Source organism: Marinobacter sp. NP-4(2019) (assembly GCF_003994855.1).
Lineage (GTDB): Bacteria > Pseudomonadota > Gammaproteobacteria > Pseudomonadales > Oleiphilaceae > Marinobacter.
The window spans coordinates 2,190,833-2,248,503 of the sequence record NZ_CP034142.1 but is presented as its reverse complement, the minus strand read 5'-3'; the positions used below and the strand labels follow the sequence as shown (position 1 = coordinate 2,248,503).

Sequence of the window (57,671 nt, the reverse complement as noted above, 5' to 3'; positions counted from 1 at the left end):
ACATGAGCTGTTCCAGTTTGCGGATATAGCCCGAGAGCGGGCCAAGCGGCAGGGCAGGAACACCTGGCAATGGTACAGAGGTCACAAAGCCGATCGCAGCCGGGACAGCGTGACCCTGAGACATGATCTTCATGCCGCGCTCAAGGAAGACCAGTTCGAAGTCCATTACCAGCCCTTGGTGGACGCCGTCACGGGGCGTATATGCAGTGTAGAAGCTTTGGTACGGTGGCGTCATCCTACCCGGGGGATGCTCTCTCCCGGTGAATTCATTCCATTGGCCGAGCAGACTGGCCAGATCGTGCCCCTTGGCCTCTGGATCCTCAAGCAGGCCTGCATAGAAATAGCAGACTTTAATGCCCATCGGGGGGAAGGGGGGCTACAGGTTGCTGTTAATATTTCGTCGCTCCAGTTCATTCGTGACGGTTTTCTGGACGACGTTCGCCGGGTACTGGAAGAAACAGGGCTTCCGCCACAGCTGCTAGAGCTGGAAGTAACCGAGAGCGTCTTGCTGGATGGAGCCAAGCCAGTAATAGAGCTGATGGAAACCCTACAACTCCTGGGTGTACGTGTAGCCCTGGATGATTTCGGGACCGGCTTCTCCAGCCTTAGTTATCTTAGGGATCTACCCTCCCATAAAGTAAAACTCGATCGAAGCTTTGTTGAAACAACCACAACAGATCACCGAATTGCCGCCATTGTTCAGGGCGTGATTACCATGGCCCACCACATGGATATGATAGTTGTTGCAGAAGGGATAGAAACCCGGGAACAGCAGGAAGATCTGGCCTACCGACACTGCGACGTCTTGCAGGGGTACCTGTTTGCCCGACCAATGCCTCTGGCGGAGCTGAAAAAGCTGCCTGACCTCTTACCAGTGGATATCTCGATATGAAGAGACTCAGTATAAGCTTGGTCCTGGCCACGCTTATACCTGTACTACTGGTAACCTCAACTCTGGCGCCGATTTTCTGGTCGAACATTGAGAGTCGGCTGGAGAGAACGCGTATCACGGCCCAAGCTCTGTTGGAGGCTGAATACGATGTGCTCCTTCAGGGCATGAACGAGAGCCTGAATCACTCCCTGGCCGTTGCAGAATTTGCTTCTGTGGTACGGTACCTCAGCAATGCGCAAGAAACCCGGTCGCCTTATCAAGAACGCCTGCTGCACGTAAACAGGGAGCAGCTAGGGGCAATGTTCAATACTTTGTTGGCCCACTTCGGTCGTTACACTCGTCTGGCCCTGATTGACATACACGGCAACGAACACTTCTCCACACAGAATTCGGTATCACCTGCGGCTGGCCAAGACCATGCCGATGCCCTGTATTTCCGGGAGGCTATGACACTTAAGGCGCGAAGCCTTTACGTCTCACCACCGCATCTCGGACCTGGAACTGTCGGCCCCGAAGTCACCACAGCTGTGGTGGACATCGCGACGCCCGTATTTGGGAAGGGTGGAGAACGAGTGGGAGTGCTGCTCCTTACACTGGACTGGCAGTCTCTGGCCAGCCGTTTGCCACATGCCATAGGCACTCATTCACAGGCCCGGGCCATACTTGTTGATGCTCACGGCTCCTGGCTCTTACCGACAGGAAGTGGTGCCATACCCTTTGGCGGTTCTCTGCCGACGCGGTGGCCGGATGTCTGGCAGGCGATGCGTACTTCCAACCGGGGAGAAAGGCTTCTCGGTGACAATTTGCTCTTTTTCCGTACCCATGACATTCGAACTCATCACTTTCGCAGCCAGGCCGAACAAGTTCTCGGGATGCCGGGTACTCAACCGTGGCGGCTCGGCATCATCATTCCGAGACCCGGCCTCACTTATCTGCTGACTGAAAGTCCCTGGAAAGCGGCGCTGGTGGCGCTCGTTTATGTGCTGGCGATTGCCTTTGGCATTGGTTGGGTACTGACGAATCACCACCAGCGAACTCTGCGGGCCAGGGCACAGCAACTGTCCCGGGAAGCAAGAGACTATGCCCGGGAACTGACCGATCTCTACGAGCACGCGCCCTGCGGATACCACTCCCTGAATGAAAAAGGCGTTATCATCATGATCAACCGTACTGAACTACAATGGCTAGGCTACAGCTCAGATGAGTTGATTGGCGAAAAGCCGTACCGTGAACTGGTGACGCCAGAAACGCGGGGCGCTTTTGATGAAGCCTTCCGGCAAGTGCTGGCGGACGGTCATGAGGGTTCGGCGGAATGTGAGCTGATGTGCCGTGATGGCAGCACCCTCCCGGTTGCGATTGAGGCCACCGCCCGGACAAGTTCCACGGGCTTCCAGTACAGCCGGGCCATGGTGTTTGATCTTACCGAGCGAAAGCAACTGGAAGACTTGCTGACTCGGCAGGCAATGACAGACACGCTGACCGGGCTAGGTAACCGAAGATACCTTGAAAACCAGGCGGACATGGAAATGGCCCGGGCGAGGCGAAACGGCAGACCTCTGAGCCTTATCGCCATAGACCTGGACCATTTCAAGCGCATCAACGACCGTTATGGCCACGATGTGGGGGATCTGGTTCTGCAGGCTTTCGCGCAAACCGCACAAAGTCAGATGCGGGACGGAGATATCCTATGCCGAATGGGTGGCGAGGAATTCACGGTGCTGCTTCCTGACACCGATATGGAGCAGGCTCGTATGATCGCTGAACGCCTGCGGCAGGCGGTGGAGACAACGCCCGTTGATATTGACGTCGACCTGATCGACGAAGCCCCCCTAGCTTACACGGCCTCCCTCGGGGTAACGGAGGTCTATACCGAAGAGTACTCATTGAAGTCGGCCATCAAACGCGCAGACCAACAGCTTTATGAGGCAAAGGAAGCGGGACGCAACCGTATACATGCGCCGCAGTCCTAACGATCTTCGGAGAACATCAGATATCATGATCCCTGCATGTTAGGTCCTCAGCCAATTTTGCGCCGTCTTCCGAGGGAGGCATGTGAAACAGCGTCTGTTTATACAAGCCGTTCATGTTCGTCTTCTTAGACATTTTCATGAACCTCACCATGGAATAGGCTTTCAAACCCGAGCCTCACCTGCAATGCCGATCCTGGCGTGTATCCAGGGAAGCAGATCTTCCAGATCCATGGGGCGAGCAAACAGGTAGCCTTGATAGACACCGCAATCGTACTGTTTCAGGATGTCAAACTGCTCGCGTGTTTCAACGCCTTCAGCGACCACATTGAGCCCCATTTCCCGAGCCATAGTGATAACGCCTTTACAAACGGCAGCATCTTTAGGGTTAGTCACCAAATTATCTACGAAAGATTTGTCAACCTTGATGCTGTGGACGGGCAGGTCCTTCAAGTAGCTAAAGCTGGAATATCCGGTACCAAAATCATCGATCGAAGTGGTGACTCCCATGTCGTTCAGGGCCCGAAGGATCTCAATGGCGCCCTGACTGTCTCTCATCAAAATGCCTTCGGTCAATTCCAGCTCAAGACAATCAGCCGGAAGCCCCGTTTTTGTCAGCACTGACTGCAAAGTGCTCAAGAATCTTGGGCGATGGAACTGCAGAGGTGAAAGGTTGACTGACATGCGGCCCCTCAGAAGCTCCATATCGAGCAACAACTTGGCATCCTGACAGGCTTTTGTCGTTATCCATCGTCCCAGGTGCACGATCTGCCCCGTTTCCTCTGCAACCGGTATGAAGTCAGCCGGTGAGATAAAGCCTTTTATGGGGTGTTTCCAGCGAACCAGCGCCTCCAGACCACAGAATCGGCCATTCTGGTCTACCTGCGGCTGGTAATTCAGATAGAGTTGCTCGTTTCTGATCGCCTCCTGGAGATCATTGCGTAGAGTTACGCGTTTTGAGAGTTTGGAATCAAGATCGCCGGTGTACACCTCAAAGGTATCCCTCCCTTGCTGCTTGGCTTTGTACATAGCCATGTCGGCTTGTTGGATGAGCTTTTCCGGAGAGCTCATCGCTTCGTCCTGTAATGCAATCCCGATACTGGCGGAAATGTACAGCTCGTGGTTACCAACCTGATGAGGTCTAGCAAGGGTATTCAGAATGCGTGAAGCCACGTCCTCAGCCTCAGACACGTCATCCAGGTCTGGAACCAAAAGCACAAATTCATCACCCCCAAAGCGTGCGAGGGTATCGGTAGGCCGGGTGGCGCTCTCCAGAGCCCGGGCGATACTGACCAGCAAGGCGTCGCCTACCTTGTGCCCTAGAGTGTCATTAATAGGTTTGAATTCGTCCAGATCAATAAACATGACCGCAAGCATCTGTTTATTGCGCCGAGCGAGTTCAAAGTCATGTCCTAGTCGATCTTCGAACAGAGCACGATTCGCCAGCCCGGTGAGGACATCATGGGTCGCCTGGTAGGCCAGTCTGTTTTCCTGTTCTTTTTTCTCGGAAATATCATTCATTAGTGCTGCGAAGTGGGTTACCGCCCCGGCTTCATCCTTCACGGGCGCCAGGGACAGCTGGGTCCAGAAGGGGGCACCATTTTTCCGATAGCACTTCAGGGTGAGGCTTGCCGGCGCTCCGGATGTTATTGCGATGCGAATGACCTCAATGTCTGTTGACTCTGTTTCCGGGCCAACCAGTCTCTGTATTGGGGAGCTCCTCATTTCGTGCGGCTCGTAACCGGTCATTCGAGAAAACGCAGGGTTAATAAAGATCACGGGCAGCTGTTCGTCACGAGCGTCCACCACGACAACCGCGTTATCACTGGACTCCAGACTCTTCTGCAGCACGCGCTGATTCTCCTGGGCGCTTACGCGGTCGGTGATATCCTTCACAATACCGAACACACCCGTTACGGCGCCGTTGACCACTATCGGAACAAACGCAATTTCGTAATCGTGCAACCGACGCTGAGCATTTACAAACCGCACATCGAACTGCTGCGGCTTCCCGGCGACAGCTTTTCCGAAGGCTGTGTCAAAAGTCTTGAAATCATGAGCGGTTATGGTGTCAGGTGTTAATATGTCGTGGTAACGAACAACGCCCATATCTCGCACTGAAAGGCCCGCAATCCCACGAGCTACCGGATTTACTGCCTGATAGGTTCCCAGGCAGTCAAAGGCAAAAACCGGTTCTGGCGACTTGGAAAAGAGAGAGCGAAATTGCTGTGCGGACAAGCTCAGAGCAGCAGCTTGCTCCTGCTGAATGGTTAAAAGGCTGCGTCCCATAACCAGCAGGTAACTGGTCATCAAACCAAAAACAAGTAGAACAAAAGGCAGAGACCCGGCAACCGACAGCAGATCGACAGGGCCTGAGGTGGCGACTAGGTAGAAACGAGGGCTGTTTGGAATATCCGTCGCGATACGTTCATAGACATCAAATTGCCCATGGTGCGGTTCCCGTGAGAGTGCTGATTCGCCATGCTCAATAGAAATCCCGAAGTCGCGGTGTGCTGAGCGGGCATCTGGCTTCAACATCTTTTCAAGATCCAACACCGTAATGAAACTAGTCTTTGTCGGATGCGCCGGGGTAATCATTAACATCGCGATTGACGGCTGACTTAAGTCCGGGAAATGCCAAGCACTGGTAAGCCCTGCGGCCCGCGTTTGGTCGATCCAGCGGCTTACTTCTTGATCATTGACCTTTTCGATCAGCCAAAAAAGATCCTCAGCTTTTTTCCCTCGCCTCCAGGGTTGTGTTCCATCCTCAGCCAGCACTAACAGCGCACGCAGGGCCGGAGAATCCCGGAAATACCAGTGCGCTCCAGCATCGGTCAGCCCCCGGCGAACATTGAAATCCAGTGCAGCCCAGCGTTGAGCTACACGGCTAAAAAGCTGAACCGTCATTTCCATTTTATGATTAAGTTCTGCACTGTAGTGGTGGAGTGTGGATTTGGCGGCATTATGGCGCTCGACGTGTGTGCCGATGCTAGCCATAAACGCCAACAGGAATGAAGCAGTCACTCCCAACCAGCCAGCCAAGATTCCATCGCAACTGAGCAGAAGCGTTCGTCTATGCCCGCGAAGTATTTTTAGGGCAATGGTACTACCGACGAGACCGCCGACCAACATGATGAGGCTGAGAGGTATGGGAATACGTTGATTCGTCGGAAGGGGAATCTCCGGGAATAGAAAAATCAATATACCGAATAAACCACCAACGAGTACGCTCAGGAACAGCAAAAATAGACTAGATTGTAGTCTAAGCATTCTGATTGAGCGATCTTCAACTTCTAGCTCTGCTGCAATAAAGGGTGATGGAGGGCTTTTCATTTTGGGCTGGTCGCCTTATACAAGGAGGTGCAGTTGTTGGTATCGTAATACGAGGGAAAATAGCGATCCTCTCGGAAAAATGTGTAATTTAATGCAAAATATTAGATAGGTATTTACCACAAATGCATATTCCAACTTTTCGTTTTGCACGAGGACAGCTTTCAATCGGATGATAGCGGGTACCTATTACTCAGAATTACCCGAGCAACCGGAAGATTCCGTAGATTCTTTTTACAGAGACGTGCGCTTTTGGCACCAGGAAGCAGGGTAACGAAGCAACCGAAGTGCTAGGCGGTGCCATCGCAAAGGGTGTTACTGAGAAGGGCATCGATATTTGAAATCAATTTTGGCTAGCCAATATCACATTTAACATAATATACATTATGCGCAGTACGGTATGCGTTCAAATAACATTATTACGGATTTTTGGACGACCACAGAACGTGCTAAAGAATAGCCACAGAAAGTACTAAATTTTCACAGGAAGTACTAAATTCGTCGCCCACCTTTCTATATCCATGATTCTGAACGTTTTTCGGTTTTTTCTCGAATAGCGCCTTTCGGGCGATCAGTGCCTTGGATTTGGCGGTTAATTTCGATTGTGGAATAGCGTCAGCTCTGACGGAACTCTGCAATTTTAGATAATGTCCTGGGCGCGAAAGGTATTGGCCGATGCCGGTATAAGACATCCCCCATACCTCTCGATAAGTATCATGCGAATCGGAGCACGGATTTTTGTTATGGCAGCCTCGGAACCTCTCTGTGACATGAGAGAAAACTTGGAACGGTGTTATCGATAATCCGGTTGAGACGATCCGCTCCTGATTATTGAAAACCGTAGTCGTCAGCTCTGGAAGAAATGGACGTTACAAGGCGCAACCAATGTCCGTTTGGGATGATTGGGTCTGCCTGGGTGCCCTGAGCATACTAATTCTCTACTAAACTCCAGAAATCCGTTAAAATAACATTATTACGGATTTTATCGTTACCCTCTCCTCGCATCGTAGCGGCTTACCAGGAGCTTATCCGATGAGCAAAACCGGCCAGGCGCGCGTGCTCACGCCCGATCAGTTCGCCCACCTCTTGGGTGAGATCAAAGAGCATCGTTACCCGGAAAAGAATACGGCACTGGTTCAGATCAGCTTCAAGCTCGGACTTCGAGTTCAGGAGATCGCGCTGCTCCAGATCAAAGACGTCGCTGAGCTTGGCCCTGGGAGTTCGGGCTCTGGTCAGCGCTCTTTCAAACTTAAGGAAATCCTTGCGTTGCCTGCGGCTTACACTAAGGGTGCCGATGCGTTGAAGCGGTCCAAATCCACGTATCAACGGCGTCGGATCGGTTTTAGTGTTCACGATTTCCACCAGCTTGTTCAGCGAATTGAAACCATGGCCAAGGCCGGCGCCGAGATCAAACCGGAGGATTTTTATCCTGAGGTCAAAAAACATCGTGGTAAATCGCGTGATCTTCCAATGGATGACATCGCACTGAGAACAGCTATCGAAAATCACCTTGCGATCCGCTTGGCGGCGCAACCTTCAGTGAAAAAGACCGATCCCCTATTCCTGACTCAAAAAGGAGGCCCCTATTCTCCCAATACTCTCCAGGAACACTTGGCTCTCATGCAGCGGCAATGGGGAGGTATTGAGCGAGCCAGCTCCCACAGTGGCCGGAGGACTTTAATGACGAATATCATTCATGAACAAAAGAAGTCCGTTAAGGTCGCTCAAAAGATTGCTGGCCATGTGTCACCGTCAACGACCCTTATTTATGAAGAGCCTCCGGAGGAGTCACTTAAGGAAGCGTTGCAAGATGCGGGGTACCGATATATTAGTTAATCCAACAAATAAAAACGTTCAGCCCTACTTGCTGATACCGCCGGGCACATAGCTGCCCTCCCCGGCTCGTGATCACCTCAACGAAGATCTTAGTCTGCTAAATCTATAATATCCTGGCAATTGGAGATACCTTGGTACCTTGCAGGTAAAGTTGGGTTCGGTCGCAAAGCGAACATTCAGACCGGCCACCAAAGCGGACCTTTTCCTGAGCGGAGTGACTCCGCTTCCTCCCCTCCCGTTTCACTGAAAATATGGCCCTAGGGTTATCTAAGTTTTACAGGCTATCTTTTGCTTCCCTCTCCTCCAGTCGCTTATTTCTGAAAGGTAGAGAGGTTCCAGAGCTTTATGCTGTGGTCTCCATCCCCTCCTGACGCGATATAATCTGATCCAGCATCACTTGAGATTACCCTGCTGGTCCAACCTTCGGTGCAGCACAGTTCGCGTACGAGATCGCCGCTCTTCCGATCAAATACGTAGATCCAGTTAATTGAGCCTTCCTTCCGTGAGTTAATAATCAGGTAATCCTTGAACGTCTCGAAGGTTTCAGGATAAGCGCCTGAGGGAAAATAGCTCGATACCGAGGTCATTGTGAACTTTCCCTTTCCTTGGTTTGAGGAATACTGGACCTCAGCTGAATCGGCTGAACTATTCACCCTGAATCGGATAAAATAGGGGAGTTCAGTCCCACGATTTTCTGCATGAACATACGACTCATCCAGTCCAGACAAGTCGAGCGCCGTATCCTTTTCCAAGTCCAGCTCTGTGTAGTAAGCACCGCCTTTCGAGATCCAATTCTTACCAGAAATAACGATTATTGATTCGCCCTTATTCGGGACAATCGCGTTCGCGAACCGGTTGTCCTCATTGTTCGATAGGGTCGTTAGTTGGTCCATGACCTCATCCTGAAGACTATCTCGCCCGTTCGCATGTTTGATCAGGCTTTTTTTGTTGATTGCTTTGCTTAACACAGATCGCTCAGAGTGAAGATCATAGATCTCAATAAAACCAACATATTGGGAAAACGTATTGATCGCACTGGCGGGACTTAAGGAATACCTCATGAGGTATTTTCGGTCGCTCCCGATGATTAACTCCCGGGGAACACTCATTGGAAAATTTTGACCTGCCTCAAGGAAATGATCCTCGTTGCTAAAAAATAAGTCATATGAGGACTCGTAGATATATTGACCGAACAAGAAGAGGCCGATGAGAGGTATAGCAACAATTTGGATGACACCAATGAGATTGCGTTTAAGGATATCCCCAATCACACTAAACAAAACACCTCTCCTTACAATTTTTGTCCGCTTTTGGCTCTAAAACCTATTTCAAAGAATGCCATATCGATGAGTTTTGCAGCGGGATATCTGTTACCACCAGCAGTCTTCTTTACCGGGAGACTCCAGTTTTCGTGTACGCGTAATTGGTTCAAACCTACCATGTACTCGCCAGAGAACCGAGGGACGCGCATCTCCGGATATACACTCCGAAAACCAGCCTCAAAGTATAGATCTCTGGCAGGACATTCCCCCCAGATCCCCATGAGTATCTTGGTTACCAACGTGTCGGTGGGCGTTGTGATTTTTTCCAAATGTCCGCGTAGCTTCTCCAATGAGCAATCGAGAAGTTTCACATGCTCACAGGCATCTTCAGTGAACTCGTCCAGATGTAAGTTCCAAAGATCAGCGGGGATCTGAGTAAAAAGAACTTCAACCATTTTCCGGAAGAAACGCAGATTGGATTTCATCAAGCCAGAAGAACCTCTGAACATTCCCCAATTAGATAGGAAAAATCCAAGATGCAGCGCGGTCTTCTCCACATTTTGCTCAGACGCCAAGTCTGACCAGTTTTGGAATCGAGGATCGTTGACGTAGTCATAAATGATCTCCCATGCTTGCAACCGAGGAAATTGCTCGCCATCCGCTCGTCCAAAATACTTTTCTACTTCCCCAGAAAAATCAAGCACGTTCGCCCCATTCTCCCGTTGCTTCCGCCCAACTTTGGGCCTGGGATGAAATCTTACCGCCGAAACTCTTAAATCTACTCATCAGGAAGTCCCTTTGCTGAAGTCTGTTCATGTCATGTTACGGTTCAACAAAGTGTGACCAAGTCGGCTACATAAAACTGTTTGGGAGGGTAGTGAATTGGTTACTTTTGGTAATTCGGTTAAGAACAACCAGCGATTTTCTGTCGCTGGTTTTTCGTTCTATCCCGGATCAGCCAAGCTCAGCCACACGGCTTGTACAGGAGTGACCCTACCCCGAATTAGGTCCATCCATAGTTGAAAAAAATCCGGCCAGCTTTTCAATCATTGGGTGCAAGTTAAGTCCGTTTGATCGGTTGCCGAACAGCTGAAGTGGTTCACCAACATTCAAATTGGCTCGAAAAGCGGCTAAATAAGTGGGGGGTGCGAATGTCCGCTTTTGTTTAACTCCGGTCGTTGGCGATGCCCTTCTCTCTGTTGCCGCCAGTTAAAGACAAGCAAGTCAACGCTGGAAGCAAAAATCCAAAATTTCATCGAACCCCTTCAATAGAACTTTTACCATTTTGCTTTATGTCCTGCCTTCAGGAGAATCCGGTGCATTGGGTGCGGCAACGGCATCGGCCGCTCCTCGAAACCAAAGGGAGCCGTGAAAGCGCCCTCTTCCGCGACCCGTCCAGTATGGCAGGTGCCTGGAAAATAAAAAGAAACTATTCGGTGGACGAACTATCAGCGAATCTCAAACGATTCCCATCTGGTAGAGATAACAGCCATGAACTACGGTTATATTTTGCAAACCGTTGGAAAACTCAAGTTAGGGCTCAGTCCCTCTCAATTCTCTGACCGAACTCCACGTTGAGTTGGTACCGGGTTTTCGACACGTCACGTATCCATAGGAATATGACCATGCCCATCAAGATTGCAACTATCTGCGGCAGTGTCCGCCCAGGCAACTATACATCAATGGCGTTAAATCTGGCCCTGGACGAATTGGCCAAATACCCGGATGTGGAAGTGACACCAACCTACCTGGAGCACCTGGATTTGCCGTTGCCAGGGCTGCCTGCGAAAAATCCCGATGCCATCGAACAGTTCCAGAACACAGTAAAGGATTCCACGGCTGTGCTGCTGGCCTCGCCGGAGTATCACGGGGGAATCAGTAGCCCAATGAAGCTGGCAATTGATAATCTGGGCTTCCCAAGTATGTTGGCAAACAAGCCTGTTTCGTTGTTGGGCGTGGCCGCCGGAGTGATCGGCGCGATCAAATCCACAGAGCAGTTGAGGGCCATCTGTGCGCATGTGGGTGCCATTCCGTTGCCAGCCGTGGTTTCGGTTGCCAAGGTTCAGCAGATTTTTGATCCCGACGGCGCTTGCCTGGATGCGGATATGGAAAAGCTGATCCGAAGCTCCGCGACCAACTTGATAGAGTACGTAAAGGATACGGTGTGTGCGAAAGTCAGCCTGGAAGAAGTCCTCCGACAGATGGGAGAGCGCCACGAGTGAGGCAATCTGAGGCTGGTTGTGCGTTCATCCACCTCGACAGCGATCAGGAAAGCACTTTCTGTGGTCGTCCAATTTGAGGCCGAGAAAAAAAGTGCTAAAGAATTCGACTCATTCCTACTCGCCACCTGGGTTACTGGCTAGTTCCCTCAGTGCTTTGATGGCCTCATCGGTGCGATCGTTGGGTACGAACATATGGTCGTGATAGAACCCTGCGATGACATTGGTGGTAATGCCCCGTTCGGCCAGCAGGCTCGTTACTACAGATGTGAGCCCCAGGGCTTCAAGGCTGGAGTGGCCTTCGAGAGTGATGCGGCGGAAGATTCGGTAGTAGTCGAGGCCCTCGGCTTCCGCCTGCTCGAGAGGAATAACCAGGGTAAGACCTTCTAGTTCGGCAATGCTGACAATCGGCTTGAGGTGCTCCAATTCGCCATACTTTGCCTTGGGCACCGTGCAGTAGACATAGGTCGTCGAATCCAGTTTCGGCGAGAGTTGCTTGATCAATTCCTGGAGAAACTCTGTTCGCATCATCTCTACGATCCTTTATTAGAACGCCGTGGGCATAACAAAAACCTAGCACTTTCTGTGGTCTTCACAGCAAACTTATTATTATTCCCTTTCTACGGCTGGTTCAGGAGATTATCGGGTGATTACTGTCCTCGATGATTTTGGATACCCGGTCACGACGAGCAGCTATAGTGTGACAGTCCACCCATCTCAAAGAGCTCCAGTGGCTTCAGCCTGTAGTATTTCTTCTCTACGTCCTCCGATTGTTCGGCGTATGGCTGCGTCATCACGTCCTGCAGTTCTCGCAGCAAAGCGTAGTTACCCGCTGCCGCTTGCTGATAAGCAGGCACAACGAACCACTCCTTCAAACTGTACTTCGGGTTAACGCGCTTCATCTGACTGGAAAGCTCCTCACGCGAGGCAGGTCGAGTGAGCGATTGCCACTTTGTGAGCCACGCTGACCAGCGCTTGTCCAGCCCTTCAGGGTCTGCAGCATAGGTCGGGCCCTTGTAGAAGCTCTTCTTGAGTGGCTTGATGTCATCTGGCAAGCACGAGAGTTCCCGGAAGAACATGGTGTAATCCACGGGCGTTTGCATCATCAGCGTTGCCAGCTCGCTGAACAAGTTCGCGTCAAAAGCATCAAGTCCGAGTTTTGCCGCCCACATCTGCTCCATTTGGTCTTGCATTACGTTCGGGAATTCACTTTGAATCTCATCGAGCTGCCGCATGTAGTCCGGATGCCCTGCCAACAAAGGCCGCACCGCCAAACAAAACGAGTGGAAGTTGCGTTCGGCCGCTGCTGGTTGGTTGAGGAACGCAAAGTGATGCCCGCCACCCGTCCATGGTTGGTACTGCGGATCAAATACATCGCAGAATCCGAACGGTCCATAGTCGAGCGTGAAGCCGCCCGCCGCACAGTTGTCGCTGTTGAAGTTACCCTGGCAGTAGCCAACACGGATCCAGTTCGCCACAAGCGACGTTAGTCGGCTGCGGAACTCACGTGCAAGCAACACGACTTTTTCGGCAGTGGCCAGTGACTGGTCGATCACGTCACCGTACTCACGATCAATCAGGTGCAAGACGAGCTTCTCGAGCTCCTCCATCGCCTGCGGGTGTTCCTGCTTGCGAGCACGACGACTAAAGAGCTCGAGCTGCCCTACCCGAATGAACGACGGCGCAACACGTGTCGAGATGGCAACGGGCTCGGATATAAGGATATCCGGATCTATTGAGCGTGAGCCCTCCGAATACCACGGGCGCCTGACTTGCTCGGTCTTTGACACGTACAGGCTCAGAGACCGTGACGTAGGTACACCGAGCGCATGCATGTGCTCCTGGGCCAGGAACTCCCGAACACTGGAGCGCAAAACGGCCCGGCCGTCCGCGCCGCGGCAGTAAGGTGTGCGCCCTGCCCCTTTCAACTGCATTTCCCAGCGTTGTCCGTTGATGACAGCCTCGAGCACCGAAATAGCGCGACCGTCGCCGTAGCCATTGCCGGTCTGGAACGGGCATTGCTGGTAGAATTCGGTGCCGTAGATAGAAAGTGCATAGCCACACGCCCACCCCACGTTGCGCAGAGGCTCCGGAACCCGGGATAAGTCACCGGAGAACATGCGGAGAAAGTCGTTGGACTGGGCCATGCCGTCGTCGAAACCCAGTTCGCGAAACAGGCTTTTCCCATGCGCGACGTATTCTGGGTTTTCGATTGGCGTGGGTTTGACCGGAACATAGTGACCCGAGAACACTTGCCGAGGGGCGTGGTCAGCTCCGTTTGCTTTCCCCTCGGGATCGCAGTTGAGCGTGTCCATGAATGAATAGTCTGCCAACGGTGCGAGATCGTCGAGGGTCGCGACCGTTGTGGGCGTTTCCCGGTGACGTCGCTCTATCATAGGGACTCCTCAAGCGTTGGTTTGATTATAGGTAACAGTCTACGAGAAAAGCCGTGTACTCCACCATCAGATCCACCAAACACCTTGAAATCAAGCCCCAGGCCATCACAGTAAACTACTGAGGTAGCCATTTCCTCAGCGAAGGAGAAAAGCTATGAAGAGCATTAGCCGTGACGACCTCAAACAAATGAACGAGACTGAGCACGAAGATTTTGTGCTCATCAACGTCCTGCCGAGGGATGCCTTCAACCGAGAACATATCCGCACATCCATCAATATTCCGGTGGAGGAGCCATCCTTTCTGGAACAGGTAGAGGCAGTTGCTGGCAGTAAGGATCGGAAAATAGTCGTCTACTGCGCGAATTTCGAATGTGATGCTTCTCCCAAGGCTGCCAGGAAGCTGGAAGATGCCGGTTTTACGGAAGTCTACGATTATGAAGGCGGCACCGAGGACTGGTTCAACCAGAAACGCGCCGCTTGACTGGTTCCAGCAGCAGAAGACGTTCCTGAAAGGCTGCCCTAAGCAAGGGCAGCCTTTAGAAGTAAACGAAGTTGTAACCACAGAACGCCGGGGTTAAAGTCAAAGCTCCACACGATTTACCCAGGTACCGCACTTGAGAATTGGTGAATTGGCCGAACGCACAGGCCTTGCCCCGTCCCGAATCCGTTTCTACGAGCGAATCGGCCTACTGAAAACGGTTCGTCGTAAAGCCAACGGTTATCGAACCTATCCCCCTGAAGCGGTGACGATGCTCAAACTGATCACCACCGCACAGCAGGCGGGTTTCAGTCTTGATGAGCTTACCGCGCTATTGCCTGCTGATCTGGCTGACTGGGATCACGGTTCGTTGCTCACTACGCTTCGCCAGAAGATCCGTGACATCGAGGAAATTCAGGAAAGGCTTGCACAAAGCAAAGCGCAGCTCGTGGAAGTCCTGGCTGAGGTTGAGGCAAAGCCAGATGACATGGACTGTGCCACCAACGCCAAGCGCGTTTTGTCGCAGTTTGGAATGGGCAACTCATAATAAATACGCTACCTGCTTCGCCGTCGCCTTGGCGGATTGCGGGTTCTGGCCAGTGCCCAGGAGATCGGTATCATTTGTTGACTCTGAAGTTAGCTTTAAGCTTAAGGTTAGCCATTGAGATGGGCTAACGTAGGAGTTTTAACGCATGCAAACAATATTGGGTGCAAGCGGGCAGATCGGGCGCGAACTGGCCCGGAGCCTGAAGCGGGATTTCACCAGCGACATACGCGTGGTGAGCCGCAAACCCGAGAAGATCAATGACACTGACGAGCTGGTCAGCGCAGACCTCATGGATGCCTCGCAGACCCTGCAAGCGGTGGAAGGCTCGGAGATCGTCTACATGACCGCGGGCCTGCCCATCGACAGCCAGATATGGGTGGAGCGCTGGCCCGTCATGATGCTAAATGTCATCGATGCCTGTGAGGCCCACAGCGCCAGGTTGGTGTATTTCGACAACACCTATATGTATCCTCAGACCAGTCAGCCTCAACTCGAAGATGCGCCCTTCACTCCCAACGGGCCCAAAGGCCAGGCCCGCGCTGAGATAACCCGGATGCTGCTGGATTCCATGGCGCAAGATCGTGTCGAGGCGGTGATTTGCCGGGCTCCGGAATTTTACGGGCCGGGAAAGACGCAAAGCATTACCAATACCACGGTGATCGACAATCTGCTTGCCGGAAAGCCGGCAAAGGTCTTTCTGCGTGACGATACCCTGAGAACCCTGATTTTTACGCCGGACGCCAGCCGTGCCATGGCCCTGCTCGGTAACACGCCGGATGCCTATGGGCAGACCTGGCATTTACCCTGCGACGATAACCGCCTCACGTACCGGCAATTCGTTGAACTGGCAGCGGAGATATTCGGCGTGAATGCCAACTACAAGGTGTTGAAGCACTGGCAACTCTGGCTGGCCTCACGGGCCAACAAAACGATTCGGGAAACCGAGGAACTGCTGCCCCGCTACAAGGCGGACAACCTCTTCGTTTCGGACAAGTTCAAATCCCGGTTTCCGGATTTCAGGGTCACGACCTATCGTGAGGGGCTGACTACGATTCGGGATGAGCAGACAGGCCGTTAATCGCCCTATTCTGCGGGACAAAAGATGCCGGCTATTCCCTGAGCCGGCATCCTTCGAAACGTTTCAGTCTTTATTCCTTTATCAAGGAAGCCAGAGATTCAGGCGCGTACAAGGCGCTTTGGAAGTCCGGCACGTAGTCATAACGCACCATTTCCCCCAGATCCAGCGACTTGATATAGCGGGAGAAACCGCCGTCCCCCAGGGTCAGATTGACGGTATCGTCGCTCATGCTGGACGCGTAGCTGAGTTGGCGTGACACGGCATAGCCATAGGTCAATTCGCCTTCCTGATCGATATTGGTGAAGCTGTTGGTCACCAGGGACGGCTCCTCGGACACATCGTCAAGCTTGGCCGTTTCCAGCACAAAGTCCAGCTCACCGGTTTCCTGGTCCATGACTTCGAAGGTCAGTGACTCGGCGTTCTCGCGGTACTGAATCCCTGTGAGCCATTTGGGCAGATTGTAGCCCACCACGCCCCTGACTCGCGCCAGCTCGGTGTCGACCGGAAGTTTGAGAACATAGCCCCAGAAATCCTTCGACATGGACTGACTGATCAGACTGATCGGCCCCAGGTTCGAGTCGCCCGGTTTGTTGGTGACAATCGCCAGCGAGATCTCGTTATAGCTGTCGTTATCACAGTAGTGATACGCATAGGCGGTCAAGGCAACCAGCCCGCGACCCGGCCATACCTGAAGTGGCTCTACCTGCTCCAGCACCTCGTCGGGCATTAACTCCCTTAACCGGTCCAGATCCGCTGTATAGATGGCCGTTACCTTGCTGTTCTCGTAGTAAAAGTTCGGCGAATACGACTCAAACCCGATGTTCACTTTCGTTTTCTCCAGGGTCTTGAACCAGCTCAAATCGGTGTCAGGGGATTCTTCCTCGATCACGGACAAAGGCGGGTTGGAGCGAAAACGGTCATACAGCCCTTCTTTCACTACAGGCACATCGTGGCCGGCGATATCGATCACTGTGCTGTGCCCTTGTTCGTCGGTTGCGGGGCCGACTGCCCATGCCGCGGGCATCATTGAGCCCAGGATGACACCTGCTGTTAGTGCAATATGTCTTACCTTCATAGTTTCTCACCTCTGTGTTGATGGCATTGAACCGGACAGAGGCACCTTAAGGTTGAATCCAACTTTAAGGTCAAGCGCAAAATACAGGCTTGACCTTAAAGCTTACTTCAAAGTTAAGGTCGTTCCACAACGACACAGAGGCTGCAGTATCTCAAGCAACACGATAATCAGGAGTAACATCATGAGTGAGCAGAACAAGCAGAGCGAACAAGAGCCGTGGATGATCTATGGTGCCTACGGTTACACCGGCGAATTGATTGCCCGGGAGGCGGTGCGCCGTGGACACAGGCCAGTTCTCGCGGGGCGTAGCCTTGAAAAAGCTCAGGCGCTGGCCAATGAACTTGGCCTGGAAGCCATTGGTTTCAGCCTGGATAACGTTGAGCAGGCGACTCAACAGATTAAAGGTTTCTCGCTGGTGCTGAACTGTGCGGGGCCCTTCTCCGCCACGGCGGAACCCATGATGAAATCCTGCATAACGGCACGGGCAAACTACCTGGATATCACCGGTGAAATCGCCGTGTTTGAACTGGCACAGTCCCTCAACGACAAGGCCCGCTCCGCCGGCATCGTGCTCTGTCCGGGGGTGGGCTTCGACGTGATTCCCACCGACTGCGTCGCGGCCTCCCTGAAAGCCGCCCTGCCGGATGCCACTCACCTGGCTTTGGGCTTCGATTCTCGCTCCGGTTTTTCACCGGGCACGGCGAAAACCTCCGTGGAAGGTCTGGCCCAGGGCGGAAAGGTGCGCCGTGATGGCAGGATCGAGACAGTGCCTCTGGCCTATCAGGTACGCCGCATCGACTTCGGCGACGGGGAGAAAGATGCCATGACCATCCCCTGGGGGGACGTGTCCACTGCGTATCACAGCACCGGCATCCCGAATATCGAAGTTTTTATTCCAGGCTCTCCCCGGATGATCAAAAGCGCCAGGAGTGCCAACTATGTCCGGCCGCTACTGGGCATCAAATTTGTCCAGAAGCTCATCAAGGCACGTATTGCGAGGACGGTTAAAGGCCCCGATGAAGCGGCGCGGGCAAAGATGCCCACCTTTGTCTGGGGTGAAGCCACCAACACCCGGGGTGAAAAGAAAACCGCTCGAATACGAACGGCCAATGGTTATAGCCTGACGATCACCGGGTCTTTGGCGGTTATCGAACATCTGATGGAGAGCCAGCCAACGGGTGGAGCCTATACACCATCCAGGCTTGTTGGTGCAGATCTTGTCACACGTCTGCCTGAGTCAGGAGACTTGGTGATTCATTAGTATCTGAGCAACTCCGACACGTGAGCGAGTGGCTTGGCGGGGCTGCTCGTTACGTTTTGACCTTAACCTTTCCCAATAAAGTCAGAGGCCTCTTGCCTGGTGAAAAACACGCCAAACCGGACAAACCCTGAAATAATCGAGCCTTTGATTTGAACCACTCGCCCAGTCACGTCTCTCTCTGCGATCCAGTCCTCGGGTAAGCCGTCAATCAGATGAAATGGCGCGGGTTGACCGTCGCGGAAACGGGAGATTTCCACCTGGCCGGTATAAGTATCCTGAAATGCGGGAACAAAACGGGCCTGGGCGTTATGCTCACTGACGCCTCCGGTACCGGCGAATCGACGGTTCTCTTCTACCAAAAACGATGCATGTTGCTGATCAAACATTTGCGCCACCTATATCACTTACTCGCTACAGCAGTGTCATCTCCTTACCGTTTTCCGGATCTCTCCCTTAAAAGAATCGTATCAATGATGATAATTTAACACAACAGTTGTTATGTTAATTTTTAAAGAGGCGAACTGGTGTCCATTCACACCACGCTTTCGGGCTTGGTAATTTCCAGAGAACTTCAGAGGAACGCTGAGGGAAGAAAAAAGCCGGATCAAAGACCCGGCAAAGCGGACACAACTCCAATTTGGTTGGCGGGTTCCCGAGCAAGAACCCGCCCTGTTTTTAAGCGGCCTCCGACGTCCTCGGGACCATTCAGCTTGACCCGACATCACTTCCCCACCCTTGTCTCGCAGCAGGAAATGCGCCAGCGCGGGCAATAGTGTGAGCGCCCCAATCATGTTCCAGAGGAACATGAACGTCAGCAGGATGCCCATATCGGCCTGAAACTTGATGGGCGACAGAATCCAGGTCGCTACGCCAATTGCCAGGGTCAGGCCGGTGAAGGATACGGCTTTGCCGGTTGTCTTGAGGGCCTCCTGATATGCCTGACGGAACGGATGCCCCAGTGCCAGGTAGGAGTTGAGACGACTGTAGATATAGATCCCGTAATCAACCCCGATTCCCACGCCCAGCGCAATTACCGGCAGGGTAGCCACCTTGATGCCGATCCCCAGCACCGCCATCAGCGCCTGGCAGAGTAGCGACGTCAATGCCAGTGGCACCAGAATACAGATCACCGCTTTGACGGAACGGAACGTCAGCAGCACCATCAAGGCAACAATGCCGTAGACATAGGCCAGGATTTCAAACTGGGCACGTTCGATGACTTCGTTCGTGGCCGCCTCGTAAGCAGCATTTCCCGCGCCCAGTTGGAACCAGATATCAGAGTCGTTGTGAGCGGCCGCGAAGTCCCGAACCACACCAACAACCCGTTGCAGGGTTTCCTGGCTGTGATCGGTCAGTTCCAGTTTCAGCTTCTGATGATCACAGCTGGCACTTCCGCCAGTGAACGAGAACCCGGACACGGCAATGGCGCGACTCAGAACCCGCTCATCCCGAGGCAACGCCATCATCTTCAGGTTGCCTTCGTTGCCGAGGTAACGATTCATCTTGGCGCGGGTCGCCGGCGAGTTCACCGACTTAACCCCTTCGGTATTGGCGAGCTGCCATCCCAGGCGATCAATCAGCTCGATGGCCTTGTAGGTCTCGCATTTCCCCTCGGGCATGCCGGCGAACACCGTCATCAAATCCGTACTGGTGCTGAAGTGGCTGGTGATGTAGTTGGTGTCCAGGTTATAGCGGGAGTCGGCACGCAATTCGGGTGCGCCCTTGTCCAAATCGCCTATCTTCAAACCCTGGCTGAACCAGATACCCCCACCGGCCAGAACCAGAGCAGCAACAACAGCGACACGCGCCAACTTTGGCTCGGCAAAGTGTGCAAGACCATCCCAGAGCGCTGATTTTTTCTGCAGTTTGTATTGGGCATGATCGACACAACGCTGGGACACGCCAACGTAGGACATCAACACCGGCAGCAGAACCAGGTTGGTAAAGATCACCAGAGCCACACCAATGCTGGCCGCCATTGCCAGATCCTTGATGGCGCCAATATCGATCATAAACAGGGTCGCAAAGCCGATGCCGTCACTGATCAGCGCTACCAGCCCCGCCTTGTGCAGATGGTGAAAAGTCACCCGGGCAGCGTTGAACCGGTCCTCGCCCTTGGCCGTCTCATGGGCGATGGCATTGATCACCTGCACGCCGTGACTGACCGCGATGGCAAACACCAGGAACGGCACGAGAACTGAGAATACCCCCAGCCCATACCCCAGCAGATTGATCATGCCTAACTGCCAGACCACGGCTACCACAGAACAGACCAGCGGGATCAGGGTGGACTTGTAGCAGCGCGAATAGTTGAACAGCAACGCCGCTGTAATCAGGAATGCAATCAGGAAGAACAACGCCACCTGGCCGAAACCATCCACCAGATCGGCCACTTTTTTCACATCGCCGATCACATGGAGGCTGATGTTGTCGTCCTGGTGTTTCTGGCGTACCTGTTCCAGTCGATCCGAGAAGGCATTGAAGTCCAGCGGCTGCTGCGTTGCCGGATTGATCGGCAGCACCTTAAAATCGATCATGCTGGCCTTGAAGTCGTTGGATACATAGCTTCCCACCAGCCCCGCACGGAAGACGTTGGTGCGGATAATGTCCATCGCTTCGGCGGTGTCATTGAACGAGGCGTTGTCGATCACCGGGCCACTGTCATAGCCCAAGGGTGTGATCGCAAACCAGAGCATACCCGGCGACCAGAGGGAGTTGACGCTACTGGTGTCCACGCCCTCGAGCAGCGACAGGTCGTCACTGATCTGCTGCAGTTTGACCAGGTAATCGTAGTCAAAAACGGTGCCTTGCTCGCGTGCGACCGCCACCCGAATAATGCTGCTGTCGCCAACGCTCTCGGTTCCGAGAAACTCCCTGGCGTTAGTCACAAACTCATGGCTGCCCGGGATCAGTCTCTCCAGTCGGGTGTCGGGTTGCACCAAACTCGCCTGCCACGCCAGATAGACCGTGGCCACCAGGCTGAGGAGCAATATGGGTAGGCGGAAAGTAAAAACCGCCCTTGTCAGCGCTGAAAACTTCAGCCCCTGGTTGGGATTACTCATTCTTGTTCTCCTCCGTTCACCGGCCTGGCAGCTGTGTCATGGCCTGGATACCACCCAGCCCAACCATCACGTAGCTGTCCGGTGACTGCTGAACCACACTGCTTAAAGGCAGGCCATTCTTACGCTGGTATTTCTTCACCGAAGCCAGGTCCGCTGAGACATGCAACATCACGCCTTCGGTACCAACAACAAGTGCCGATCCATCGGCCAACCAGGTACCACCGGCCAGCCCCATCTCGGTGCGGGTCTCCAGCTCACGCCAGGTCTCCCCGCCGTCCTTGCTGGTAAATAGCTTGCCGCCAACCCCGGAGAGGATCAGCCAATCGCTGCCGTCAGGGGCACGTTTGGCCAGGATGCCGTGGAACGATCCATTGTGGTCGGTCTGCAACGGTTCGAAGCTGTCACCCCCATCAAGGGAACGGAACAGCAGGCCGACTTCGGAGGCAATGTACAGCGTGTCGGCATCGGTGGCGGCAATGGCAAAGAAATGCCATTCATCGGGGTTGTTGGCATGATCAGACCAGTCTTGCCAGGTCTCGCCGCCGTCCTCGGTGCGATAGAGCTTATCGAAGACGCCGACGGCATATCCTTCATTGGCGTTCTTGAAGTACACATCCGACAGTGGACCCCGGATTTCGGCATTGCGGGCGTCGAACTGTTTCTGCCAGCTCAGCCCGCCATTGTCGGTATGCACGATTGCCGCATCCTCCCCGACGGCCCAGCCCTGCTTCTCGTCGACAAAAAACACGGCATTCAGTTGAGTACGTACCGCAACCTCGGACTGCTGCCAGTCCTTTCCATGGTTATCTGAGAAGAGGATATGTCCACGCTCCCCTACCGCTACCAGGCGCTCATCCACCTGCGTAATGTCCAGAAGCAGGGATTGAGGTGCAGAAGGCATTATTTGCGCAGGCGTATCCAGGGGGTCCTGGTATTCCGCCCTCGCACTTTCAACACTCACGACAGCGGCCAGCCCTGCGGCAAATAGCATGCTCATGGAACGGCAGCCTGTGCTGCGGCGATTGGCGTTGGTTAGTCTTTTCATAAAGTCCCCTAGCTATAAGGCGAGACTCCATCCCAAAGTAGTGATGGAGTCTCAACCCAATCGGTTCTTACCGGCCCCGACGACGCAAGGCAGATGCGGAGTAATACGCCGACTGCGGCGCCTCCTCATCGAAGGTCGGCGCTCGCTCTTCACCGGTTGCACCACCGATGGCGTAGTAACCACCGACCTTCAGGTCGTAGTGAACGTTGATGCCACCCGCAGTGACCGGAACCTCAGGTGCGGTGACCGGGAAGTTGAAGCCTACGCGCCACAGGTTGCCGTTACCGTCATACTTGTCGGTCGCCAGAATGCTCCAGGTATCCTCGTCGATGTAGAAAACACGCTTGGCGTAGATATGACGGGCATCGGGCTTGACGGTGGCTTCAACCACCCAGACACGGTGCAGCTCGTAACGTGTCAGCTCCGCGTTGATCACAGGCGTGCGATAGACATCCTCCACGGAGTGCTTGATGGAGTTGAGGTAATTGTTGTTGTACGGTACGTACATTTCCCGCTTACCCACCAGTTTCCAGTCGTAGCGCTCAGGCGAACCGGAGAACATGTCGTAGTCATCAATCACGTTCATCGGCCGGTCCGGCGTATCAAAGGCCAGATTGGGTGCGCGTCGAGCACGGCGCTCCCCGGGATCGTAAGTCCAGGCCTTGCGGGGATTTTCCTTGGCATCGATGTATTCAAGCGCAACGTACCCTTCCCCGGCATCCCGGGCCGGAGCGTGCACAGTGGCGGCGTAACGGAATAAGGCACCTTCCTCCCGGGTTTCGTCGGTAATGCTCGGGTCGTAATAGGTATAGTGGACCTTGTTGCTGAACCACCATTCAAACTTCTGGTCGTTGTTGTAAACAATGGTCGCGATTGCTGATGGAACGTTGAGGTAGGTGCCCAGGAAACGCAGGTTATGGTTCCAGATGGCCTCATTTCCGTTTTTTGGGATCGGGAACGGTATGGCTCCCCAAACGCCAGAGACGCCGTTACCATCATCCACCAGCTTGGCGGTGGTGGCTTGCTCAGCAATGCTGTCATAAACCCGCTGCGGCCATGCGGCGGTGCGGTGGGTCTCATAGACTGGCATGCTGAACTCGGGATAACGCTCCAACAACGCAATGGAGCCGTCGGTTAGCCGATCCGCGTACTGATCCATATTGGCGGCAGTGATTGTGAAAAGAGGCTCTTCGTCGGCGAACGGGTCCGGGCGGTCGTCACCCCGCTCCCATCCGGCCGGCACCTCTGTAAGACCGCCGGTCCACTCCGGAATGGTGCCCTCGGCATTCCCCGCGCGCTCGGCGCCAACCGGCGTCAGATCCTCTTGCAGGCGCTTTACCTCTGCAGAACTGATGGCCGCAGAAACGTTGGCGGTATAAAGGCTTAACGTAGCAACCGCCGTAAACAGGACTTTTCTATTCAACATTGATTGGATCCCCCTTTGCGCAGGCTCAGAACTTGTAGTTGACAGACAGGTTGACGTTATCCTGGGTCTCATAGTTGGAGTTGTCCTGGTTTAACCAGTTGTACCCCAACGTGGTTTCCAGGGAATTGCCGACATTGGCCGTCAGGGAAACCGTGCCAAGCGTTCTGTCTTCGGCGAAATTGCCCCAGAAATGGGAGTTACCGTGAAGATCCCTTTGCAGGAACAGTCCGAGGGTGAGATTGGTTCCCGGATAAACCGCATACCATGTTCCGCTCCATTCGGCGGCGACGCCGTATGCCAGATCATCCGGCGCTACAACTTCCCCGTGGACGGAATTGTGGGCCTGAAGGTTGTCCAGGTCGCCGTCGATATAGTCGGCGCCGAGCTGAACAAGCAGCTGTTGCGCGTCGATACCCAGCGGTAACGCGCCACCCAGCCAGATGCCGTGAACTGAAGCGTTGACGGTGTCATGCTCTTCAATGTTGCGGCCTTTGGCATCAAACGTGGTCAGGTTTGTGAACAGCGGCCGGTCTGGCCGATAGGCCACTTCACCATTGATTGACCAGGTGCCAACCGTGGTGGCCATGCTGAGCCCAAACATATCCAGGTCCTCGGGCCAGACCTGTTGGAGGCCTGTTGCCGAGCCCAGGTCGTCCGAACTGCCCGGCACAGTCAGTTTTATGAACGGGAGGGTTTCATGGTACCGGGAGTAATAGACCCCAAGTTCCGTGTCATCGGTAACAAAAACGCGGCTGGACACGCCCCACTGACCGCTATCATCTGGCTTGCTGTCACGGTCCCGTATCGGCACGCCCAGTAGTGGATCGACTTCGGTGCCTCCACGGAAGAAGAAGTCGTCGCTGTAGAAGGTGCCGCGGGGTCCGAATTCGGCTCTTTCCCAATCGGTTTGCACATAGGCCGCAACCGACGCGCTGTAGCCGATACCCATCTGGGCATAGACACTGTTCACCCCGATATACGCTTCCTTCAGTTCCGATCCCGGGGTAACCAGCTTGTTGAAGTTCAGAGGTACCTGAGTTGAGATGCCGTCCAGAAAATACAGCCCTTCGCCCCAGTTGATGACCTGCTTACCCACACGCACATCAAGCGGGTTCTCGGCGATATTGAAAGACCCGTAGACATAGGCATCCAGAACGTCGTAGAAGTTGCCGGCATAATCTTCCGCGGCGTCCGTCCAGGGCACCGAGTTACCCATAAAATCAACCGATTCGTCGTGCATGATCTCGGTGTCGTATTGGTAGGTAACAGAGCCTGCAAAGCCATAGTTTCGCCAATCCAGCCCCAGTTCCGCGGTGGCCTTGAAGACGTTGGATATCAGGTCGCCGGCCTCCGGCACCCGGGCATCGGAGAGATAGTTGGGAGTGGTACCAGTGCCCAACAGGTTATTAGCCGGGTTCAATGCAGAGGGTTTCGCATCCTCGGCACGCACTGAGGCCGCATACCCCAGAGTGATATCCAGGTTGCCGGACACCTCACTGTCTTTACCGAAGTCAAATTGCATGGCCTGCACTTGCCCAACGCTCGCCAGGCCGATACTTCCGGACAGCATCGCAACTGCCAGTGGAAGTCGTTTTAATCGGAGACTCTTTCTCATTACATGGACCTCTCGTCATTTCTTGTTGTGCTTATCCCTAATCCGAAGGTGCGTCCCTGCCTTTCTATAGGTACATTTACGTAACAGTTGTTAGGACTTTATCAAGGCAAGCTCTTAATGACAACAGGTGTTATTATTATTTTGTGGCGTTAGGGTGAGCTTTTAATAACTCATGTTTTCCTAAATCAAGCCACCTGCTAAGATGGGCCGAAACGATGGAAACGACATTTGACTATGGAACTGCCACCGACCTATGACTCATTCAGACTCTCCCGCCTCCGCGACCAATGGTCGTCCCATTGCATCCAGCAAAGCCAAGCCGACAAGCCGACGGGGACGACCAGTCGGAGACCGCGAAGCCAAACGTGCAGAATTGTTGGCCGCTGCCATAGCGGTGACAGCGCAAGAAGGCTACGCCGGAGCGTCGATGCGCAAAGTGGCGAAACATGCAGGGTGCACAACAGGTGCAGTCACCTACTACTTCGCCAACAAGGAAGAGATGGACGCGGCTGTCGCACAAAGCCTCTTCGACAGGTTTGATGATTTGCTGGACGCCAACCGGGACGAGATCGACGTCAGGGGATTAATCCAACAGTGGCTGGACTGGACTCAGGTTGATGAGACGGACCTTTGGCTTGCACTCACCCAATTACTGGCCCATGCCCGACACGAGCCCGCATTCGCAGACATCGTGCAACGGCGATACGCCAAATTCCGACAAGCGCTCACATCAGTATTGGAGAAGGGGCAAAACCAGGGCGTCGTACGAAGTGATATAGCGGCCGACCTGCTCGCCGACCAAGTCAGTGCCATGGGCGACGGATGGATGATGCTGATGCCGATTGAACCTGAGCGGTTCAGGCCTGGCCGTGGCCAGGCTCTTATGGACGCTGCCGTTACCCTTCTCTCGCCGCCCAGAGCGCCGGACACCGCAACGTAGCTAGTTTCATCCCGACAAAAGAAGGACTTGCACGAGGATTCGTCTTATGAGCGACCATGAATTAAAAACAACCCGGCGAGGCCGGCCAGTAGGCGATCGCGAGGCGAAACGGGCCGAACTGTTGGCCGCGGCAATATCGGTGATCGCCCAGGAAGGCTACGCCGGAGCATCCATGCGCAAAGTGGCCAAACAAGCCGGATGCACAACGGGGGCGGTCACATACTACTTTGCGAACAAAGAAGAGATGGTCTCCGCGGTCGCACAAGGCTTGTTCGATCAGTTTGATACTATGCTGGATTCCGGCGAGGGATCTGTCGATGTCAGGGTTGTCATCCAACAGTGGCTGGATTGGACAAGCCTTAACGAGACAGACACCTGGCTCGCCGTGTTTCAGTTGCTGGCCCATGCCCGGCATGAACCAGCGTTTGCCAGTGTGATACAACAACGATACTTTCGCTTTCGCCAGGGTTTGGCGACGATCCTGGCGAAAGGACAGGCGCAAGGCGTCATTCGGAGTGACATTCCAGCAGACTTGCTGGCAGACCAGCTCAGTGCGATCAGCGATGGCTGGATGATGATGCATCCGATTGAACCTGAAAGGTTTGAGCCGAGCCGGGCAAAAGCACTTCTGGATGCGCTAATAACCCTGATAGAGCCCCCTCCTTCTAAGCATTAAGCATCTTCTGGATTCGGTTTGTCGCTTCCTGGGTTCGATCCGCCAGTTTTTTTACCTCATCCGCAACCACGGAAAATCCTTTCCCTGCGGCACCTGCACGTGCCGCCTCGATGGCCGCGTTGAAGGCAAGCAAATTCGTCTGGTTCGCCAAACCGCTGATCACATCAGCCACTTCCGATATCTTGCGATAGGTTTCGTGACTGTTTTCCTTAAGCTTCTGGTGTGAGGCCACAGCCGCATGCTCATCGCCAATATCCCGCACTGCGCCGATGATTCGTACCAGATTTCCATCCTCGTCCCGTATTGCCCGACCCCGCTCACGAAACCAACAATACCCATCGGTTTTATGGCGCATTCGATATTCCACAATGTACTCATCGGCACCGGACGGAGACAGCAGCTCAGCCTCAATAGCTCCCATGACTCGGGGAAGATCGTCAGGGTGAGTAATCATGGCCTGGCTATCCAGGCCATCCGGCAATTCTTCCCGGCTGTATCCAAGCAGATTCCGGAAGGCGTCTGTAATGATCAATCTGCTTTGCGGATCGTCAATTCGTCCGTTGCTAACAACGAAGTCCCATACACCTTCCGTGAGTGCTGACTGAATCAACCTCCAGACATGCTGCTCCGCCCTGAGCGCTTCGACTTCCCGCTCATGGGCATCCACTGCTAACCATGCCGTGTGTATTTGCTCTTCCAGTTCCTTGATACGCGCATCCCGGTCGGAAAGCTCATCGGCATGCCGACGCTCCAAAACCCTGATACGGGCGGCCAGAGTTTCAACTTCCGAACAGAGCATCGACTCCGACCGACGGGCCTCCTCGACGAATAATCGAATGGACGAGCCTACCGCCGGATGCCGCCGTAATCCCGGGAAATGGCCGCTGTCTGCTTCTTCGCCATTCCGTTTGAGCTGTTCGATAAAGCCGACGATGTCGTTAGCCAGCTTTCTCGACGAATGCTTCATTAACATCGGCTCCCCCGCTGGAAATCGTTGCACGTTTCAGGGCATAGAAAGCGTAATACAGTACTACCACCAGGTAGGACCAGGTTGTTAACGCAAGGATGAGGAAGATGATCTGCTGCTCATCGCCCGGTATTTTGAAAAAGTCGTAGATAGTGGCAATAGCCTGCCCACACAACATGGCAATAACGACATGCACTGCATGACGGTACTCCCCTACCTGAATCAGCCTGTACCCGAAATAAACGAGGTAAATCGAGAATGCACTCCACATGACCAGGTAGAAATAAGGCAATGGTTTGGCAAACGCATCGATCGACAGCAGTGCCGCCGTTCCCGCAAAAGCGCCGACGAAAAACAGGATATCGACGGTCTTGGAGGGCTTGTAGTTATGCGTCACCGCCATCAGGCCAGCGGTGGCGATAATCGGAATGCCGGCAGCCCTTGAGAAGGCATCCAGAAAGAACGAGATGTCATAGGCGAGTTGGGACTCGTTCATAAGATAGATAAAAAGGTTTGTGGTCGACACCGTAACGACCAGATACTCTATACCAAGCAGGTAGTTACTTCTCCTGAGGAACTTAATCCCCCAGATCAACGTGGTCGCCCACAGCAAAATAGTAGCGACACACAGGATGGCAATTTTGATATCCATAATGACTCCCAGTGGTTTGTAGGTAACGCGTGGTTGATCAGTTGGTGATCGGAGGAAGGCCTGCCAGGTAGCTGGCAATGGCCTTGCGCTCATCCGCTGAAAGGCTCCCAACCATACTGTTCATCACGCCTGTGACGTCCTTACGCTCACCGCTGGCAAACGCATCGAGTTGTTTCAGGAGATAGTCATAGCCCTGGCCAGCCAGGAGCGGAAACTCGCCCTGTCCAGTCAGATTTTTACCGTGACAGCCGGCGCAACCACCGGCTTCGACCAACCGTTCGCCCTGCTCCTGAAGCTTTGGATCCACCTCGAAGAAGCGGTTTTCCTTGGCGATCTGCCTGGAAAAGAACTCCGCATAGAGCTGGATTTCCTCCTCACTCATGGTCATGGCGAGCGGGGCCATATTCGGGTTGTCCCGCTGACCGTTTGCAAACTCGCGAAGCTCGGTTGCGAGGTAGGATTCGGGTTGTCCCGCCAGACTGGGATAGCCCTGGTGCAGCGAATTCCCGTTACGGCCATGGCACGTTTCACAAGCGTCCGTCAGGTGAGGCCATTCACCTTTATTGGCCTGGTAGGCCTCCTGTGACTCCGTGAGATAGGCCTGGAGCCGGACGAGATCCACCAATTGGGGCCCGAAAAACACCAGTGCCAGTGCAAGGACCGCCGGAATACCGATAAGGATTTTTTTCTTCATGTACGCCTCCTCAACCGCAGGGCATTCAGTGCCTCAAGGGCGCTTTGATGACCGGAGCGAACCGCTCCATCCATATAACCGGCCCAGATATCGGCGGTCTCGGTACCGGACCAGATAAGTTTGCCGCTGGGTGGGTTCAGGGCTTCGCCGTGGGTGGTCCAGAATCCCGGCGGAATTGCGGAAATACAGGTGATGGTCCAGGGGTCCACCTGCCCCCAGTCCTGATCGTGGTAAGCCACGGGGCGCAAGGCTTTGTCGCCCCAGGCCTGGGCATAGATTTCCGCCAGGGCGCGTTTCGCCTGGTTGTGATCGGACGGCAAATTGGCGTTGGATACGAAGGCGTTGATAACCCCCACCTCGCCATTGACCGGCGAGTTGTCGTAGGCCCAGATGATGGGACCGTTGACCTGGAAGATATGACCGTTAAGCCCCTGCTCGCGCCAGAACGGGCGGGAATAGACCATCGCGGTCTTCCGCGCCGGGGAATGGGCGGGCCAGGCGCGCTGAAGCGCTGCTCTTTTCTCGGGGAGAGCCGGGCTGAACTCAATCTGCTGACACAACGGTGGACTGAGCGCCATGATCACCTGGCGGGCGCGTATGGTCCCCTGATCCGTGTGCAGGGTGACCACATCGCTATCCCAGTCGGAAATTCTCCGAACTGGACAGGACAAGCGCAGCTTATCCCCTAATTCTTTTGCCATCTTGATGCTGAGGAGCTGGGCGCCACCCACAAACCGGGTGCCCTGGGCGCTGTCCTTGATGGAGTCCAGCTTGAAGTAGTCACTCGTGGCAGAGTTGATCATGGACAGAAAATGCAGGAACCCCATCTTTGCAGGCATCACGCCGCCGGTGAGGGCTATGCTGCCGTCCCAGCTAACTCGGTCCTCTGGCTTAATGTCCTGCCTGGCCAGCCAGTCGCCCACTGAAAGCTTGTCCAGTTCTTCTGCCCTCGGGGATCTCCAGGGCGCTCCTGAAGGCACATCCCGCGAGAGTTTGCTCAGTTTCTCGGCTATCGCATGATCGGTACCAAAGGTCCCCTCCAGATCGATCGCCAGCTGCCCTTCGCCACCCAGGATGACGGTCTTGCCGTCGTAGTAGGACGGGAAGGTTTCTACCTCCAGTTCACGAGCGAGATCCGCCACGGCCGTCTGGCTCGGGCCGATCCACTGCCCACCCACGTCCGATACTTCACCGTGTCCCACGTCGTAGTTGAGCGTTCGTCCGCCCACCCGGTCCCGGGCTTCCAGGACCACAAAGGATTCGCAGCCGGCACGCTGAAGGTCACGGGCCGACGTCAGTCCGGACAGCCCGCCACCAATGATGGCGATATCCAATACGTCGTCGGACGAAGCGGATTCCAGGGTTGCACCTGCTTTTGCGAGCCCGGCACTTAAACCGAGCCCTCCCGCGGCAGCCGATGCGCCGGCAAACTTGAGTAATTGCCGGCGTTGCGCGTTGATCGAAGTGTCAGAGGAAACTTTCTTAGCCATATTAGCGTGCCTCAGTGTCGTGCCTCGTTTGCAGGGTCAAACCAGAGATTAGCAAGCCCTCCAATTTAACGCAACACCCGTTATTTTTAATTTCAGATAAGGATTCAGGCTCTGACTTTGCCGATCCGCCGGGTTAAGCCCTTACCTCTGATCGCCTGCTCTTTGCTCAATAACGATTGTTATGTATATTAGCATAACATCCGTAATGTTAATTGGGATGGATAACGCGACAAGGGTGGATTATGAAATCAGATAACGATAAACAGCCCCATAGAGCCCGTCGGCGCTTTCTGGTCCGGGCCTTGGGTGGGGGCGCCCTTGCGGGCGGGCTTGCTCTGGCAGGAAGAGCAACAGCAACGACTGCCCGCTTGGGTGAGAACCTTTTGAGAACGGCCGACACGGATGTGGTGGACGTGGCAATCATTGGAGCAGGCCTGGCTGGCCTGACATCGGCCAGGGATCTACAGCGCGCAGGCTGCGAATCCTTCGTGGTCCTGGAAGCCCGGGACCGGGTGGGCGGCCGTACCTACAACCACGAGTTGGGCGATGGCGTCGTCTCGGAAGCCGGTGGCCAGTGGATCGGTCCCGGACAGACGGCCATTGCGGACCTGGCTCGCCAGTTGGAAGTGGACACCTTCGACCAGTACTACCAGGGCAAAACCGTCTATCTGGCAGGTGATGCCCGGTACGCCGAGGAGTCCGGCAATGGCGGCGCCAGCGTCAGCCACCACATCGCCAGTAAGTTGAACGACATGGCACGCTCGGTACCGGGTGACGCGCCCTGGACCGCTCCAAATGCCGCCGAGCTGGACAGCATGACGGTTGGAGAGTGGTTGCAACAACAAGGCGTGAGCAAGGAAGACAAGATCGGATTCAACATGTCGACCACCCTCACCTTCGGCTCCTCACCCGCCAGCCTCAGCCTCCTGCACTTTCTCTCGATCATCAACACTTCCGACTGCAGCATAGAGCAGCTCGAAGGGATCAAGGATGGCGCCCAGGAGACCCGATTTGTCGGCGGTTCACAAATCCTCTGCACCAGAATGGCGGAAGACCTGGGTGACAAACTCAAACTCTCCTGCCCGGTACGGAAGATCGTCGGCTGGGACCAGGATATTGTCGAGGTGCATACCGATCAGGGTGTTATCCGGGCCCGTCAGGTCATCACGGCACTCAACCCGGCCCTTTGCAACCAGTTCACCTACAGTCCGGCCCTTCCCTCGGGCCGGGCACAGCTGCAGGCCAATTGGCCGGCCCATGCGCCAATGCGAAAAACCGTTCATGTCTATCCCCGCCCATTCTGGCGGGACAAGGGCCTGAATGGTCAGGTAATGCAGCTCGACGGGCCGGTGATCTGGTCCTATGACAATTCTCCGCCCGATGGGTCCGTCGGTGTCATCAACGCTTTTATCAAACCGGGGCAACTGACCCATGACGCCAGGCAGGCGGAAAGCGTGCTGACGGATATCTATGCCCTCGCACTGGGCGAAGAGGCCCGGCACCCAACCCAGTTCCATGACCATGATTGGGGCAAGGTCGACTCCTGGAGCCTTACCTGCATCCATCCTATTCCGCCAGGCTTCTGGACCCGATGGGGCAGGTTCCTGCGTCCATCGACCGGTCGGTTGATCTGGTCCGGCACGGAAACGGCTGACATCTGGCCTGGAGCGATGGACGGGGCGGTCCGCTCTGGTCACCGGGCTGCCTTCCAGGCTTTACAGGCACTCACACAAGTCGGGAGGAACACCTGATGAAACGAATTATCAAGATGGCCGCCACCCTGGCAGTAGCCGGCGGTGTGGCCCTGGGCGCGGTGGTGGGTCCGGAGCTGTGGGCGGGGTACCAGTTCTTAACGGTCGTCGACCAGCAAACCGCAGAGTACGAAGCCAATGGTGGCGAATGGCCGCAGCTCCAGGATACCTGCGCCCTGTGCCATGGCCAGAACGGACAATCCGGGAACTCTCTGTACCCGTCCCTGGCGGGGCTATCGGCGTCGTACATCCAGAACCAATTGCATGCCTATGCGAACGGTCGCCGACACAGCCCTCAGATGCAACCGCTTGCCAGGAGCCTGAGCGACGACCAGATCGAGATGCTGGCGGCTTACTTCGAGCGTCAGGCACCGGTCATTGTCGAGTCCCACGAGGCCAATGGTTCCCTGGATGAACGGGGACAGGACATCGTGAACAACAGCGGGTGCACAAGCTGTCATGGCGATCAGCTCAATGGCACTCCAAACGGCCCGCGCCTGGCGGGCCAGGGTGAGATCTATCTGGCCGATCAACTGACAGCGTTTAAGCGCGGCACCCGCAAGGATCCTACCCAGGCGATGAATGGCATGGCCGCCGCATTGTCGGAGGAAGACATCCAGGCAACGGCCCGCTACCTGTCGAGCCTGGCCCCAACAAGTCGCAATACCCAATAAACCACTAACGGAGATAACTATGAATGCCAACCAAGAAAGAATGGAGCGCTTTACCGCCTGGGTCGCCATAGCCGGCGGGATCTTTGCCTACCTGAACGTTGTCCTGGCGGCCATCGTGACGGGAGGCGACTTCATGTTGACCCTGGATGGCGCGAGGATGCTGGGCCTACCGCCTGAAATGCGCGAACTCTTCCGCCTGTCCATGTTCGCCGATCTGCTGGGTTTCTATTTCCCGGTTCTGGTCATTGGCGGCTATCTGTGGCATCGCTTTCGGGATGAAACGGGAGCCTTCGGTGACATGGCGGCGCTTGCGATTCTTCTGTATGTCGTCGTGGGCGTGAGCGGTGCCGCGATCCTGCAAACCGCACTGCACACCCTGGGAACGATGCACGACGGCGCTGACGAAGCCGGTAAAACGGTCGCCGAGTCGATTTGGGCAACTGTCGCCTACTTCAGTCAGAGAGGGCTGTGGTGGTGTGAAGGTCCGGTCGTGTTGTTCTGGGGGATTATCGTAGGCGGACAGCTCAAGCAAGCTGGTTGGGGAGCGTCCATCCTGGTTCCGCTGAAGATCGTCGGCTGGTGTTTCGGGCTGTTCTTCGTGTTTGGCTTTTTCCCGGCTTTGAACAACCTCACCAACGGCATGCTGGTTATTGTCGTGTTGGTATTCCCGTTGTGGATGATCCTGTTCGGCCTGAAGTTGCTGCGTCGCCCGGAACTAAGGATGGGGGCGTCGAGGGCTAGCCTCTCAAGCAGCTAAGCCCCCTTCCCTCAGGACATTCAGGTGCCGGCGGAGGCATCCTTATCCTCCGCCCGGTAGATCAAGGCGTAAAGCACTGGCAATACCACCATGGTCAGGACCGTGGCAAACAACAGCCCGCTGATGATGGTGATTGCCATGGATACGAAGAAGGCATCAAACACCAACGGAATCATGCCCAGCGCCGTTGTGAGTGCGGCCATGGCCACCGGACGCAGACGACTGACTCCGGAATTCACAATGGCCGGCATCAACGCCTTACCCTCGCCGCTTTCCAGGTTAATCTCTTCGACCAACACAATGGCATTCTTGATCAGCATCCCCATCAGGCTAAGGAACCCGAGCAAGGCCATGAAGCCAAAGGGTTGCCCTGTGATCAGGAGGCCCGCCGTGACGCCAACCACCGCCAGGGGGACACACAGCCAGATGACAAGCGTCTGTCGCAATGAGTTAAACATCAGGATGGTGATCAGAATCATTGCGAAGATGAACACCGGGATGGTTGCCGCAAGACCCGCCTCGGCTTTGCGGGAATCCTCGTATTCACCGCCCCATTCCAACGTGTAGCCAGGCGGTAGAGGTAGGGCCTCAACCTGGGGGCGCAGTCTGGCAAAGAGTTCGCTTGCACTACCCTCGCTTGGATCAGCGAACACCGTAATCGTTCGCTTGCGGTCGCGGCGATGGATAATTTCGTCCTCGAAGACGGTCTCGAACGATTGCACGACCTGCCGCAAAGGAATCATCTTCTGCGCGGCCGGGCTCCAGATCTGGAGGTTTGCCAGGCTGTCGATATCGTCACGTGCGGCCTGGTCGGCGCGGACGATGATGGGCAGGAGCAAGTCCCCTTCCCGGTAAACACCGGCATTCACGCCCTGAAAACCTTCCTGCATGGCTTCGGCCACCATCGATCGGGTGATGCCGTTCAGGTTAGCCTGTTCCAGGGCAAGGTTGGCTCGTACAAGTTTTACCCGTTGCCGCCAATCGGTGCGAACGCCCTTGGTGTCAGGATCACTGCGATAAATCCTTTCCACTTCACCGGCCAGTCGCCGCAGTTCATTCGCATCGGGGCCACTCAGCCGTGCCTGAACCTTGCCAATGGTTCCCGTGCCCAGTTCGAAGGGATTGGCGTAGACGAGTGCATCCGGGAATCGGTCGGTAAGCTCGGTTTCGATTTCCGGTATGAGGTCGTCGATAATCCGGTAATCGTCCACATTGACCAGAAACTGGGCGTAGGCGCTGTTCGGCTGCTGTGGCTGGTACGTCAGCAGGAACCTTGGCGCCCCTTCCCCAACCGTCGTGGTCACCTGTGTGACGCCCTCCTTGTCCAGCAGCATCTGTTCGACCTGCGTCGCATCAGCGCTCGTCGCATCGATGTGGGTGCCCTGAGGCAGCCAGTAATCCACCATGAACTGGGGACGTGTCGAGCTCGGGAAAAAACTCTGCTCAACAAAGGAGAATCCCCACACCGCGACGGCAAACACGCCGGCCACCGTCGCAGAACTCAAATAACGGTGGCGGATACAGGTGCGCAGGAACCCGCTATACCGCCGGTAAAATCCGCCGCCATAGGGATCGGAATTCGACGGGTTGTCTTTGGGGGGCTTCAGGAACATAACGCACAGCAGGGGCGTTACCGTAACCGCGGTTACCCAGCTCAACAGCAGCGACACCATCACCACCTGGAACAGCGAACGGCAATATTCCCCGGTTGCGTCGTTTGAGGTGCCGATTGCAGCGAACGCCAATATCGCAATCAACGTGGCCGCCAACAACGGCCAGGCAGACTGCTTGACCACTTCCGAGGCCGCCTGCTCGGCGGTTTTTCCCTTCTGCATACGAATGAGCACGCCATCGACCACCACAATGGCGTTATCAACCAGCATGCCGAGCGCAATAATCAGGGCGCCGAGGGAGATACGTTCCAGCGCCACCCCCATCGGATCGAGAAACAGAAACGACCCGGCAATCGTCAATACCAGTACAAAACCGATCAACAGGCCGCTGCGCAAGCCCATGAACAGCAGCAACACCACAATCACGATTGCAACCGCCTGCAAAAGGCTGGTGACAAACCCGGATATCGCCTCGGTCACCGCTTCCGATTGCAGGGAAACAATACCCAGCTCCATGCCCACCGGGCGCTGGCCCTCCAGTTCCGCCAGTCGGGCCTGCACGGCGTCGCCCATCGTCACGACATTGCCACCCGAGACGGTGGAAATACCCAGGCCAATACCTGGTTTACCGTCAAACCGTATCTTGGCATTCTGAGGTTCCACATAGCCGCGTCGAACGTTGGCAATATCACGCAGATACAGTTGCCGGCCCTCGCCGCCGTGGATTAGCAAGGACTCGAAATCCGATACTGAGTCGAGACCGCCGGATGGGGTCAGGGTGACGAACTCCGACCCGACACGGGCGCGGCCGGCATCCGCCGCTACCCCCTTCTGGCGCAGTTCCTCGATGATTGCGGACGGTGGAATGCCCAGCTGCGACATCCGGTCCCGGTTGAACTCGACAAAGATGGCCTCCTGTCGTTCACCGAAGGTGGTAATCTTGCCAACGTCCTGCACCAGCAGGAGTTCTCGTTGAAGCGAATCCACGTAATCCTTGAGTTCGGCATAGCTGTAGCCATCACCAGTGACGACCATGAATACGCTGTAGACATCGCCATAGTCATCGAGAACGACGGAGGGACCGGCACCCGGCGGCAGGTCCCGCTGGACATCGTTTATTTTTTGCCGCAGCTTGTCCCAGACTTGGGGTAAGGTTTCCTTGTCGTAGCTCTCCTTGATGGTCACCGTCAGCGTCGACAGCCCCCGCTCGGACTTCGACTTGACGCGTTCCAGTTCCCCGAGCTGCTGCACGACTTTTTCCAGTCGTTCACTGACTTCCTGTTCCACTTCCGTTGCCGAGGCACCGCTGTATGGGGTTATAACCAGGGCATCCTTGATCGTGAATTCCGGGTCTTCAAGGCGGCTCATGCCGCTGTAGGTCAACAGACCCGCACCGAGCATCACGACCGTGAGCACCAGGGTAACAGTCCGCTTGCGGATGGCGATGGAGGCAATATCCATGATGTCAGTCCTCCATTGCGTGCACAGGAAAACCCTCTGAGAGCGTATGCACACCCGCCACCGCAATGCGATCGCCAGCCTCAAGCCCGGAGACCACCTGGATGTTGTCTCCGGTCAGCTCGCCCACCTCAACCGAACGCTTTGTCACCGTTCCTGCCTCTGAATCGAACAGCCAGACATAGGGGGATTTATCTGGCGCCGCGACGACGGCATCCGCGGGAATCGACAGGCCAGCCGGTGCCACTTCCGGCGCAGGGGTATAAGCAACATGGCCGGTCATCCCCGGGCTCACCGAGAGGTCTTTCGGCGGTTCGAAACCAACCGTGACTTCGAAGGTACGGGTGATCGGGTCGGCCGAGGTGGAAAAGGCCGTAATTCGCGCAGGAATGGCCCTGTCCGGAAGTGAACTGAGCACAACCCGGATGTCGGCGTCCTGTTCGATCTCCGCTGCAGATGTGACGGGCTTATGGCCTACCCAGTCGGCTTCAGGAATATTGACCTTCATTTCCAGGGCGTTGTCACTCTGCAGGATCATCACCGGTTGCTTGGCCTGCACATTGGCAAAGTCCTCCACCAGCTTGCGGGCAACACGCCCGCTGAACGGAGCCTGCAGGACAGTGTCCTCAACAGCTTTATTGGCCCTCTGGAGCCCCGCCTCGGCCACCTCCAGGGCGCGTCTGGCCATATCCAGCTGCTGCGCCGTCACCGCATCTGCCTGGTAGGCTTTGTGATAACGATTAAAGTCGGCCCTGGCGGCATTGCGTTCGGCGCGGGCGCGGTCACGTTCTGACTCGTAGTCCCGTGGATCGATCCTGGCCAGTACCTTACCGGCCTCGACCCGATCCCCTTCGGTCACTGGCATTTCAATAATGCGACCGGAGACCTCAAAGGCCATTTCCGATTGCTGGACTGCAGAGACGCTACCGGGAAACTTCAGCGTCCGGGGACTGGCCATCTCACCCACAGTGAAAAGCTTAACCGGCCTAGAGACAGGTTCCGGCGTTTTTTGCTCCTGCTCGCCACAAGCACTGATCACCAGTGTGAGCGGTAACCAAAGCCAAAATACCCTGAAGCGATTACGAATACATTCCATTACGGCCTCCGAAAATAAAATTTGCCGTTATCCGATCAATCTCGTTGTCACTGGCTCCGGTATCGGGTGCTCATGACGATAAGCTGCCGTCGTTTTACTCAAGTTTCTTTCTACGCGCGTTACGATTAATGTAGCCGTCAATCCGGTTGGCTGCACCCAGAGCGAATTTGAGGGCACACCACTGCAGCGGCTCAGGCAGTGTCGTAGGCGACTTGTGCCGCAGTGCCGAAAGCAGCGGATGCTCGGAACCAGCAATTCGCTCGCTAAGCAGTTTTCCCATAAGGGACTGGGTGGCGACTCCATGCCCGGAACACCCGGCGGTGTAGAGAATGTTCTGGTTGGCGCCCGTCTCGCCCACCACCGGCAAGGCGTCGTAGGCAAGGCTGACATAGCCGCTCCAGCAGGCCTGGATTCCGAGGCCGTTCAGGGTTGGAAAGCGATCGTTCAGTGCTACGGCGAGTTCGCGATAAGCGGTACTGTCCGGGACGTTCGGTGTTTTTGAGCCATACACGTAATTCAGTCGCTTGGTCGTAATAACCAACGTATTGCGGGCGGTCAGGCGATGACTTTCCATGGTGAAATGAGGCGTCACAATGCCCTCTCGTCCCTGCCAGCCCAGGGATTCAAGTTGCGAAGCGGTCAACCGTTCGGTTTCGATCGCCGAAACCCGCAATGGCGCCACTTTGTTCCCCAGCAGACCAAGCTGAGGGGTATAGGCATTGGTCGCCAATACCAGGTGCGGTGCGCGTACCCGGCCCCGTTCGGTGTCGCAGGTGACTACCGGCCCCTCAGTGTAGGAAACCAGCGGAGTCTGTTCGTAGAGTTTTACACCGACCTTCAGCGCTGCACGCCTGAGGCCCAGCACATACTTGCCGGGGTCCAGTGTGCCGCCGTGTTTCTGGTAGCAGCCAAACAGAAACGCCGGCGGTATCCCGCGAGCCCGCATCTCCGTTTGATCCAGGAACTCGGTCTGCGAACCCAGTTCCAGACCTAGCTCCATGCTTTTTCGCAGCCGCTTCTCCTGGGAGGCGTGAACAGCTGCGCGAATAATACCGGAGGCGTTGTAGTCGCAGTCTATGCCCAGCTTGTCGAGCCGACCTTCCACATAGGCAACGCCTTCGTCGTAGAAACGGACGATCTCCCTGGCCTTCTCCCGACCGATTCGTTTGAGAAAGAATTCGAACTCAACCCCCATGCTGCCAGCAAGATATCCCGCGTTACGCCCACTCGCGCCGAAGCCGGCGAAGTCGCGCTCCAGCACCACCACATTGGCTCCGGCCTCGGCCAGTTCCAGGGCGGTGGAGAGACCGGCGTAGCCAGCCCCGACAATAACCACGTCCGCGTTGATTTCACCTTCAAGTGGCGGCTGAATATTCGTCGGCTTCTCCAGCCAGCCACCGTGAGGGCGGAATTTTTTCAGCGAAACGTCGACGTTTTTATCCAGATCATTAGCCATAGCAGCCTCAATCAGTAGTCAGGCCATCGCCTCGTTTTTTGCCAGGCTACCCGTCAACCGGCCATTAATGATGTTGGCGGCGTCGCACACAATTCGAGTGACCAATTCGTGGCAGGTCGGAATATCGTGAATCAGCCCCTGGATCTGGCCGGCCCAGATCAGGCCCGCTTCAAGATCACCGGTTTCGAGAACCTTGCGACCGTCGACCCCTTTAACCAGGTGGGAGACGTCCTCAAACTTTGAGTCCGGATTCTTCAGGATTTCCACTACCTGATCAGACACACTGTTCTTGCTGACCCGGCCGGTATTGCGCAGTGAACGGAAGATCAGATTGGTGGCGCGTTCGTCGTTGTCCACCAGGAGCTGCTTTACGTGATCATGGATGGGGGCTTCCGCCGTCGCGCAGAACCGGGTGCCCATGTTGATGCCGTCGGCGCCAAGGCTCAGTGCTGCCACCAGACCTCGCCCGTCACCAAATCCGCCAGAGGCGAGCATTGGAATACTGACCTTGTCGGCGGCCGCCGGAATCAGGATCAAACCGGGAATGTCGTCTTCGCCGGGATGACCCGCGCACTCGAAACCGTCAATGGAAACGGCATCAACGCCCATGCGCTCGGCAGACAGAGCGTGGCGAACAGCGGTGCATTTATGGATGACAGTGATGCCGTGTGCCTTGAAATCCTCAACATGCTCCCGCGGATTGTGTCCCGCGGTTTCGACAATTTTCACGCCGCTGTCGATGATCGCCTTTCGGTATTCCGCATAAGGAGGGGGCTGCACCGATGGCAGAATGGTGAGGTTGACGCCGAATGGCTTGTCGGTCATCGAACGGCATCGATCTATCTCTTTGCGAAGGTCGTCTGGCGAGGGTTGGGTCAATCCCGTCAAAATACCCAGCCCCCCGGCGTTGGAAACCGCCGCAGCGAGTTCGGCGCGCCCCACCCACATCATGCCGCCCTGAACGATAGGATGTTCGATACCCAGCAATTCGGTAATGCGTGTTTTCAAGGTCATAACGAATTCTTTCTCGGTGTTAGTGGCTCAGAAAACTTGGTGACTTTTATGATCTGAGCAATCGTAGCAAGGTCGCCACATTAACACAACATACGTTATGTTTAATTGGGAAAGGGGGCTGACACCACATCAGGCCGTATGGCCATTGGCGCCGGATGGGGGAGATGCCTGCAGTTGTTCTCGGTATTTCTTTGGGGTTGTTCCAAACCAGCGCCGGCAGGACCGACTCAGGGTGCTTTGTTCGGTGTAGCCCAGAAGCCCGGCTATCTGGACCATGTGCAGACCGGGCTCGCCCAGGTAACGAATAGCCTGCTGCCGCCGCTCCCGGTCCAGCAGCTCTTCGTATCGATACCCTTCTTCGGCCAGGTGGCGCTGCAGGGTTCGGGGGTGAATGGCCAGCTCGGCAGCAATAGTGTCGGCGCTGCAAAGCCCTGTGGGCAGAAGCCGACCTATTAACTCAGTCACCCGTGCCGACAGTGCGGTGCTACCGGGCGCATAATGCGATTCGAGGTATCTGGTTGCATAGTGCAAGGCCTGGGAGTCGGCATGATCGATGGGTTGGCGCGCCAGGTTTTCCGAAATCCGCCATCCACACCAGTCCTGTTCGAACCTTACTTCGCAGCCAAACGATTTCGCATAGCTTTCGGCCGATCCCACCTGACTATGAAGGAATGACACCAGCTCCGGCCTGGCGCTTTCCCCTGCCAGCATTCGAAGGATTTGCATCGCATTGGCAAGGCTCAGTTCATAGGACTGGCGTAATTGGGGCGGCGACAACTCCGTAATCCGGTAATTGAATTGAACCCAGTCTCCGGTTCCGGAAGGCTGCAGGCGAAGTAACAGCGCAGGACAGTGGATGTACAGGTAGCGAGCAATCGCCTCAAACGCTTCGATAACGGAGCTGGAGTTTCGCGCGATGACGGCAACCGGCCCCAACATCTCCAGGCCTTGCCATTGCGCAAGCCGCAGCCCGAAATCCGGACATTCCAGTTGCGCCGCCGTGGCTTCGAGCAACAACACGCCGCTCCGGTAAAGAACAAAGGATTCGTCCGGTCTTTCCGGGGCTGGCGGAATGTGAAAGCGAGTCAGAAACCGGTTCGGATCCCCGCCCAGCTCCCGCACCAGCTCATCGTACCCCCATAAATTGGTCGCTTGAATCAGGCTCCCCATCACATCCTCAATCGTTTCATCGTGGCTGTGTCCGATATTGTTAAACATGTGTCCGATATTGACAATAACTTAGTCGCCAATACACATAAATTACTCAATATCCAGCCTCTCTATCACCGGTTCTCGATGAACGTGGAGCGCACATGAGTAAGCAGCATTACAACGTAATAATAATTGGTGCAGGACTGTCCGGCATTGGAACAGCTTGTCATCTGGCAGAGGATTGCCCGGACAAAAGCCTGGCTATTCTGGAGCGCCGCGAGCGCATCGGCGGTACCTGGGATCTGTTCCGCTACCCCGGCATTCGCTCGGATTCGGACATGTTGACCTTTGGGTACAACTTTCGCCCCTGGAACGGGCTCAAAATCCTGGCAGGCGGCGGCTCGATTCGCGAGTACATCGAGAAGACCGCGGATCAATATGGCGTGAAGGACAAGGTTCGGTACGGCCTGAAGACCACCAACGCGGACTGGTCCAGCGAAGATCAACGCTGGCATATCACCGCCTTGCACGAACCCAGTGGCGAGACCCACGAATACAGTTGCGATTTTCTTATCAGTTGTACCGGTTACTACAACCACGATGACGGCTTTCGCCCCGAATTCCCCGGGGAAACTGACTTCAATGGCCAGATCATCCATCCCCAGCACTGGCCCGATGACCTGGATTACAGTGGTAAGAAAGTCGTGGTGATCGGTAGTGGTGCGACAGCGGTCACGCTGGTCCCTTCAATGGCCGAGAAGGCCGAGCATATCACCATGCTCCAGCGGTCCCCTTCCTACGTCTATTCCATTCCGTCTGTAGACAGGATCACTGCCGCACTTCAGCGAGTCATGCCTTCCCGCTGGGCATTCAGCCTGGCACGCAAAAGAAACATTGTGATGCAGCGCGTTATGTATGTTTCATGCCGCCGCTGGCCCAAACTGATGCGTCGCGTTCTTCTTTCCCATGTCCGCAAGCATGTTGGGCCCAACGTCGACATGAAACATTTCTCACCGGATTACATGCCCTGGGATGAGCGCCTGTGTGCGGTGCCTGATGCGGACCTGTTCAAGGCCTTGAGAGCCGGAACAGCGTCCATTGAAACGGATCACATCGATCAGTTCACCGGCAAGGGCATCCTGCTGAAATCAGGCAAAGAACTTGAAGCCGACATCATCATTACGGCAACCGGGCTCAACCTTCAGATGTTTGGCGGTATGAAGCTGTCTGTGGACGGAAAGCCCGAGGTTCTGGGCGACAAAATGGCCTACAAAGGGGTTCTGGTTGAAAAGATGCCTAACCTGGCCTGGATATTCGGCTACACCAACTCCTCGTGGACCCTGAAGCTGGACATAGCAGCAGACTACCTTTGCCGGCTTTTCAAGTTTATGAAGAGCCAGAAGCTGGATGTGGTCATTCCCCAGGATATCGATCAGAGCAGACTTGACGAAGGCATTCTGGATTCGCTGAGCGCGGGCTATGTGCAGCGTGGAAAACATCGCCTCCCCAGACAGGGTAAACATTACCCCTGGCAAATCCTGATGAATTACAGGTATGACAAAAAAATGCTGCTTAAAGATGACATAGAGGACAGGCGACTGATCTTTAAATCCGCCAAAAACCGCAAGGCGAGCCCCAAGAAAAGCAGGCGGGCCGCAGCCTGACCCCACAACCAAACCGTCCAACAACAAGAGAGTTACGTATGCAAGGCAAAATGATGAATCAGCCTCTGATCGTGTCTTCCATTCTGGAGCATGCAGAGCGGTATCATGGTGACACCGAGATCGTCTCCCAGACTGTCGAGGGTCCCATTCATCGCTATACCTATGCAGAGGCTCACAAACGATCCAAACAGGCGGCCAACGCGCTCCTGAAGCTTGGTGCTGATACCGGCAGTCGCATTGCCACGCTGGCCTGGAACAACTTCCGGCATTTTGAGCTTTACTACGCCATTTCAGGCATAGGAGCCATTACCCATACGGTAAACCCCCGACTGTTTCCCGAGCAAGTCAGTTGGATTGTTAACGATGCGGAAGATCAGATTCTGTGCTTCGATACCAGCTTCTCAACCCTGATTGAATCCATAGCACCGCAATGCCCGAGCGTGAAGTACTGGATTGCCATGACCAACCGGGACCATATGCCGGATATACGCGTACCGAACCTGGTTTGTTACGAGGATCTGATAGCCAGTGAATCCGAGGAGTTCACCTGGCCACGGCTCGATGAGAATTCAGCCTCGTCACTGTGTTACACCTCCGGAACCACCGGCAATCCCAAAGGCGTACTGTACTCCCATCGATCAACCCTGCTTCATGCATTGTCGAGCGCCCTACCCGATGCCATGAACCTTTCAGGCCGGGACGTGGTCCTGCCGGTTGTTCCCATGTTCCATGTGAACGCCTGGGGCCTTCCCTATACCGCACCGTTGGTGGGCGCGAAGCTGGTCTTTCCGGGCGACGGCATGGATGGCGAAAGCCTCTACCAACTGTTTGAGAGCGAAGGCGTGACTTTCTCTGCAGGTGTTCCAACCGTGTGGCTGGGTGTTCTTCAACATCTGCGCAATTCCGGCTCGAAACTGTCCACCGTGGAGCGGATGATTGTCGGCGGTGCCGCCTGCCCGCCCGCGCTCATGCAAAGTTTCAGGGACGAGTATGGCATCACCATTCAGCATGCCTGGGGGATGACCGAGCTGTCGCCGCTGGGTACCGTTAACACCCCCAAGTCAAAGCACCTGGGGCTGGACGATGAAGAGCGCTTTAAGCTTGATATCAAGCAGGGGCGCCCGCCATTCGGAATCGACCTCAAGATTGTCGACGATAACGGCAACGAACTTCCCCGTGACGGCCAGACCTCCGGAGACCTGCTTGTCCGTGGCTACTGGGTCATCGACCAGTACTACAACAAGGACGACAGCCCGCTCGTAGACGGCTGGTTCCCCACCGGCGACGTGGCCAACCAGGATAAGGATGGTTACCTGCAGATTACCGATCGCTCGAAAGACGTGATCAAGTCCGGCGGCGAGTGGATCAGCTCCATCGAACTGGAAAACATTGCCATGAGCCATGCCGCAGTGTCCGAAGCGGCTGCTTTAGGGCTGTCCCATGATAAGTGGGACGAGCGGCCGCTGCTTGTGGTGGTCAGGAAAGCAGGCCAGGACGTTAGCCGGGAAGAGATCCTCGCCCATTACCAGGGCAAGGTTGCGAAGTTCTGCATTCCGGAGGATGTGATTTTTGTGGATGAAATCCCTCACACCGCTACCGGAAAAGTCAGCAAAGTCACGCTGCGCAAGCAGCTCAGCGACTACCGCTGGCCTGCCCCAAAGTGAGGGTGCACCATGCACAACAACTATAACTCGGCTGACACAGCGACCTTTACTCACTACTTCAAACCAGCGAAGGGGCACTGGAAATACTCGCTTCTCAACCTGCTCCTTCGCACCACGGTAAAGTGGCGACACGGGCTGGAAGTCGACGTCGGCGCGGTACGGAAGCAGGTTGCAAAACTGGATCGGCAGGCGCCAAGTCAACTGCCCGGCATCAAACGCCAGCAGGCCGATTGTGACGGTGTGTCGGGCGAGTGGCTGGTGCCCGGCAACCATCGCGATAACCGGGTTCTGCTCTACATCCACGGGGGCGCGTTCGTCGCCTCCACTCCGGATGTTCATGCAGCGATGGTGGCGCCCTGGTGCCAGTCGCTTCAGGCGAAGACCCTGATGGTGGATTATCGTCTGGCACCAGAGCACCCTTTTCCCGCAGCCAGCGATGACTGCTTCGCGGCCTATAAGTGGTTATTGGATCAGGGCTTCGAATCCAGGGACATCGTTATCGCCGGCGACTCCGCCGGCGGCAACCTGGTCTTGAGCACCATGTTGCGCCTCAAGGCCGAACAGCTCGCGCTGCCTGCCTGCACCGTGCTGCTGTCGCCCTTTCTCGATTTCACCCTGAGCGGAAGAAGCGCGCTGACCAATGCCAGGCGTGATCCAATCTTCACGTCTGCGTTCGCGATTGGCATCCGCAATCACTACGCACCTGCCGAATTACACTCAGACCCTCTGGTGTCCCCATTACTGGGTGATTTCAGTGGCCTTCCGCCGATGCTTTTCCAGGTTGGCAGTACCGAAATGCTTCTGGACGATTCAGTGCGGGCGGCAGCCAGGGCCAACGAGACCGGCGTCCCCGTGCAACTCGATATCTGGGAGGCACTGCCCCACGTTTTCCAGACAATCGATGCGTTGCCACAAGCGAAAGTCGCCGCACAACGAATCTGCAGGTTTATCGCTGAGAACACGGAGTGGAATCAATCATGAACAACTACGATTTCGACTACTTGATCATCGGCTCTGGCTTCGGTGGCAGCGTGTCAGCCCATCGTCTGACCCAGAAAGGTTATTCCGTCGCCGTAATGGAAATGGGCAAGCGCTGGCGTGCCGAGGACTTTCCCGAGTCCAATACCCAGGTAAATCGTTATTATTGGCGCCCCAGGATTGGCCTGCGTGGATTCTTCAATCTGCGACCTTTCCGTCACGTTGCGATCATTTGCGGCAATGCCGTTGGCGGCGGATCGATCACCTACGCCAATACCCTGCTGGTGCCACCGGATTCTGTCTGGGAGGAAGGCTCCTGGGCCGGACTGTCTGACTGGAAGAAGGAGATGCCCGCTCACTATGCGGAAGCCGAGCGCATGCTGGGTGTCACCGAAAACCGGATCTTTGGCACGGCAGACCACCTACTGAAGGAAATGGCGGACCTGCACGGCGTCGGCCACACCTACAAACCGACACGCGTCGCGGCTTTCTTTCCACCGGAGGGTGAAGAAGGTGGCAAAACCTACCCCGACCCGTACTTCGGTGGTGAGGGTCCGGACCGTGGAACCTGTACCGGCTGCGGCAGCTGCATGACCGGCTGCAAGTACAACGCGAAGAACACGTTGGATAAAAACTACCTGTACTTTGCCGAAAAGAATGGCGCAAAGGTCTATGCCGAAACCCGTGTGGTGGATGTCCGCCCGCTGGACGGTAAAGCCGACGGTTCCGCCGGTTATGAAGTCACCACCGAACGCTCTACCGCCTGGGTCCGCAAGCAAAGTCAAACCTTCAGGGTAAAGAGCGTTGTGTTTTCGGCATCTTCCCTGGGCACCCAGGAACTGTTGTTCAGGCTCAAGCAGACCGGCTCCCTGCCCAACATCTCCGATGACCTGGGTAACCGGGTGCGTACCAACGCCGAATCGATTGTGGGCATCCGCTTTCCGGGCAAGGACATCAACATCAGTGAGGGCGTGGCCATTGGCTCCGGCATTCACATTGATGAGCACACCCATATCGAGGCCACCCGTTACGGCAATGGCCACAACATGATGGCCTCGTTAATGACGCTGATGGTCGACGGCAAAGGCCCCCTGAGAATCCTGAAATGGTTCTGGGCCATGCTTCGCCATCCGGTGACCTTTGCCCGAGCGGTAAGCCCTGCCAACTGGGCTCGCCAGTCGCTGATTTTCCTGGTGATGCAGACTCTGGACGCTTCCCTGAATATGCGTTTCAAGCGGCGCTGGTATTGGCCTTTCTCTAGGATCCTTTGCAGTGAGGGGAAAAAAATCCCGACAAATATCCCCCAGGCCAACGAGTTCACCAAGAAGATGGCGGCCCACTTCAATGGCATTCCGTTTACCACGGCGACGGAGGTGTTCTTCAATGTACCGTTCACCGCTCACTGCATGGGCGGCTGCGCGATGGCGGACACGCCGGAGCGAGGCGTTATCGACGCACAAAACCGGGTATTCAATTACCAGAATCTCTACGTGGTCGATGGCGCCATGCTTGGCGCCAATCTGGGGGTAAACCCCAGCCTGACCATTACCGCCCTGGCGGAACGCGCGATGAGTTTTATCCCTCACCGAGATGAAGCGATAAAGGAAGCTACCGTATGAACCAGGTTGTCACCCCCGCTACCGGCAAAACCGCCATCGCGACGAACCCGGCTACGGGTAGCCAGTTTGGCGAGGTTGCCCATACCCCGGAACACCGTTATGCGTCGATCTTCCAGCAGGCAAGGCGTGCACAAAAGGTCTGGGCGGAAAAAAGCTTCGCCCAACGCAGCAAGCATCTCAGGAAAATGCGGAACTATATCCGCGACCATGCCGACGAACTGGCGCGCCTGATCAGTGACAGCAACGGTAAAACCCGCATGGATGCCCTTATCACCGAGGTGCTGCCTTGCCAACTCGCCTGCGACTGGTACGGTAAACACGCTGCAAAGGTGCTCGCCCCGGAGCGCCGCGGTCCGTCCAGCCCGCTGTGGATCGGGAAACGGTCCGAGGTACGCCATGAGCCCCTGGGCGTGGTGGGCATTATCAGCCCCTGGAACTACCCCCTGTCCATTCCTTTTGGCGAGATCGTGATGGGTTTGATGGCTGGCAATGCGATCATTCTCAAGGTGGCGGCAGCGACCCCGCTGGTGGGTAAAGCCATTGAGGACATTATTGCCGCTGGTAATCTTCCGCACGGTCTGTTCAACCACATCGTCGGTTCGGGCGGACAGGTGTCGAGCGCCATGTTTGAGCATGGTGTCGACAAGCTGTTCTTCACCGGTTCGGTCCCGACTGGCAAACAGCTAATGGCGCAGGCCGCAGAGACGCTCACCCCACTGTCGCTCGAACTCGGCGGCAAGGATCCGATGATCGTGCTGAAAGATGCGGACCTGGAACGTGCAGCCAACGGTGCCGCCTGGGCTGGTTACCAGAATGCAGGGCAGTCCTGTGGCGGCGTCGAGCGAATCTACGTGCACGAATCGGTCTATGACCGCTTTGTTTCACTGCTGGCTGACCGCACCCGGGAACTCCGTCACGGTGTGCCGACCGATGAGTGCGACGTTGATATCGGCTCGATGACCACCGCAAACCAACGCCGAACCGTCGAGTCGCAACTGGCGGAAGCTGTGGAGGCCGGCGCCACCGTCGTCGCCCAGTCCGAGGGACCGGGACACGGCCCTGGCCATTTCCATGCCGCCACCCTGGTGACAAACGTCGATCACGGGATGAGGCTGATGCAGGAAGAAACCTTCGGCCCCATCATGCCCGTCATGCCTTTCCGCACCGAAGACGAAGCCGTTGAACTCGCCAACGACTCCCCCATGGCACTGACCGCATCCATCTGGACCCGGAATACGCGGCACGGCAAGGAACTGGCCAACCGAATCAACGGCGGCGTGGTCGCCATCAATGACCATCTGTACACCCACGCCATGTCCGACGTGCCCTGGGGCGGCCCGGGTGACTCCGGCATCGGTCGTACCCATGGCCCCGAAGGCCTGAAGGAAATGACCAAAGCCAAAGTCGTGAACTGGGACTGGCTACGGGCCAAGCGCAATCTGTGGTGGTATCCGCAAGACCAGGCGAGCTATGCCGCCATCCGCAGTGCTCTGTATCTGGTCGCACCACGAACAGTACTGGATTTTCTGCGGTCTGCTATTCGGGTCTTGCCGACAATGATTCGGAAGATGTATTTCTAGCCACCCATCGATTGGGCGAGGGAGCAGCATGCTACGTGGAAAGCACCCTCGCCCCTCCCGTTAAACCAGTCATTGACTGGGTCCATCAGTTTTCATTTTCCTTCAAGCGTACCTTGACTAAAATTAAAGGAACGGTTTATGAATTCAGCCAACGGGAACGGACTTCCACAATGAAACTACCCATACAGGACCGCGAAGCTGCCGGCCGCGAACTGGCCCGTGCACTCGAAGATTATCGCAACCGTAAACACCTCGTAGTGCTGGCATTGCCCCGGGGCGGCGTCCCCGTAGCTGCTGAAATCGCGCAGCACCTGGATGCAGAGCTGGATCTGATGATTGTCAGGAAACTGGGGATGCCCGGCCAGGAGGAACTCGCCATGGGCGCCATCGCCAGTGGCGGCGCCCGTGTTCTTAACCGCCAAGTGCTCGACTACGCTGGTGTCAGTGATGAGGTGCTCGAGGAGGTGACCGAGCGAGAACGCCTGGAGCTGGCGAGGCGGGAGCGGGCCTACCGCGGCGATCACCCGTGGCCGGACATGAGAGACGCCACCGTCATTCTTGTGGACGATGGCCTCGCCACGGGGGCCACCATGAGTGCAGCCCTGGAGGCACTCAAAGTCCACCGGCCCCGTGAGGTTGTAGTGGCGGTTCCCGTGGCTCCGGCAGACACCATCAGAAACCTCCGAGACAGTGCCGATAAGATCGTTTGTCTGGAGACCCCCGACCATTTCAGCTCCATCGGACAGTGGTACCAGGATTTCAACCAGGTTTCGGACCACGAGGTGCAGCAGCTACTGGGTCATTTCTGGAAGGAGTGAGGTAAGGCTATGGGTACCAACTCACGTTCTGTCGTCCTGGAGCTTTCAGATGCATCCCTGAAAGGGATCCTCGACATTCCCGAGAGCGCCTTTGGAATTGTCGCCTTCGCCCATGGCAGCGGAAGCAGTCGCCTCAGCCCCCGCAACCAGGCTGTCGCAGAATTCCTGAACGGGGTTGGTCTGGGCACTTTGCTGTTCGATCTTCTTACCGCCGATGAGGACAAAGTGGATGCCCGAACCCGGGAGTACCGATTCGATATTCCACTGATCAGCCGGCGTATGAGTGATGCTGTGGTCTGGCTCACGGAACAGCCAGTGACAGCCGGGCTGCCATTGGGCCTGTTCGGTGCCAGCACTGGTGCGGCTGCGGCACTGGTCGCGGCCGCGGAAAACCCGGATCATGTCAGGGCGGTTGTGTCCCGGGGCGGGCGCCCAGACCTCGCCGGCAACGCCCTGCCCCGGGTTCGGGCAGCGACGCTTTTAATTGTCGGCGGCCTGGATACCTCCGTCATTGAGCTCAACCGGGAAGCAGCAGCCAAGTTAAACTGTCATCACCAGGTGAAAATCGTGCCGGGAGCAAGCCACCTGTTCGAGGAGCCCGGCAAACTCGACATCGCCCAGAAGGCAGCCGCGGACTGGTTTACAGATTACTTATCTGGAGCCCGTCCATGAGGCTCGACGACCGAATAGCACTCTTTTGTCTGGACAGCGGCAGCGATTTCGCCTCGAAAGTGGCAGCCCATCTCGGGGTGCCTCTCGGGGCACACGAGGAGCGGGATTTTGAAGACGGCGAGCACAAGATCCGCCCGCTGGAAACGGTTCGTAACCGTGATGTGTTCGTGGTCCAATCGCTCTACAGCGGCGACGGCTCCAGCATCAACGACAAGCTGGTGCGCCTGCTGTTTTTACTGGCCAGCCTCCGGGACAATGGCGCAGCCCGGATCACCGCGATCGTGCCCTACCTGTGTTACTCCCGTAAGGACCGGAGAACCAAGTCCCGTGATCCCGTCACCACCCGTTACATCGCTCAACTCCTCGAGGCTGTGACTATCGACACAATAGTAACAATGGACGTCCATAACCGCGCCGCTTTCGAGAATGCCTTTCGCTGCCCGACCGTGCATTTGAGCGCCAGGGAGGCATTCATCGACTTCCTCCTCCCCGAACTCCGAGACAGGGAAATCACCATAGCGTCCCCGGATGTGGGCGGCATCAAGCGCGCGGAACTGTTCCGCGAGTCATTGGAGAGGCGGCTGGAGCGCCCCGTCGGCAGTGCATTTATGGAGAAGCACCGCAGCCGCGGCGAAGTGAGCGGTTCTGCAGTAGTTGGCGACATCCTCAACCGCACCGTGCTGATCCTGGATGATCTGATCGCAGGGGGAGGCACCATGCAACGGGCCGCGGAAGCGTTCAGGGAAAAGGGCGCAGACGAGGTGATCGCCATCGCCACACACGGTGTTTTCACTCGCGATGCGGAGGACAAGCTGGCTTCGCCGGCCCTCTCCCGGGTGATTCTCGGCAATACGGTTGTTCCGGCACTGCCGTCAAGATTACTGAAGACCAAGGTTGCGCTGGTCGACATCACTGCCGGCATAGCCGACACGATCGCTGCTTTGCATCAAGGAAGAGACGTGACAGATCTGGAGTCCTGAACCCGGATTTTTTCGGAACTGACGCTTCAGCCACCAAAACTATCGCCATAATTAAAGGCTATGGACAGGTAATCCAACGCTTTTTGCCGCCAGGGACCGCGCCTCTCCTGATAATCGTCGTCCAGGTGCCAGATCACGAGCTTGGCCCTTTCTGAGGCTCGGTAAGCTTTGTAGAATGCTATCAGAGAAGCTTCCGGTTCATCTCCGGTGATTCGACCATAGACCTCGAACAGAATCTTACCTACCTTCTGCTCCCCTAGCTTTTCGCACTCCATCGCCAGAAAGGACAATTCATCCACTGGATCCCGGATGCGCAGGTCGCGGCTGAACTCAAGACAGTCGATCACCACGGGTGGTTCTGTCAGGCAGACATGCTCCGGACGCAAATCACCATGGGCCTCCACGAGGCTGCCGGCCGTCGCGCGATTGGCAAAAAGCGCTGACTTTTTTTCGAGCAAGGACATTTGCTGATCAAAGACTGACTTGACCCGATCCTCAGGAAGGGAGTAGTTAACCAACTGGCGGTAGTTATCGCTGATGCCGCCCCGCAACCGCTCCAGGTATTGTTTCCCAGAGAGCTTTACGCTTGCAGCACTGAGATAAAAACGGGCTAGCAAGTCGGCGGCAGCCGCGACTCGCTGGTACTCCACAGCTGCGGATTTAATCTGTGTTTCCAGCATCGCAGCCTCTGGCAGGCGATGCATGACCACCAGCCAATCGACGGGAACCCCCTCCATGCCCAATGCCAGCCCACCGCCTGCCACAGCGCTCAACTGCTCCACACCGATATAGGTATCGCCACCCAATCGGCGGTTAAGGCGAACCTCCTCGATACAGTTGTTATAGCGGCCATCAACGGTCGTGAAATCGAACAGCTGATGGGCCACCGGCTTTTTGAGCTTGTAAACCCGTGGGCCGACCAGAAAGACCCAGGACATGTGGGTTTCGAGTACCTCTACCCTCTCAGCCTCGACCGGATAGGAATCGGCATTTGACAGGAAGGCTACTTTTTCCCCGATTTCGGGTAAATGCGAAGTCTCAGCCACAATTATCCCCGCCGTTTCCCAATAAAGCTCAAGCGTATCACGGTAGAGCTGATCCAGTTCAACACTGCCCCGGTTGCCGGCAGTATGGATCGGAAAATCGTCGTCTACTGCGCGAACTCCGGCTGTGATGCGTTCCCCAAGGCTGCCCAAACAGGGGCAGCCCGGGCGAATCCGGCATCTCTCCGATTAACGGGCCGTGTATCCGCCATCAATCACCAACTCACTGCCCGTGACAAACTTCGACTCATCGGAGGCCAGGTAGACCGTACCCCAGGCAATATCGTCCGGTTCGCCCAGGTGGCCGACGGGATGGAGTTCCGCGGTTACCTGTCTGGCTTTTTCGGGGTCCATGCCGGTGGTTTTAAGGTGGTTCTCAACCATCGGCGTCCAGATGAAGCCGGGATGCACGGAGTTGACCCTGATTTTGTCAGCCGCATACAGCAGGGCGTCCGTCTTCGTCATCAGGCGCACGGCGCCTTTTGAGGCATGGTAAGGCGGAACATCCGGCGCGCTGATAAGCCCGTAGATCGAGGACAGGTTGATAATACTGCCTATACCGGCTTTTTTCATGTGAGGAATGGCGTGCTTGGTGCAAAAGAAAACGCCTTTCACGTTGACGTTCTGCACGATATCCCATTCTTCTTCGCTCAGCTCATGGGTCGGCTTGTTGGGCCCGGAAATACCGGCGTTGTTGACCAGTACCGTCAAGCTGCCAAAGGTGTCCGCGACCTCGTCGAGAACCCGTTTCACTTGCTGCTCGTCGGTCACATCGCAGTGCCAGTAGTTCGCTGTCAGGCCCCGATCCTTCAGTTCCCCAGCCAGCGCCTGGCCCTTATGATCGTCGCGGTCCAGAATGGCGACCCTGGCGCCCTCTTCGGCCATTCGCCTGACCACTGCGGCGCCTATGCCAACAGAACCTCCCGTCACAGCGGCTACTTTGCCATTCAGTCTGTCCATATCAATGCTCCTCCTTTACCAGCCAATACCAAACTCTCGGTTTGAATGTATTATCAGTAAAGTGAAGATTCGCCCGGTTGACTCCGGTCAACAATTGTTCGACTTCCATGGGCAATCAGCGCGTAAGGGCGAAAAGCTCGAGTAAATTACCGCCACTGCTTCGTATACCCACGCCAGATTCCCGACTGACCTCCGCCAATCGATCAGCCAGCCAGTCCACGTCTTCTGCTGTGGGTCTATGCAGTGAAAAACCACTGGTTTCCAGTACCGCCATGTCCAGGCGCTCGAGGTCGCCGCAGTGATCCAGCATGGGAAAATAGATTACCCGCAGGTTCGGGCGAAACGATTCGTATCCGGAAATCCCCTCGTAGTCGTTGATCAGGTCCCCGCAACCGTACAGGATCAGTTTATTGCGATAGACCTCGATACCCTTGGGGTGATGGGACGAGTGACCGAACACCAGATCCACACCAGCTTCATCGATCATTGCATGGGCGAATGTCCGATACTCTTCCGGTACGTCGTAGCCCCAGTTTCCGCCCCAGTGTACGGAGTAAACGACAACATCATTGTCCCGACGCACCAACTGAACGGCCTGCGCGATGCCGTCTACGGTCCGTGAAGAAAGATCCCGGAGTAAATGGACACCGGGGCCCCGGGGAGTCGCTGCCCAGCCGGGGTCGATACCACTGTCAGTGCATCCCCCTGCAAATACCAACACCCGCCTCTGGCCGACAGGCAGGATTGCAGGTGTCATCGCTTCTCTGAGTTCTCTGCCCGCACCTGCGGTCTTGATCCCGGCACTGTGCAGCACTCCCAGCGTTTCCAGTAGCCCGTTGGTTCCCCAATCCAGCACATGATTGTTAGCCAGGGTACAGACATCCAGGTGTGCGGCCTGCAGGCACGTCACGTTGGCCGGATGCATGCGGTAGTTGATGCCCTTGCGCTCGTGGTCGTCACTCGTGGTGACCGCCGTTTCCAGGTTGGCAATGCTGGCGTCGGGCGACATCGCCTGTATCAACGGCAAGGCATCCCCCCAGATGTAATCGGGCTCGACGTTGCGGGGAATCGGCCCATGGCGCTCTTCCGCCAGGGCGATGTAATCCACGGCTGACCACACAACAGATTCAAACAGAATGGGATCGACGGACGTAGGCATAATCTGATCGATGCCCCGTCCGGTCATCACGTCACCGCATAGAAGTAAGCGCATGCGATTCAAAGAACCGGCTGGTTCCGAGTCAAGGTTCAAGTCCATACTCAACCCCTTCTGGATAAGCGGACCCGAATTCGTTGCTGGCATCCAATGCTCATATTTTGAGCATATCAGCTTTTTCTCAATCTGCCCCGGACTGGATTATTCCCAGCTGCTTGTTAACCGCATCGCGGATTTCCCGGTAACGATCAGGATCATTGATTAATGTATCCAGGTTATCCTCAGGAAACATCTCCTTCTTCTTTTTGCTGGCTTCCTCTTTGGAAAAAATAGCCGGTAATAATTGCTCCAGGCAGCGCAACATCACCTCGGGCGATACCGATGCCCCGGGCGATGCCCCCAGCAACGTCCCAAATGATTCATCCAGGGACACGACAATCTCTGTGCCCATTTGCAAATCCCCGTCCTTGATGATTTGCACTCGCTGGCCAGCTTGAATCGGTTTCCAATCGAACTTTTTGCTCAAGCCGGGAGCAAAGCTCTCGAGTTCCTCGAACATGCTCTGTTTGCCCTTGAAAGTCTCTGAAACCAGATACTTAACCAAGGGAAAGTGCTCCAGGGCGACACTCAGCAAGCTGGGAATGTCGTGCGGACGAATTGAACCAAGGTAATCAAGAAAGCCACGACCTTTTTCGAGAAGCGGTTTGAATGACGCAAAAGGACCAAACAACAAGTAGTACTGACCATCCACCAGCCGCAAATCCAGGTGCGGCACGGACATGGGAGGCGCGCCAACTTTCGCTTTGCCATAGGTTTTGGCACTGTAATACTTGGCCTGTTCTTCGCTGATCGGAGCCTGTAAAAACCGCCCGCCGACAGGAAACCCGGTGTATCGGCTACGGAATGGTAAGTGACTTCTTTTCAGGATCGGGAATGCCCCCCCGCCCGCGCCTACAAACAGCACGTCCCCCTTATACTGAACCGCAGATCCGCGGCTTTCAGTTTCGACAAGCCAGCTTCCGGCCGGGCTACGATGTACGCGCTTAACATGAGTGCCGTACTCAATTTTGACGCCAAGATCGTCCACCGCATGCTTAGCCATTTGCTCCGTCAGAGCCCCAAAATTAACATCTGTACCGGTTTCAATGACGGTAGCTGCCATCTTTTCATGACGAGGCCGTTCCTCCATGGTGTAAGGAATCCAGCTTTTTATTTCATCGAAGTCTTCCGAGTAACGCATGTGCTCGAAAAAGTGATGAGCCGACATTTCCTTGAATCTTAATTTCAGATCTTCGATTGAAGGTTCGGAAACAATGGTGCAGTGCTTGGTTTGATGGATAAACGTTTGAGGATCTTTGATGGCGCCCTTCTCAACCAAATACGCCCAAAACTGCTTGGCAACATTGAACTGGGCATGGATCTTCTCGGCTTTTTCAACCGAAATGACCTCTTCATCCACTGGGGTGTAGTTCAGCTCACAGTTCGCTTCATGCCCCGTGCCGGCGTTGTTAAATGCCCATGAGTTTCCAGCCCCGGCGCTGTCCAGCCTTTCCAGAATGGTGATATTCAACTCGGGCGCCAGCTCTTTCGCCAACGTGGCAAAAGTGGTTCCCATGATTCCTGCGCCGATGATAATTACGTTCATAAAGTCTACTCGTCAGTCCCGGTTTTTCTGATACTAGTCAATAAAGTCGTAAGACTCGAACTTACAACTGCCCCTGACAACAGACATTTTCAAGTGAATGGTCTATGTTAGGTTCAGGGCTCCACAAGCCTAAGATCGAGTCGTATTGTACGCAGGGAAGAGATTAATGGTGCAGAACCCGTCCCCGAATGCTGGTCTCAGGCACGATGGCATCATCGTCACCCGGGGTCAGCCCCCATGCGGATGTGTTATCAGCGCCGTTACCAATCACCGCACAGCTTCCGGCGATAAGGGCTCTACAGCCCTGGTCATTACCAACCTCACTTCCCCCGCAACACGTGCCTACTTCCAGAAAACCCCCAAAGCCGCCAGGGCAGACGTCTACCTATTCCCAGACCAGGGTAATGCGGAACACTATATCCAGGTCAGCGGGCGCACAGACCTCGGCAAGAACGGAGCCCTGATTTTAGAGTGTGATAGCGTCGTCAGCGCCGCATCCGTTGAATCGGGACGGGAGGTGTTGAATCGAAAACTACGGGAATCCGGTGTTACGGTTCTCTCCGACCCATCCGCACTCGCTTCCCTGAAGCAACTCTACCAGCAGCACATCTTACGCATGATCAAAAACCTGCTCTCCAGTTTCATGGAGGGGGTTCACGCGAACATTGAGAAACAACTGGAGCAGGCTGCGGAAGTCCGGGAAATTACCCGCCTGAAGGATATGCGTTTTATTTTCGGTACCCGGGAAGCGCAGATAGTTGGTGACTTTTCATTCAAGTTCCAGGCGTATAACGACCTCCTCGACTCCGCCCCCGGGGAAGCTAAAGCGCCCAATCGTCCGGAACTAACGATGCTGCAACAACCGGTATTCGAAGACTGGCTTGAACTGCGGACGGTGGCATCACACATTGCCAGCAAAAATACCCTGTTTGTACTGAGCCAATTGCTCAACCAGCTATCGTCCCGGGATATCAACGATTCTTCGAATCCGGTGTCGCCCCAGTCCCTGTGCC

The 57,671-nt window shown here is 55.6% G+C and carries 46 protein-coding genes (2 of these 46 running past the window's edge); 22 read left to right on the top strand and 24 right to left on the bottom strand.

Annotated features, from left to right (window positions below):
* Together EHN06_RS10265 and EHN06_RS10260 are read left to right on the top strand one after the other, a co-directional pair.
* Nucleotides 1–892 carry the 3' portion of an EAL domain-containing protein gene (locus tag EHN06_RS10265; protein WP_127332497.1) on the top strand. Its footprint begins 1,283 nt before the window's first position, so only the last 892 of its 2,175 coding nucleotides appear in the window; its start codon lies off the left edge, out of view; its stop codon occupies nucleotides 890–892.
* Nucleotides 889–2,862 carry a diguanylate cyclase gene (locus EHN06_RS10260; RefSeq protein ID WP_127332496.1) on the top strand — a complete coding sequence of 658 codons (1,974 nt, stop codon included), beginning with the start codon at nucleotides 889–891 and terminating at the stop codon, nucleotides 2,860–2,862. Before EHN06_RS10265 ends, EHN06_RS10260 begins: the two co-directional genes overlap by 4 nt.
* 162 nt (nucleotides 2,863–3,024) lie before the next feature.
* On the opposite strand, the gene EHN06_RS10255 is transcribed toward EHN06_RS10260, so the two are convergent.
* Entirely contained in the window at nucleotides 3,025–6,192 is a 3,168-nt protein-coding gene (locus tag EHN06_RS10255) for a putative bifunctional diguanylate cyclase/phosphodiesterase (protein WP_127332495.1), read from the bottom strand.
* A gap of 1,029 nt (nucleotides 6,193–7,221) precedes the next feature.
* Between EHN06_RS10255 and EHN06_RS10245 the strand changes: the two genes are divergently transcribed.
* Nucleotides 7,222–8,025, top strand: a complete 804-nt coding sequence (locus tag EHN06_RS10245) for a site-specific integrase (RefSeq protein ID WP_127332494.1) — start codon at nucleotides 7,222–7,224, stop codon at nucleotides 8,023–8,025.
* Nucleotides 8,026–8,336: 311 nt separating this feature from the next.
* On the opposite strand, the gene EHN06_RS10240 is transcribed toward EHN06_RS10245, so the two are convergent.
* The gene (locus tag EHN06_RS10240) at nucleotides 8,337–9,305 is read right to left on the bottom strand and encodes a hypothetical protein (RefSeq protein WP_127332493.1); all 969 of its coding nucleotides are present in this window, start codon (nucleotides 9,303–9,305) and stop codon (nucleotides 8,337–8,339) included.
* 11 nt (nucleotides 9,306–9,316) lie between these two features.
* Complete coding sequence (locus EHN06_RS10235; protein ID WP_127332492.1) at nucleotides 9,317–9,991, bottom strand: hypothetical protein; 675 nt, start codon at nucleotides 9,989–9,991, stop codon at nucleotides 9,317–9,319.
* 921 nt (nucleotides 9,992–10,912) lie between these two features.
* On the opposite strand from EHN06_RS10235, the gene EHN06_RS10230 reads away from it, so the two are divergent.
* Nucleotides 10,913–11,509, top strand: a complete 597-nt coding sequence (locus tag EHN06_RS10230) for an NADPH-dependent FMN reductase (RefSeq protein WP_127332491.1) — start codon at nucleotides 10,913–10,915, stop codon at nucleotides 11,507–11,509.
* A gap of 114 nt (nucleotides 11,510–11,623) precedes the next feature.
* Here the strand turns inward: EHN06_RS10230 and EHN06_RS10225 are convergent, their stop codons facing one another.
* Nucleotides 11,624–12,037 carry an ACT domain-containing protein gene (locus EHN06_RS10225; protein WP_127332490.1) on the bottom strand — a complete coding sequence of 138 codons (414 nt, stop codon included), beginning with the start codon at nucleotides 12,035–12,037 and terminating at the stop codon, nucleotides 11,624–11,626.
* Between the two features lie 149 nt (nucleotides 12,038–12,186).
* A complete protein-coding gene (locus tag EHN06_RS10220) occupies nucleotides 12,187–13,902 on the bottom strand; it encodes a protein adenylyltransferase SelO (protein ID WP_127332489.1) in 1,716 nt (571 codons plus the stop codon).
* Nucleotides 13,903–14,056: 154 nt separating this feature from the next.
* Here EHN06_RS10220 and EHN06_RS10215 point away from each other — a divergent pair, with 154 nt between their 5' ends.
* The 3 genes from EHN06_RS10215 (at nucleotide 14,057) to EHN06_RS10205 (ending at nucleotide 16,005) form a co-directional block, all read left to right on the top strand.
* Complete coding sequence (locus EHN06_RS10215; protein WP_127332488.1) at nucleotides 14,057–14,383, top strand: rhodanese-like domain-containing protein; 327 nt, start codon at nucleotides 14,057–14,059, stop codon at nucleotides 14,381–14,383.
* A 133-nt stretch (nucleotides 14,384–14,516) separates the two neighbouring features.
* Nucleotides 14,517–14,927: a MerR family transcriptional regulator gene (locus EHN06_RS10210; protein ID WP_127332487.1), complete on the top strand. Its 411-nt coding sequence runs from the start codon at nucleotides 14,517–14,519 to the stop codon at nucleotides 14,925–14,927.
* A 145-nt stretch (nucleotides 14,928–15,072) separates the two neighbouring features.
* Nucleotides 15,073–16,005, top strand: coding sequence for an NAD-dependent epimerase/dehydratase family protein (locus EHN06_RS10205; protein ID WP_127332486.1), 933 nt, complete (start codon nucleotides 15,073–15,075; stop codon nucleotides 16,003–16,005).
* A 70-nt stretch (nucleotides 16,006–16,075) separates the two neighbouring features.
* Here the strand turns inward: EHN06_RS10205 and EHN06_RS10200 are convergent, their stop codons facing one another.
* Nucleotides 16,076–17,080: an acetoacetate decarboxylase (ADC) gene (locus EHN06_RS10200; protein ID WP_127332485.1), complete on the bottom strand. Its 1,005-nt coding sequence runs from the start codon at nucleotides 17,078–17,080 to the stop codon at nucleotides 16,076–16,078.
* A gap of 181 nt (nucleotides 17,081–17,261) precedes the next feature.
* On the opposite strand from EHN06_RS10200, the gene EHN06_RS10195 reads away from it, so the two are divergent.
* Entirely contained in the window at nucleotides 17,262–18,341 is a 1,080-nt protein-coding gene (locus tag EHN06_RS10195; protein WP_127332484.1) for a saccharopine dehydrogenase family protein, read from the top strand.
* A 62-nt stretch (nucleotides 18,342–18,403) separates the two neighbouring features.
* On the opposite strand, the gene EHN06_RS10190 is transcribed toward EHN06_RS10195, so the two are convergent.
* From EHN06_RS10190 to EHN06_RS10170, 5 genes are all read right to left on the bottom strand, one after another.
* Nucleotides 18,404–18,727, bottom strand: coding sequence for a hypothetical protein (locus EHN06_RS10190; RefSeq protein WP_127332483.1), 324 nt, complete (start codon nucleotides 18,725–18,727; stop codon nucleotides 18,404–18,406).
* Between the two features lie 81 nt (nucleotides 18,728–18,808).
* Nucleotides 18,809–21,403 carry an efflux RND transporter permease subunit gene (locus tag EHN06_RS10185; RefSeq protein ID WP_127332482.1) on the bottom strand — a complete coding sequence of 865 codons (2,595 nt, stop codon included), beginning with the start codon at nucleotides 21,401–21,403 and terminating at the stop codon, nucleotides 18,809–18,811.
* Between the two features lie 16 nt (nucleotides 21,404–21,419).
* Nucleotides 21,420–22,448, bottom strand: a complete 1,029-nt coding sequence (locus tag EHN06_RS10180; RefSeq protein WP_127332481.1) for a YCF48-related protein — start codon at nucleotides 22,446–22,448, stop codon at nucleotides 21,420–21,422.
* A gap of 67 nt (nucleotides 22,449–22,515) precedes the next feature.
* Nucleotides 22,516–23,874, bottom strand: coding sequence for a DUF1329 domain-containing protein (locus EHN06_RS10175; protein WP_164735598.1), 1,359 nt, complete (start codon nucleotides 23,872–23,874; stop codon nucleotides 22,516–22,518).
* A gap of 25 nt (nucleotides 23,875–23,899) precedes the next feature.
* Nucleotides 23,900–25,489 carry a DUF1302 domain-containing protein gene (locus EHN06_RS10170; protein ID WP_127332479.1) on the bottom strand — a complete coding sequence of 530 codons (1,590 nt, stop codon included), beginning with the start codon at nucleotides 25,487–25,489 and terminating at the stop codon, nucleotides 23,900–23,902.
* A 253-nt stretch (nucleotides 25,490–25,742) separates the two neighbouring features.
* Here EHN06_RS10170 and EHN06_RS10165 point away from each other — a divergent pair, with 253 nt between their 5' ends.
* Complete coding sequence (locus EHN06_RS10165) at nucleotides 25,743–26,429, top strand: TetR/AcrR family transcriptional regulator (RefSeq protein WP_127332478.1); 687 nt, start codon at nucleotides 25,743–25,745, stop codon at nucleotides 26,427–26,429.
* Between the two features lie 46 nt (nucleotides 26,430–26,475).
* Nucleotides 26,476–27,105 (top strand): TetR/AcrR family transcriptional regulator, encoded by a 630-nt coding sequence (locus EHN06_RS10160; protein ID WP_127332477.1) that lies wholly within the window; start codon nucleotides 26,476–26,478, stop codon nucleotides 27,103–27,105.
* On the opposite strand, the gene EHN06_RS21695 is transcribed toward EHN06_RS10160, so the two are convergent.
* From EHN06_RS21695 to EHN06_RS10140, 4 genes are read right to left on the bottom strand one after another with little or no spacing between them, the layout of a single operon-like run.
* On the bottom strand, nucleotides 27,095–28,072 hold the full coding sequence (locus tag EHN06_RS21695) for a PAS domain-containing methyl-accepting chemotaxis protein (protein WP_323053025.1): 978 nt from the start codon (nucleotides 28,070–28,072) through the stop codon (nucleotides 27,095–27,097). The two genes, EHN06_RS10160 and EHN06_RS21695, sit on opposite strands and share 11 nt — an antisense overlap.
* Complete coding sequence (locus tag EHN06_RS10150) at nucleotides 28,044–28,724, bottom strand: hypothetical protein (protein ID WP_127332475.1); 681 nt, start codon at nucleotides 28,722–28,724, stop codon at nucleotides 28,044–28,046. The genes EHN06_RS21695 and EHN06_RS10150 overlap by 29 nt, the downstream gene beginning before the upstream one ends.
* Before the next feature lie 37 nt (nucleotides 28,725–28,761).
* Complete coding sequence (locus tag EHN06_RS10145; protein WP_127332474.1) at nucleotides 28,762–29,418, bottom strand: c-type cytochrome; 657 nt, start codon at nucleotides 29,416–29,418, stop codon at nucleotides 28,762–28,764.
* Nucleotides 29,415–30,908: a flavin monoamine oxidase family protein gene (locus EHN06_RS10140; RefSeq protein ID WP_127332473.1), complete on the bottom strand. Its 1,494-nt coding sequence runs from the start codon at nucleotides 30,906–30,908 to the stop codon at nucleotides 29,415–29,417. The genes EHN06_RS10145 and EHN06_RS10140 overlap by 4 nt, the downstream gene beginning before the upstream one ends.
* Before the next feature lie 242 nt (nucleotides 30,909–31,150).
* On the opposite strand from EHN06_RS10140, the gene EHN06_RS10135 reads away from it, so the two are divergent.
* Genes EHN06_RS10135 through EHN06_RS10125 form a run of 3 tightly spaced genes read left to right on the top strand, consistent with a single transcriptional unit; the run spans nucleotide 31,151 to nucleotide 34,090 of the window.
* Nucleotides 31,151–32,659 carry a flavin monoamine oxidase family protein gene (locus EHN06_RS10135; RefSeq protein WP_127332472.1) on the top strand — a complete coding sequence of 503 codons (1,509 nt, stop codon included), beginning with the start codon at nucleotides 31,151–31,153 and terminating at the stop codon, nucleotides 32,657–32,659.
* The gene (locus EHN06_RS10130) at nucleotides 32,659–33,333 is read left to right on the top strand and encodes a c-type cytochrome (RefSeq protein WP_127332471.1); all 675 of its coding nucleotides are present in this window, start codon (nucleotides 32,659–32,661) and stop codon (nucleotides 33,331–33,333) included. Before EHN06_RS10135 ends, EHN06_RS10130 begins: the two co-directional genes overlap by 1 nt.
* Before the next feature lie 19 nt (nucleotides 33,334–33,352).
* The gene (locus EHN06_RS10125) at nucleotides 33,353–34,090 is read left to right on the top strand and encodes a hypothetical protein (protein ID WP_127332470.1); all 738 of its coding nucleotides are present in this window, start codon (nucleotides 33,353–33,355) and stop codon (nucleotides 34,088–34,090) included.
* A 20-nt stretch (nucleotides 34,091–34,110) separates the two neighbouring features.
* Here EHN06_RS10125 and EHN06_RS10120 read toward each other — a convergent pair whose 3' ends face one another.
* From EHN06_RS10120 to EHN06_RS10100, 5 genes are all read right to left on the bottom strand, one after another.
* The gene (locus tag EHN06_RS10120) at nucleotides 34,111–37,164 is read right to left on the bottom strand and encodes an efflux RND transporter permease subunit (protein ID WP_127332469.1); all 3,054 of its coding nucleotides are present in this window, start codon (nucleotides 37,162–37,164) and stop codon (nucleotides 34,111–34,113) included.
* 4 nt (nucleotides 37,165–37,168) lie between these two features.
* A complete protein-coding gene (locus tag EHN06_RS10115) occupies nucleotides 37,169–38,257 on the bottom strand; it encodes an efflux RND transporter periplasmic adaptor subunit (RefSeq protein ID WP_127332468.1) in 1,089 nt (362 codons plus the stop codon).
* Between the two features lie 94 nt (nucleotides 38,258–38,351).
* On the bottom strand, nucleotides 38,352–39,713 hold the full coding sequence (locus tag EHN06_RS10110; RefSeq protein ID WP_127332467.1) for an NAD(P)/FAD-dependent oxidoreductase: 1,362 nt from the start codon (nucleotides 39,711–39,713) through the stop codon (nucleotides 38,352–38,354).
* Between the two features lie 18 nt (nucleotides 39,714–39,731).
* Nucleotides 39,732–40,727 (bottom strand): NAD(P)H-dependent flavin oxidoreductase, encoded by a 996-nt coding sequence (locus EHN06_RS10105; protein ID WP_127332466.1) that lies wholly within the window; start codon nucleotides 40,725–40,727, stop codon nucleotides 39,732–39,734.
* Between the two features lie 129 nt (nucleotides 40,728–40,856).
* Nucleotides 40,857–41,945: an AraC family transcriptional regulator gene (locus tag EHN06_RS10100; RefSeq protein ID WP_206075750.1), complete on the bottom strand. Its 1,089-nt coding sequence runs from the start codon at nucleotides 41,943–41,945 to the stop codon at nucleotides 40,857–40,859.
* A 95-nt stretch (nucleotides 41,946–42,040) separates the two neighbouring features.
* On the opposite strand from EHN06_RS10100, the gene EHN06_RS10095 reads away from it, so the two are divergent.
* The 8 genes from EHN06_RS10095 to EHN06_RS10060 all read left to right on the top strand — a co-directional run bounded on the left by EHN06_RS10095 (nucleotide 42,041) and on the right by EHN06_RS10060 (nucleotide 51,854).
* Complete coding sequence (locus tag EHN06_RS10095; protein WP_127332465.1) at nucleotides 42,041–43,543, top strand: flavin-containing monooxygenase; 1,503 nt, start codon at nucleotides 42,041–42,043, stop codon at nucleotides 43,541–43,543.
* A 38-nt stretch (nucleotides 43,544–43,581) separates the two neighbouring features.
* Nucleotides 43,582–45,207: a 3-(methylthio)propionyl-CoA ligase gene (locus tag EHN06_RS10090; RefSeq protein WP_127332464.1), complete on the top strand. Its 1,626-nt coding sequence runs from the start codon at nucleotides 43,582–43,584 to the stop codon at nucleotides 45,205–45,207.
* 9 nt (nucleotides 45,208–45,216) lie between these two features.
* Nucleotides 45,217–46,188, top strand: a complete 972-nt coding sequence (locus tag EHN06_RS10085) for an alpha/beta hydrolase (RefSeq protein ID WP_127332463.1) — start codon at nucleotides 45,217–45,219, stop codon at nucleotides 46,186–46,188.
* Nucleotides 46,185–47,804 carry a GMC family oxidoreductase gene (locus EHN06_RS10080; RefSeq protein WP_127332462.1) on the top strand — a complete coding sequence of 540 codons (1,620 nt, stop codon included), beginning with the start codon at nucleotides 46,185–46,187 and terminating at the stop codon, nucleotides 47,802–47,804. The genes EHN06_RS10085 and EHN06_RS10080 overlap by 4 nt, the downstream gene beginning before the upstream one ends.
* Nucleotides 47,801–49,384, top strand: coding sequence for an aldehyde dehydrogenase family protein (locus EHN06_RS10075; RefSeq protein ID WP_127332461.1), 1,584 nt, complete (start codon nucleotides 47,801–47,803; stop codon nucleotides 49,382–49,384). The genes EHN06_RS10080 and EHN06_RS10075 overlap by 4 nt, the downstream gene beginning before the upstream one ends.
* 170 nt (nucleotides 49,385–49,554) lie before the next feature.
* Entirely contained in the window at nucleotides 49,555–50,202 is a 648-nt protein-coding gene (locus EHN06_RS21480) for a phosphoribosyltransferase (RefSeq protein WP_127332460.1), read from the top strand.
* Between the two features lie 9 nt (nucleotides 50,203–50,211).
* A complete protein-coding gene (locus tag EHN06_RS21475) occupies nucleotides 50,212–50,874 on the top strand; it encodes a dienelactone hydrolase family protein (RefSeq protein ID WP_127332459.1) in 663 nt (220 codons plus the stop codon).
* A complete protein-coding gene (locus EHN06_RS10060; protein ID WP_127332458.1) occupies nucleotides 50,871–51,854 on the top strand; it encodes a ribose-phosphate diphosphokinase in 984 nt (327 codons plus the stop codon). The genes EHN06_RS21475 and EHN06_RS10060 overlap by 4 nt, the downstream gene beginning before the upstream one ends.
* Nucleotides 51,855–51,880: 26 nt before the next feature.
* On the opposite strand, the gene EHN06_RS10055 is transcribed toward EHN06_RS10060, so the two are convergent.
* The 4 genes from EHN06_RS10055 to EHN06_RS10035 form a co-directional block, all read right to left on the bottom strand.
* A complete protein-coding gene (locus EHN06_RS10055; RefSeq protein WP_127332457.1) occupies nucleotides 51,881–52,900 on the bottom strand; it encodes a phosphotransferase in 1,020 nt (339 codons plus the stop codon).
* 186 nt (nucleotides 52,901–53,086) lie between these two features.
* Nucleotides 53,087–53,857 carry an SDR family NAD(P)-dependent oxidoreductase gene (locus tag EHN06_RS10045; protein WP_127332456.1) on the bottom strand — a complete coding sequence of 257 codons (771 nt, stop codon included), beginning with the start codon at nucleotides 53,855–53,857 and terminating at the stop codon, nucleotides 53,087–53,089.
* A gap of 115 nt (nucleotides 53,858–53,972) precedes the next feature.
* The gene (locus EHN06_RS10040; protein ID WP_164735597.1) at nucleotides 53,973–55,115 is read right to left on the bottom strand and encodes a CapA family protein; all 1,143 of its coding nucleotides are present in this window, start codon (nucleotides 55,113–55,115) and stop codon (nucleotides 53,973–53,975) included.
* Between the two features lie 79 nt (nucleotides 55,116–55,194).
* Complete coding sequence (locus EHN06_RS10035) at nucleotides 55,195–56,658, bottom strand: malate:quinone oxidoreductase (protein ID WP_127332454.1); 1,464 nt, start codon at nucleotides 56,656–56,658, stop codon at nucleotides 55,195–55,197.
* Nucleotides 56,659–56,824: 166 nt separating this feature from the next.
* On the opposite strand from EHN06_RS10035, the gene EHN06_RS21470 reads away from it, so the two are divergent.
* Nucleotides 56,825–57,671: the 5' end (the start) of a DUF1631 family protein gene (locus tag EHN06_RS21470; protein WP_228257453.1), read on the top strand. 1,490 nt of this gene lie beyond the right edge of the window; only the first 847 of its 2,337 coding nucleotides appear in the window; the start codon lies at nucleotides 56,825–56,827; the stop codon falls past the right edge of the window.

Coding starts and splice junctions, on each gene's coding strand:
- EHN06_RS10170 (WP_127332479.1), bottom strand. CDS start 25,489: ATGAGAAAGAGTCTCCGATTAAAACGACTTCCACTGGCAGTTGCGATG.
- EHN06_RS10175 (WP_164735598.1), bottom strand. CDS start 23,874: ATGTTGAATAGAAAAGTCCTGTTTACGGCGGTTGCTACGTTAAGCCTT.
- EHN06_RS10260 (WP_127332496.1), top strand. CDS start 889: ATGAAGAGACTCAGTATAAGCTTGGTCCTGGCCACGCTTATACCTGTA.
- EHN06_RS10110 (WP_127332467.1), bottom strand. CDS start 39,713: ATGGCTAATGATCTGGATAAAAACGTCGACGTTTCGCTGAAAAAATTC.
- EHN06_RS10215 (WP_127332488.1), top strand. CDS start 14,057: ATGAAGAGCATTAGCCGTGACGACCTCAAACAAATGAACGAGACTGAG.
- EHN06_RS10185 (WP_127332482.1), bottom strand. CDS start 21,403: ATGAGTAATCCCAACCAGGGGCTGAAGTTTTCAGCGCTGACAAGGGCG.
- EHN06_RS10220 (WP_127332489.1), bottom strand. CDS start 13,902: ATGATAGAGCGACGTCACCGGGAAACGCCCACAACGGTCGCGACCCTC.
- EHN06_RS10130 (WP_127332471.1), top strand. CDS start 32,659: ATGAAACGAATTATCAAGATGGCCGCCACCCTGGCAGTAGCCGGCGGT.
- EHN06_RS10100 (WP_206075750.1), bottom strand. CDS start 41,945: ATGTTTAACAATATCGGACACAGCCACGATGAAACGATTGAGGATGTG.
- EHN06_RS10095 (WP_127332465.1), top strand. CDS start 42,041: ATGAGTAAGCAGCATTACAACGTAATAATAATTGGTGCAGGACTGTCC.
- EHN06_RS10075 (WP_127332461.1), top strand. CDS start 47,801: ATGAACCAGGTTGTCACCCCCGCTACCGGCAAAACCGCCATCGCGACG.
- EHN06_RS10035 (WP_127332454.1), bottom strand. CDS start 56,658: ATGAACGTAATTATCATCGGCGCAGGAATCATGGGAACCACTTTTGCC.
- EHN06_RS21695 (WP_323053025.1), bottom strand. CDS start 28,072: ATGAAGCATTCGTCGAGAAAGCTGGCTAACGACATCGTCGGCTTTATC.
- EHN06_RS10165 (WP_127332478.1), top strand. CDS start 25,743: ATGACTCATTCAGACTCTCCCGCCTCCGCGACCAATGGTCGTCCCATT.
- EHN06_RS10040 (WP_164735597.1), bottom strand. CDS start 55,115: ATGGACTTGAACCTTGACTCGGAACCAGCCGGTTCTTTGAATCGCATG.
- EHN06_RS10200 (WP_127332485.1), bottom strand. CDS start 17,080: ATGAAGGTAAGACATATTGCACTAACAGCAGGTGTCATCCTGGGCTCA.
- EHN06_RS10140 (WP_127332473.1), bottom strand. CDS start 30,908: ATGGCTAAGAAAGTTTCCTCTGACACTTCGATCAACGCGCAACGCCGG.
- EHN06_RS10145 (WP_127332474.1), bottom strand. CDS start 29,418: ATGAAGAAAAAAATCCTTATCGGTATTCCGGCGGTCCTTGCACTGGCA.
- EHN06_RS10150 (WP_127332475.1), bottom strand. CDS start 28,724: ATGGATATCAAAATTGCCATCCTGTGTGTCGCTACTATTTTGCTGTGG.
- EHN06_RS10120 (WP_127332469.1), bottom strand. CDS start 37,164: ATGGATATTGCCTCCATCGCCATCCGCAAGCGGACTGTTACCCTGGTG.
- EHN06_RS10195 (WP_127332484.1), top strand. CDS start 17,262: ATGAGTGAGCAGAACAAGCAGAGCGAACAAGAGCCGTGGATGATCTAT.
- EHN06_RS10245 (WP_127332494.1), top strand. CDS start 7,222: ATGAGCAAAACCGGCCAGGCGCGCGTGCTCACGCCCGATCAGTTCGCC.
- EHN06_RS10125 (WP_127332470.1), top strand. CDS start 33,353: ATGAATGCCAACCAAGAAAGAATGGAGCGCTTTACCGCCTGGGTCGCC.
- EHN06_RS10160 (WP_127332477.1), top strand. CDS start 26,476: ATGAGCGACCATGAATTAAAAACAACCCGGCGAGGCCGGCCAGTAGGC.
- EHN06_RS10225 (WP_127332490.1), bottom strand. CDS start 12,037: ATGATGCGAACAGAGTTTCTCCAGGAATTGATCAAGCAACTCTCGCCG.
- EHN06_RS10085 (WP_127332463.1), top strand. CDS start 45,217: ATGCACAACAACTATAACTCGGCTGACACAGCGACCTTTACTCACTAC.
- EHN06_RS10180 (WP_127332481.1), bottom strand. CDS start 22,448: ATGAAAAGACTAACCAACGCCAATCGCCGCAGCACAGGCTGCCGTTCC.
- EHN06_RS10105 (WP_127332466.1), bottom strand. CDS start 40,727: ATGACCTTGAAAACACGCATTACCGAATTGCTGGGTATCGAACATCCT.
- EHN06_RS10060 (WP_127332458.1), top strand. CDS start 50,871: ATGAGGCTCGACGACCGAATAGCACTCTTTTGTCTGGACAGCGGCAGC.
- EHN06_RS21480 (WP_127332460.1), top strand. CDS start 49,555: ATGAAACTACCCATACAGGACCGCGAAGCTGCCGGCCGCGAACTGGCC.
- EHN06_RS10080 (WP_127332462.1), top strand. CDS start 46,185: ATGAACAACTACGATTTCGACTACTTGATCATCGGCTCTGGCTTCGGT.
- EHN06_RS10090 (WP_127332464.1), top strand. CDS start 43,582: ATGCAAGGCAAAATGATGAATCAGCCTCTGATCGTGTCTTCCATTCTG.
- EHN06_RS10190 (WP_127332483.1), bottom strand. CDS start 18,727: ATGTTTGATCAGCAACATGCATCGTTTTTGGTAGAAGAGAACCGTCGA.
- EHN06_RS10255 (WP_127332495.1), bottom strand. CDS start 6,192: ATGAAAAGCCCTCCATCACCCTTTATTGCAGCAGAGCTAGAAGTTGAA.
- EHN06_RS10045 (WP_127332456.1), bottom strand. CDS start 53,857: ATGGACAGACTGAATGGCAAAGTAGCCGCTGTGACGGGAGGTTCTGTT.
- EHN06_RS21475 (WP_127332459.1), top strand. CDS start 50,212: ATGGGTACCAACTCACGTTCTGTCGTCCTGGAGCTTTCAGATGCATCC.
- EHN06_RS10230 (WP_127332491.1), top strand. CDS start 10,913: ATGCCCATCAAGATTGCAACTATCTGCGGCAGTGTCCGCCCAGGCAAC.
- EHN06_RS10115 (WP_127332468.1), bottom strand. CDS start 38,257: ATGGAATGTATTCGTAATCGCTTCAGGGTATTTTGGCTTTGGTTACCG.
- EHN06_RS10135 (WP_127332472.1), top strand. CDS start 31,151: ATGAAATCAGATAACGATAAACAGCCCCATAGAGCCCGTCGGCGCTTT.
- EHN06_RS10205 (WP_127332486.1), top strand. CDS start 15,073: ATGCAAACAATATTGGGTGCAAGCGGGCAGATCGGGCGCGAACTGGCC.